40 protein-coding genes and 3 pseudogenes are annotated in these 45,516 nt (G+C 70.0%); 19 read left to right on the forward strand and 24 right to left on the reverse strand.

Features of this window, described 5'->3' with window-relative positions:
• Window positions 1–237: 237 nt before the first annotated feature.
• The 3 genes from QMK34_RS31790 to QMK34_RS31800 all read left to right on the forward strand — a co-directional run bounded on the left by QMK34_RS31790 (window position 238) and on the right by QMK34_RS31800 (window position 2,619).
• Window positions 238–705 (forward strand): hypothetical protein, encoded by a 468-nt coding sequence (locus tag QMK34_RS31790; RefSeq protein WP_326418329.1) that lies wholly within the window; start codon window positions 238–240, stop codon window positions 703–705.
• Window positions 705–1,382 (forward strand): hypothetical protein, encoded by a 678-nt coding sequence (locus tag QMK34_RS31795; protein ID WP_326418330.1) that lies wholly within the window; start codon window positions 705–707, stop codon window positions 1,380–1,382. Before QMK34_RS31790 ends, QMK34_RS31795 begins: the two co-directional genes overlap by 1 nt.
• Before the next feature lie 79 nt (window positions 1,383–1,461).
• Window positions 1,462–2,619, forward strand: coding sequence for a cystathionine gamma-synthase (locus tag QMK34_RS31800; protein ID WP_326418331.1), 1,158 nt, complete (start codon window positions 1,462–1,464; stop codon window positions 2,617–2,619).
• A gap of 97 nt (window positions 2,620–2,716) precedes the next feature.
• On the opposite strand, the gene QMK34_RS31805 is transcribed toward QMK34_RS31800, so the two are convergent.
• Entirely contained in the window at window positions 2,717–3,004 is a 288-nt protein-coding gene (locus QMK34_RS31805; protein ID WP_326418332.1) for a hypothetical protein, read from the reverse strand.
• A 92-nt stretch (window positions 3,005–3,096) separates the two neighbouring features.
• On the opposite strand from QMK34_RS31805, the gene ilvA reads away from it, so the two are divergent.
• A complete protein-coding gene (gene ilvA / locus QMK34_RS31810) occupies window positions 3,097–4,299 on the forward strand; it encodes a threonine ammonia-lyase (RefSeq protein WP_326418333.1) in 1,203 nt (400 codons plus the stop codon).
• A 24-nt stretch (window positions 4,300–4,323) separates the two neighbouring features.
• Here the strand turns inward: ilvA and QMK34_RS31815 are convergent, their stop codons facing one another.
• The 6 genes from QMK34_RS31815 to hppD form a co-directional block, all read right to left on the reverse strand.
• Window positions 4,324–5,148 carry a ferredoxin gene (locus tag QMK34_RS31815; protein WP_326418334.1) on the reverse strand — a complete coding sequence of 275 codons (825 nt, stop codon included), beginning with the start codon at window positions 5,146–5,148 and terminating at the stop codon, window positions 4,324–4,326.
• A complete protein-coding gene (locus tag QMK34_RS31820; RefSeq protein ID WP_326418335.1) occupies window positions 5,145–6,038 on the reverse strand; it encodes an immunity 49 family protein in 894 nt (297 codons plus the stop codon). The genes QMK34_RS31815 and QMK34_RS31820 overlap by 4 nt, the downstream gene beginning before the upstream one ends.
• Before the next feature lie 12 nt (window positions 6,039–6,050).
• Window positions 6,051–9,662: a hypothetical protein gene (locus QMK34_RS31825; RefSeq protein ID WP_326418336.1), complete on the reverse strand. Its 3,612-nt coding sequence runs from the start codon at window positions 9,660–9,662 to the stop codon at window positions 6,051–6,053.
• A complete protein-coding gene (locus QMK34_RS31830; protein ID WP_326418337.1) occupies window positions 9,662–9,967 on the reverse strand; it encodes a type VII secretion target in 306 nt (101 codons plus the stop codon). The genes QMK34_RS31825 and QMK34_RS31830 overlap by 1 nt, the downstream gene beginning before the upstream one ends.
• Before the next feature lie 27 nt (window positions 9,968–9,994).
• A complete protein-coding gene (locus tag QMK34_RS31835; protein ID WP_326418338.1) occupies window positions 9,995–10,555 on the reverse strand; it encodes a YbaB/EbfC family nucleoid-associated protein in 561 nt (186 codons plus the stop codon).
• Window positions 10,556–10,749: 194 nt separating this feature from the next.
• Window positions 10,750–11,949, reverse strand: a complete 1,200-nt coding sequence (hppD, locus tag QMK34_RS31840; protein ID WP_326418339.1) for a 4-hydroxyphenylpyruvate dioxygenase — start codon at window positions 11,947–11,949, stop codon at window positions 10,750–10,752.
• 120 nt (window positions 11,950–12,069) lie between these two features.
• Here hppD and QMK34_RS31845 point away from each other — a divergent pair, with 120 nt between their 5' ends.
• Window positions 12,070–12,552: an Lrp/AsnC family transcriptional regulator gene (locus QMK34_RS31845; RefSeq protein WP_326418340.1), complete on the forward strand. Its 483-nt coding sequence runs from the start codon at window positions 12,070–12,072 to the stop codon at window positions 12,550–12,552.
• A 5-nt stretch (window positions 12,553–12,557) separates the two neighbouring features.
• Here the strand turns inward: QMK34_RS31845 and QMK34_RS31850 are convergent, their stop codons facing one another.
• The 3 genes from QMK34_RS31850 to QMK34_RS31860 form a co-directional block, all read right to left on the reverse strand.
• On the reverse strand, window positions 12,558–13,358 hold the full coding sequence (locus QMK34_RS31850; RefSeq protein ID WP_326418341.1) for an MBL fold metallo-hydrolase: 801 nt from the start codon (window positions 13,356–13,358) through the stop codon (window positions 12,558–12,560).
• A 95-nt stretch (window positions 13,359–13,453) separates the two neighbouring features.
• Complete coding sequence (gene greA / locus QMK34_RS31855; RefSeq protein ID WP_326418342.1) at window positions 13,454–13,951, reverse strand: transcription elongation factor GreA; 498 nt, start codon at window positions 13,949–13,951, stop codon at window positions 13,454–13,456.
• A gap of 198 nt (window positions 13,952–14,149) precedes the next feature.
• On the reverse strand, window positions 14,150–14,605 hold the full coding sequence (locus QMK34_RS31860; RefSeq protein WP_326418343.1) for a DUF4307 domain-containing protein: 456 nt from the start codon (window positions 14,603–14,605) through the stop codon (window positions 14,150–14,152).
• Window positions 14,606–14,765: 160 nt separating this feature from the next.
• Between QMK34_RS31860 and mca the strand changes: the two genes are divergently transcribed.
• Window positions 14,766–15,680 carry a mycothiol conjugate amidase Mca gene (gene mca / locus QMK34_RS31865; RefSeq protein ID WP_326418344.1) on the forward strand — a complete coding sequence of 305 codons (915 nt, stop codon included), beginning with the start codon at window positions 14,766–14,768 and terminating at the stop codon, window positions 15,678–15,680.
• On the forward strand, window positions 15,677–16,003 hold the full coding sequence (locus QMK34_RS31870) for a hypothetical protein (RefSeq protein ID WP_326418345.1): 327 nt from the start codon (window positions 15,677–15,679) through the stop codon (window positions 16,001–16,003). The genes mca and QMK34_RS31870 overlap by 4 nt, the downstream gene beginning before the upstream one ends.
• A gap of 83 nt (window positions 16,004–16,086) precedes the next feature.
• Here the strand turns inward: QMK34_RS31870 and QMK34_RS31875 are convergent, their stop codons facing one another.
• Together QMK34_RS31875 and QMK34_RS31880 are read right to left on the reverse strand one after the other, a co-directional pair.
• Window positions 16,087–18,603 carry a polynucleotide kinase-phosphatase gene (locus QMK34_RS31875; RefSeq protein ID WP_326418346.1) on the reverse strand — a complete coding sequence of 839 codons (2,517 nt, stop codon included), beginning with the start codon at window positions 18,601–18,603 and terminating at the stop codon, window positions 16,087–16,089.
• Window positions 18,600–19,988 carry a 3' terminal RNA ribose 2'-O-methyltransferase Hen1 gene (locus QMK34_RS31880; protein WP_326418347.1) on the reverse strand — a complete coding sequence of 463 codons (1,389 nt, stop codon included), beginning with the start codon at window positions 19,986–19,988 and terminating at the stop codon, window positions 18,600–18,602. The genes QMK34_RS31875 and QMK34_RS31880 overlap by 4 nt, the downstream gene beginning before the upstream one ends.
• 65 nt (window positions 19,989–20,053) lie before the next feature.
• Here QMK34_RS31880 and QMK34_RS31885 point away from each other — a divergent pair, with 65 nt between their 5' ends.
• The 5 genes from QMK34_RS31885 to QMK34_RS31905 all read left to right on the forward strand — a co-directional run bounded on the left by QMK34_RS31885 (window position 20,054) and on the right by QMK34_RS31905 (window position 25,982).
• Window positions 20,054–22,084, forward strand: a complete 2,031-nt coding sequence (locus QMK34_RS31885) for a thioredoxin domain-containing protein (protein ID WP_326418348.1) — start codon at window positions 20,054–20,056, stop codon at window positions 22,082–22,084.
• Between the two features lie 372 nt (window positions 22,085–22,456).
• Window positions 22,457–23,017: a hypothetical protein gene (locus tag QMK34_RS31890; RefSeq protein ID WP_326418349.1), complete on the forward strand. Its 561-nt coding sequence runs from the start codon at window positions 22,457–22,459 to the stop codon at window positions 23,015–23,017.
• 90 nt (window positions 23,018–23,107) lie between these two features.
• Window positions 23,108–23,743: a maleylpyruvate isomerase N-terminal domain-containing protein gene (locus QMK34_RS31895; protein ID WP_326418350.1), complete on the forward strand. Its 636-nt coding sequence runs from the start codon at window positions 23,108–23,110 to the stop codon at window positions 23,741–23,743.
• 65 nt (window positions 23,744–23,808) lie between these two features.
• Entirely contained in the window at window positions 23,809–24,006 is a 198-nt protein-coding gene (locus QMK34_RS31900; protein ID WP_326418351.1) for a hypothetical protein, read from the forward strand.
• 80 nt (window positions 24,007–24,086) lie between these two features.
• Window positions 24,087–25,982, forward strand: a complete 1,896-nt coding sequence (locus tag QMK34_RS31905) for an acyl-CoA dehydrogenase family protein (protein WP_326418352.1) — start codon at window positions 24,087–24,089, stop codon at window positions 25,980–25,982.
• Between the two features lie 72 nt (window positions 25,983–26,054).
• On the opposite strand, the gene QMK34_RS31910 is transcribed toward QMK34_RS31905, so the two are convergent.
• From QMK34_RS31910 to trhA, 3 genes and pseudogenes are all read right to left on the reverse strand, one after another.
• Window positions 26,055–26,516, reverse strand: coding sequence for a pyridoxamine 5'-phosphate oxidase family protein (locus QMK34_RS31910; RefSeq protein ID WP_326418353.1), 462 nt, complete (start codon window positions 26,514–26,516; stop codon window positions 26,055–26,057).
• Window positions 26,517–26,633: 117 nt separating this feature from the next.
• Window positions 26,634–27,041 (reverse strand): annotated as a pseudogene (locus QMK34_RS31915) (XRE family transcriptional regulator); the annotation flags it as partial.
• 120 nt (window positions 27,042–27,161) lie between these two features.
• Window positions 27,162–27,803: a PAQR family membrane homeostasis protein TrhA gene (gene trhA, locus QMK34_RS31920; RefSeq protein ID WP_442785256.1), complete on the reverse strand. Its 642-nt coding sequence runs from the start codon at window positions 27,801–27,803 to the stop codon at window positions 27,162–27,164.
• A 131-nt stretch (window positions 27,804–27,934) separates the two neighbouring features.
• On the opposite strand from trhA, the gene QMK34_RS31925 reads away from it, so the two are divergent.
• Window positions 27,935–28,711, forward strand: a complete 777-nt coding sequence (locus QMK34_RS31925) for an isoprenyl transferase (protein WP_326418354.1) — start codon at window positions 27,935–27,937, stop codon at window positions 28,709–28,711.
• A 368-nt stretch (window positions 28,712–29,079) separates the two neighbouring features.
• Entirely contained in the window at window positions 29,080–30,474 is a 1,395-nt protein-coding gene (locus QMK34_RS31930) for a PhoH family protein (RefSeq protein WP_326418355.1), read from the forward strand.
• Window positions 30,475–30,550: 76 nt separating this feature from the next.
• On the opposite strand, the gene QMK34_RS31935 is transcribed toward QMK34_RS31930, so the two are convergent.
• Window positions 30,551–31,990, reverse strand: a complete 1,440-nt coding sequence (locus QMK34_RS31935) for a GuaB1 family IMP dehydrogenase-related protein (RefSeq protein WP_326418356.1) — start codon at window positions 31,988–31,990, stop codon at window positions 30,551–30,553.
• Between the two features lie 35 nt (window positions 31,991–32,025).
• Here QMK34_RS31935 and QMK34_RS31940 point away from each other — a divergent pair, with 35 nt between their 5' ends.
• Window positions 32,026–32,493, forward strand: coding sequence for a DUF309 domain-containing protein (locus QMK34_RS31940; RefSeq protein ID WP_326418357.1), 468 nt, complete (start codon window positions 32,026–32,028; stop codon window positions 32,491–32,493).
• A gap of 23 nt (window positions 32,494–32,516) precedes the next feature.
• Here the strand turns inward: QMK34_RS31940 and QMK34_RS31945 are convergent, their stop codons facing one another.
• Window positions 32,517–33,134, reverse strand: a complete 618-nt coding sequence (locus QMK34_RS31945) for an MBL fold metallo-hydrolase (RefSeq protein WP_326418358.1) — start codon at window positions 33,132–33,134, stop codon at window positions 32,517–32,519.
• Window positions 33,135–33,238: 104 nt separating this feature from the next.
• On the opposite strand from QMK34_RS31945, the gene QMK34_RS31950 reads away from it, so the two are divergent.
• Window positions 33,239–34,468, forward strand: coding sequence for an NADH:flavin oxidoreductase/NADH oxidase family protein (locus QMK34_RS31950; RefSeq protein WP_326418359.1), 1,230 nt, complete (start codon window positions 33,239–33,241; stop codon window positions 34,466–34,468).
• Here QMK34_RS31950 and QMK34_RS31955 read toward each other — a convergent pair.
• From QMK34_RS31955 to QMK34_RS31975, 5 genes and pseudogenes are all read right to left on the reverse strand, one after another.
• Complete coding sequence (locus QMK34_RS31955; protein WP_326418360.1) at window positions 34,449–35,099, reverse strand: Pr6Pr family membrane protein; 651 nt, start codon at window positions 35,097–35,099, stop codon at window positions 34,449–34,451. The two genes, QMK34_RS31950 and QMK34_RS31955, sit on opposite strands and share 20 nt — an antisense overlap.
• A 162-nt stretch (window positions 35,100–35,261) precedes the next feature.
• A complete protein-coding gene (locus QMK34_RS31960; protein WP_326418361.1) occupies window positions 35,262–36,560 on the reverse strand; it encodes a S53 family peptidase in 1,299 nt (432 codons plus the stop codon).
• Window positions 36,561–36,740: 180 nt separating this feature from the next.
• A pseudogene (locus QMK34_RS31965) lies at window positions 36,741–38,270 on the reverse strand (ATP-dependent DNA ligase).
• Between the two features lie 44 nt (window positions 38,271–38,314).
• Window positions 38,315–39,709 (reverse strand): MocR-like pyridoxine biosynthesis transcription factor PdxR, encoded by a 1,395-nt coding sequence (gene pdxR, locus QMK34_RS31970; protein WP_326418362.1) that lies wholly within the window; start codon window positions 39,707–39,709, stop codon window positions 38,315–38,317.
• A 45-nt stretch (window positions 39,710–39,754) separates the two neighbouring features.
• Entirely contained in the window at window positions 39,755–40,609 is an 855-nt protein-coding gene (locus QMK34_RS31975; protein WP_326418363.1) for a helix-turn-helix transcriptional regulator, read from the reverse strand.
• A gap of 129 nt (window positions 40,610–40,738) precedes the next feature.
• Here QMK34_RS31975 and QMK34_RS31980 point away from each other — a divergent pair, with 129 nt between their 5' ends.
• The gene (locus QMK34_RS31980) at window positions 40,739–41,764 is read left to right on the forward strand and encodes an aldo/keto reductase (RefSeq protein WP_326418364.1); all 1,026 of its coding nucleotides are present in this window, start codon (window positions 40,739–40,741) and stop codon (window positions 41,762–41,764) included.
• A 66-nt stretch (window positions 41,765–41,830) separates the two neighbouring features.
• Window positions 41,831–42,853 (forward strand): DMT family transporter, encoded by a 1,023-nt coding sequence (locus QMK34_RS31985; protein ID WP_326418365.1) that lies wholly within the window; start codon window positions 41,831–41,833, stop codon window positions 42,851–42,853.
• On the opposite strand, the gene QMK34_RS31990 is transcribed toward QMK34_RS31985, so the two are convergent.
• Entirely contained in the window at window positions 42,759–44,156 is a 1,398-nt protein-coding gene (locus QMK34_RS31990; protein WP_326418366.1) for a class II fumarate hydratase, read from the reverse strand. The two genes, QMK34_RS31985 and QMK34_RS31990, sit on opposite strands and share 95 nt — an antisense overlap.
• A 113-nt stretch (window positions 44,157–44,269) precedes the next feature.
• Here QMK34_RS31990 and QMK34_RS31995 point away from each other — a divergent pair, with 113 nt between their 5' ends.
• Entirely contained in the window at window positions 44,270–45,265 is a 996-nt protein-coding gene (locus tag QMK34_RS31995) for an NAD(P)/FAD-dependent oxidoreductase (RefSeq protein ID WP_326418367.1), read from the forward strand.
• Window positions 45,266–45,361: 96 nt separating this feature from the next.
• On the opposite strand, the pseudogene QMK34_RS32000 reads toward QMK34_RS31995, so the two are convergent.
• Window positions 45,362–45,516 (reverse strand): annotated as a pseudogene (locus QMK34_RS32000) (serine protease); the annotation flags it as partial.

Below are 45,516 nucleotides of genomic sequence, written 5' to 3' on the forward strand. Positions count from 1 at the left end.
CTCGCAAACCTCATATTTCCAGACAGGAGGTCATCCCCATATTGCGCCCTGTGCCCGTCGCACCCAGCCGCAGACGATCACGCGCTGCTACATCGACGTCACGCTAGATGATCTTGCCTTTGCCGTGACCCCCAGGCGGGCGGCTACCCTCCGCGTAGTCGGTGAACAGCTCTGAGGGGATGACCATGGCGATACCCGTACCCGCCACCGTTCTGTCCGTCGCGGGGGCCTGATCCGATGACCTATCAGCCCCACCCCGCCACCCGGCGTCAGCCCGAACCGAGCGGCGCCACCGCGAACTGCGCCGGGGTGCTCGCCCTGCTCGGCGGAATCTGGAACCTGCTCGGTTTCGCCGTCCAGCTGTTCGCGATGGTCTTCGGCCACTGGACGTTCGGCCAGTTGATCAGCGTCGTGATCAACCTGGTGGTCACCGGCCTGCTGCTCTCGGGCGGCATCCAGCTGTTCCGCCGGAAGCCGAACGGCCGCTCGCAGACCATCCTCGGCTGCGCGCTGGTGATCCTGGACGCGGTCGCGGGGGTGGTCCTCCTGTCGGTCGGTGTCTCCTGGCCGGGTGGCTACGCCGCTTCGGTGCTCGGTTCGACTTTCGCCCTGCTGTTCACCGCGCCCGCGATCGCGACCCTGGTGCTGGCGGCCGTGCCGTCGACGGCGCGCTGGGTCGGCAGCCCACTGGAAGGTCGAGTGTGATGTACCAGCAGCCACCGCAGTACCCAGGCATGCCAGCCGGGCCGCCGAAGCCCAGCGGTGCCACCGCGATCATCGCGAGCGTGCTGAGTCTCCTCGCAGCGGTCTGGTTCCTCTCGGGACTGGTCGAAGCCGGAATCGATCTGGTGAAGGCCTCCGGTCCGGCCCCTGCGGTCGGCTTCGTGCTGAATCTCGCTGAGTCGGGTCTCCTCCTGACCGGCGCCATCCTGCTGCTGAAGCGCAAGCCGCTCGGCCGGACCCTGGTGGCCACGGGCAGCGGGCTCACGGTCGCGGTGCTCGTGCTCAACGTGTTGTTCGGCAGCGGGGTGCTCTTCCGCTTTCTCGGCGGCTTGCTCGGCTACTTCGGTGGATACACCTGGTTCGGGCCCGTCGCCGCGTACGGCTTGTCCGGGCCGCCCACCATTGCCGTGCTGCTGCTCGCCGTCGGGATGCTGGTGCTGGCCCTGGTGAAACCGACCGTGCGGTGGATCGCCGCGAACAGGCCGGTCCGGATGCCACCGGGCGGCGGCTACCTCCCACCGCAGCAGTACCCACCTCAGCAGTACCCACCGCAGCAGCAGTACCCACCGCAGCAATATCCCGGCCCGCAGCACCCGCAGCCGCAGCACCCGCCTCAGCCTCCTCCGCGGTATCCCGGACCGCGTCCGCCCGGTTACTGACCCGGCGGTCACTTCCTCCAGGATGGTGAGTTCGATCCCACCTGACGGGAAACTTGGGACGTGGTCGTACCCTTGAGTGATGGTCGACGATTACGCAGAGCTGGGCTTCGAGACGCGCGCGATTCACGCCGGGCAGGCCCCTGATCCCCGCACCGGCGCTGTGATCGTGCCGATCTATCAGACTTCGACCTACGCGCAGGACGGCGTCGGCGGCACCCGCGAAGGCGACTACGAGTATTCGCGGACCGCCAACCCCACCCGCACCGCGCTGGAGCAGGCGCTCGCCGCGCTGGAAGGCGCCCGGCACACGCTGGCGTTCGCCTCCGGCATGGCCGCCAGCGACGCGGTGCTGCGGACCGTGCTGCGTCCCGGCGACCACCTGGTCCTTGGCAACGACGCGTACGGCGGCACGTTCCGGCTGATCGACAAGGTGCTGAGCCTGTGGGGCGTCGAGCACACCGTCGCGGACCTGTCCAAGATCGACGAGGTCCGGGCCGCGATCCGGCCGGAGACCAAGCTCATCTGGTGCGAGTCGCCGACCAACCCGATGCTCGGCATCGCGGACATCGCCGCGCTCGCCGGTGTCGCGCACGACGCGGACGCCCGTCTGGTGGTCGACAACACGTTCGCCACGCCGTACCTGCAGACGCCGCTCGCGCTCGGCGCGGACATCGTCCTGCACTCGACCACGAAGTACCTCGGCGGTCACTCCGACGTCGTCGGCGGCGCGGTGCTGACCAACGAGGACGAGCTGCGCGAGCAGCTGTTCTACATGCGCAACGCCGCGGGCGCGGTACCCGGCCCGTTCGACGCCTGGCTCACCCTGCGCGGCATCAAGACGCTCGCGCTGCGGATGGAGCGGCACTGCGACAACGCCGAGCGGATCGTGCAGACCCTCACCGCGCACCCCAAGGTGTCGAAGGTCTACTACCCGGGCCTGCCCACCCACGCGGGCCACGAGGTCGCCGCGAAGCAGATGCGCCGGTTCGGCGGCATGGTGTCGTTCAGCCACGTCGACGGCGAGCAGGCCGCGCTCGAGGTCGCGTCGAAGACCAAGCTGTTCATCCTGGCCGAGTCGCTCGGCGGCATCGAGTCGCTGATCGAGCACCCCGGCCGCATGACGCACGCGAGCACCGCCGGTTCGACCCTGCAGGTGCCCGCCGACCTGCTGCGCCTGTCCGTGGGCATCGAGGACAGCCGCGACCTCGTCGCCGACCTCGTCGCCGCCCTAGGCTGACCCGCCCGGCTCAACTGCCCCTGAAGGCCACCATCACGGCGTTTTACGCCGTGATGGTGGCCTTCAGGGACTTGTGATGACTGTGTGCGTGGGGGAGTTACTGGCGGAAGCTGCCGGGGACGACGGCGGGGCCGCGGGCCTCCGCGGGCTGCTGCGGCGTGGTCGCGGGCAGCTCCGAGCCGTCCACGCAGCCGCCGACGAGCTCGACGTGGTTGTCGTGGCGGATGTACTGGGCGGGATCGCCGCAGCTCGCCCTGTCGACGGTGTAGACCGCGGCGCCCGTGAGCGCGGCGGCGGAAACGACGGCCAGCACCAGCGGAACGAAGCCTGTCGACCGGGTGGCGCGAGCCCGCCGGGAGGTGCCCGTTTGGTCCGGCCGTGCCATATGTCTCCCCGATCAGTGTCGTTGCCGGGTCCAGGGTACCCGCCTCACGGTCCCGTTACCTGGGCCGTCCGTCGGGTGGCATCATCCGGGGCATGGAACTGGTCGGCGTCGAGAAGATCCGGGAGGCCCGGCGGCTTCTCGAAGGGGTCACCCGGATCACCCCCATGGAGCACGCGAGGGACCTGCGGGACGTGCACGGTGGCCCGGTCTACCTGAAGTGCGAGAACCTGCAGCGGACCGGCTCGTTCAAGATCCGCGGCGCGTACACCCGCATCCACGGTCTGAGCGCGGAGGAACGCGCGCGCGGGGTCGTCGCGGCGAGTGCCGGGAACCACGCACAGGGTGTCGCGCTGGCGTCGTCGCTGCTCGGGATCAGATCCACGGTGTTCATGCCGACCCGCGCACCGTTGCCGAAACTGGCCGCGACCAGGGGATACGGTGCTGACGTGCACCTCCACGGCGCCGTGCTCGAAGAGACGCTGGCCGAGGCGATCGCGTTCAGCGAGCGGACCGGGGCGGTGTTCATCCACCCGTTCGACCACGTGGACATCATCGCCGGGCAGGGCACGGTCGGCCTGGAGATCCTGGAGCAGGTGCCCGAGGTCGCCACGATCCTCGTCGCGACCGGCGGCGGTGGCCTGGTCGGCGGCGTCGCCTCGGCGGTGAAGGGCCTGAAGCCCGACGTCCGCGTCGTGGGCGTCCAGGCCGAACACGCCGCAGCCTTCCCTCCCTCGCTGGCCGCCGGGGAGCCGGTGCGGCTGGCCGAGCTGCAGACCATGGCCGACGGCATCGCCGTCGGCAAGCCGGGCCCGGTCAGCTACGCGCACGTGTCCTCGCTGGTGGACGAAGTCGTCACGGTGACCGAGGAGGCCCTCTCGCGCGCGGTGCTGCTGTGCCTGGAGCGGCGCAAGCTGGTCGTCGAGCCCGCGGGCGCGGCGCCCGTCGCGGCGCTGCTCCAGCATCCCGGCGCGTTCGAGACGCCGGTCGTGGCGATCCTGTCGGGCGGCAACGTCGACCCGGTCCTGCTGCTGCAGATCATCCAGCACGGCATGACCGCGGGCGGCCGCTACCTCAAACTCCGCCTGCGCGTGCCGGACCGGCCCGGTTCGCTGGTTTCCGTGCTCTCCTACGTCAGCGGGCTGGGCGCGAACGTCCTCGACGTCGAGCACTCCCGCATCTCCGGCAACCTCGCCCTCGGCGAGGTGGACGTCGCTTTGGCACTGGAAACCCGCGGCCCCACCCACTGCGAGCAGGTCACGACCGCACTCCAGCAGGCGGGCTACACGGTCGTCTGAAGCGCGATGATCGCAGTACGAGAGTCAGCGAGCGTCGCCCGTGATGGCCGCCAGCGCGAGGTCCCTGGCGGGCTCGCCGACCTCCGGCAGGGTGAACCGTGCGGCGCGGATGTGCGTCAGCAGCTCGGGGTCCGGGGCGAGTTCGTGCTCGCGCAGGTAGTACGCGACGGCGCCCGGCCAGGTCCAGCTGCCGTCGGTGCGGAAGTTCAGCGGCACCGCGGCGGGCCGATCCGGGTCGAACGCGTCCGTGTCGTAGCTGCGGGCGGCGAGCACGACCGGCGCGGCGTCCAGGTACGCCAGCACGCGCTCGCGCTCGGCCGGGGTGAGCGGCTCGCGGTTCACCACCGGGCGGCCGGACGCGTCGAGCCCGTCGTAGATCCGTGGTGTGCGCATTCCAGGCGACGGCGACAGCGACAGCTGGGCGCGGGCGCGCAGCCAGTCCGGGATGTGCTGCTCGGCGCGGGGGAAGAAGCGCAGCTCGTCGGCGAAACCGATGGGTGGCGGCACACGGCGCCAAGGCGGCTCGAGGTCGGGCAGGAAGTCCGCGCTGAGCACGTTCGCCGGGCCGAAGACCAGGATCGCGCCCAGCCAGGTGCCGCGGCCGGGCTGGTACATCGCCGAGCGCAGGGTGCCCAGCAGCGCCACGACGGCCGCGGGCGGCTGCGCCGTTCGGGGTAACCCGTCCGAGCCGGTGATGAGCAGATCGGCCTCGATGTGCCTGCCCGCCGCGCGGTACTCGACGCGCAGCTGACGCCAGCCCGGCGGGGTGGCCGCGGCGAGCGCCTGGCCGATCCGCCAGACGAACTGGTGCTGCTGAGCGGCGTTCATCGGCGCCGGTGGCTGGCTCATGTCGAGTGCTCGCCGACCCAGGTGCCCTCGAGCAGGTGTTTCGGCAGGTACTCCGACTCGACCTCGATGGCCACCCCGGCGTCCCGTGCCAGGCAGGCCACCGCCAACGGGCCCAGCGCGACGAACCCGTTCGGGTCGTTGACCCGCTCCTGCTCCTTCGTCCAGAACCGCTTGTGCAGCTCCAGCGCTTCGGCGAGCGTCTCGTTGAACTTCGCGTCTTCCCGCTGGGTGAGGTGGTAGAACAGCTCGATCGGCGGGTAGTAGATCTCGAGGACCATCTCTTCGGACAGGTGCGCCAGCCCGGCCGGATCGGTGCCCCGCATGCTCTCCAGCACGCCCTCGACGAGATTTTCCCCTTGCCGCCAATAGGTCTGTAGCGTGCTCGCCCACGTGTAGACGAACTCGTCGTACTGGACGCGGGAGCCGCGCAGGAGATCCACCGGGACGGCCGAGAGCAGGTCGAGCCGCGGCCGCTCACGGCAGATCGTCGCCAGCCAGAGCGCGTTGAGCCAGGTCACCCCGTTGCTGTCCATCGTCGGGCCGGTCGCCTCGCGCCGGACCGTGTCCTCCCCGATCCGGAACTCGACCTCGCCCTCGTCCGTGCTCGCCGCCACGAAGATCGCCGCGGACGACTGCATCGCCCGCAAAAGCGTGTTCCAGGTATCGATCCAGGCGGCTCCCGGGTCGCCGACGCACCGGTAGCCGAACTCGTCCAAGGAACGCTTCAGCACCGAGTTCAGTGATTTGGGGCTTTTGGGGATCAGTTCGACGAAGCGCCTGATCGCGGCGGAGAGGAGTTCGACGTTCTCTTCCGCGGCGGCCTCGTCGACCTCATGCCGGGTAATGGTGGGCACGCTGCTGGTCACTTCCCGCGAGTCGTTTTCGGGCATCAGAGTCGGGCATCAGATCGACAGGTCGAAATGCTTGAGGTTGTAGCCACCGTACACCGGCCGCTTCGTCGGCTTGCCGTCGTTGGCGGCGTCCGGGATGGTGTTGCCCGCGTCGTCGAGGAGGTTCTCGTCGCGCACCCTGGCCTTCGCCACCGAGTAGTCGAGGGTGCCGAGATCCTGGGCGATTTCGAGGTCTTCGGCGAGCTTCTTTTCGGCCGGGGTCCCGTTTCGGCGCATGTTGTCGATGATGCTCTCGACGTACTTGGGATGGCCCTGCTCGTAGTTCTGCCCGTCGAGCCCCTTGCGCGTGCCGAGCCCGGCGTTCGGGCCCTTCGCCTCGACGACGACGTGCCGGGTCTCCCCGGTGTGGCGGTCGGTGACCTCGTAGATCTGGTCGAACCGGCCGGAACCGGGTTTGTCACCGGGGTGCGACGGCCCGTGGGTGTCGGGGTCGGGCAACGGTTTGACCTCGAAGTCCTTGGCGGGGTACTTGTCGTGCACGGCGTCGGTGGCGGCGTGCTCGCCGAGGTCCTCGCCGCGATCGGTCCGCTCCCGGTGCGCGTCCTTGCGCTCGTGCTCGACCTCCTCGGAGACGCTGCCCTTTTCCTTCGCCTCCTGGTAATCCGCCTCCGCTGTCCTGGCCCGGTCGTTGGCCGCCTTGCGTTCGTCGATCAGCTGCTGCGCGTCGTCCTTTTGCCGCTGAGTCGCGCGGTGTTCGACTTCCGGGTCGTCGGTGCGGTAGTCGGCGGGTTTGAAATCGTCCGACTTCGGGTCGAACTGATCGCCGGGTGGTTTGTTCGCGTCTTCCTTGATCTTGGGCAGCCGCTCGTCGTGGTGATCCGTTTGATCGGCGTTCTTGCGCGAGTATTCGCCGTTCTTGTCCGGACCGTCGTAGTACTTCTCCCGGTAGTCGGGATCGTTGATCTTTTCCTTCATGGAGGCGGGCGGGGTCCGGTCCGGATGCTCGATGTCGACCGGGTCGTCGTCGATGTACCGCTTGCCGCGGTCCTTCGCATCGTCCCCGTCGAGATCGTGCTTGTGGTCCTCGTGGGTGTCCGGGGTGAAGCCGTCTTCGCTCGCCCGGTGCGTGGAGCCGTCGGGGCGGTGCACGTCCCACTCGCCGTTCGGCGGGATCTTCGGCCGCATCTTCCCGTCCGGGCCGATCTCGTAGTCGGACGAGAAAACCCGGCCGTGCGAGTCGGTCCACGCCGGTTTGCTGGGGGCCAGCACCTCGGTGTCGAGGTCTCGCGACAGCCGGTGCGCGAAGTCGTTGGACCCCGCGTCGCAGCCGATCAGCCTGATCGGGCCGCCGTGGTAGTCGGGGTTGCGGCGCAGGATGTCCGCGAACTCCTCCGGGGTGTACAGCTTGTCGCCGATCCTCGCGTGCCCGTCCGGGGTGACGTGGACGTCGACGGTGTGGCGGCCGTCCGGGTCCGGCTGGACGCGGTGCGGCAGATCGCCCATGTCGGGATCGTCGCGGTGGTACGAGCTGCCCGCCGGGGTGTTCTCCGAGAGGTGCTGATTGACCTCGTCGGGCGTCAGCCGGTCCGGCTGGCCGTGGTGGTCGCCGGGGGTGTCGGACTCGGGCGAACCCTTGCTGTGCGGGCTTTCGTCCGGCGCGGTGTGTGCCGGTGCGCTGCCGCGGGCGACCGGCTGCGGGCCGTACTCGCCGGGACCCTGAGGCTGACGCGGACGCCCTTCGGGGCCGCTGCCCGCGCCCCCGCTGCTGTGCCCACGGCCGGGGCCGGACGGCGCGTCGGGGGTGCGCGGGGGGTGCGCGCCGGGGCTGCCGGGAGTCCCGGTCCAGCCGCCACCGCCGCCGGGGCGGGCGCCGGGCACGCCGCCGGTGGTGCCTGGGGTACCGCCGCCGCCTCCGGCGGGCGGCATCGCACCGGCTCCTGGCTGGCCTTGCGCCGGGGTGGCGGGGCCGCCGTCGGCACCGCCGCGTTGGGAAGGCACCTGGGTCGAGCCGGGCTCGCCGGTCTTCGGCGGCGCCGGAGCAGCGGAGCCGCTGCTCGAGGTGGCGTTGTCCCCGGATCCGGCGTGGCTGGGAGCGTCGCCGTCGGCCGCGCGTGATCCGTCGCCGCCCCGGGTGGCCGGTGAACCGCCGCCGTCGGGAGTCCTGCTGGGAGAGCCGCTGCCGGGACCGGGATCAGGAGCGCGACTCGGAGAGCTGTCCCCGGCGTGACTCGGTGAACCGGTGTCGGCGGCGTGGCTCGGCGTTCCGCCGTCTGCGCTGCCGGGCGAGCTGTCGCCGCGGTGGCTGGGGGAGCCGTTGCCACCGGGTGAGCTGTCGCCTTGATGGCTGGGGGAGCCGTTGCCGCCAGGGGAACTGTCCCCGCGGTGGCTGGGTGAGGCGCTGCCGCCGGGTGAGCTGTCGCCTTGATGGCTGGGTGAGCCGTTGCCGCCAGGGGAACTGTCCCCGCGGTGGCTGGGGGAGCCGCTGCTGCCGGGTGAGCTGTCCCCTTGATGGCTGGGTGAGCCGCTGCTGTCCGGCGAGCTGTCGCCGCGATGCCCCGGTGAGGCGCTGTCGCCTGGCGAGCTGTCCCCATGGCTGCCGGGGGAGCCACTTTCGTTGGTGTTACTGGAAGAGCTGTCACCGTCCCTTGTGGACGATGGGGTGCCGTCCTCGCCATGCGTCGTGCCGGGTGAGGCGTCGCCATGCGTCGTGCCGGGTGAGGCGTCGCCGTCCGGCCCGTGCGTGCCGCCTTCGCCGTCGTGACCGCCGCCGTGGGTTCCGCCCCCGCCACTGCTGCCGCCGCCGTGCTGGAAGAAGCCACCAGCCTTGATGTTCTTGGTGCTGATCGCGTCCAGCCCGGTGACCTTGCCCGCGAGCTTGCCGAGGATCTTGATGATCTTGGCGAAGACGTCGGCCAGCTTGCCGAGCAGCGGCGACACCCGGCGGATCGTCTCCACCAGCGCCTTGAGCTTCTCGGTGATCCGCTCCGCCCATTTGGCGATCGCGGTGACGGCCTGCGCCACGATCACCGGCGTGCCGAAGCCGAGCGAGAAGACCGCCTCCAGCACCCACGAGATCAGCTTGCCGACCAGGTCCGCGATCAGCTGGCGGACGAACTCGCGGACGAACGAGACGACCTCGCCCATGATCATCACGACGGTGCCGATGCCGCCCGCGACGGTGGCCGCCCCGCTGAGCGCCTCGGCCGTCTGCTTGGCCGACTCGCGGTAGGCGTCCGCGCCCGCGCCGGTCCAGGACGCTGTCCCGTTCTTCACCGCGTTGGAGTAGTTGACCTGGGTGTCCTCCAGGGACTTGGCGACGTTGCCCCAGGTCTGGGAGTACGACTGGATCACCGGCGGGTCGCCCGCCAGCGAGTCCAGCATGTCCTTGAGCGGCTGCACGTGTTCCATCAGGAACGACGCCGCCGAGGACAGCAGGTAACCGAACGGGTCCATCGCGGCGCTGGCGAGCTCGCCCGCCACCCCGAGCACGCCGAGGCCACCCGAGATCCAGTCGCCGTCCTTGATGCCGTTGAAGGCGTCGATCGCCGACTCGGCGACGCCGATTCCCCCGGCATAGCCGTAATCGCCGTTGCCAGCGGTGAGCGGCCCCGGCCCGTCGCCGTCCTTCGGCGCCTGCGCGACCAGGGGGTTACCTTCGGGCATCAGCCATCCGCTTTCATCTGTGCGGCGAAGTCGTTGTCGACGCCTTGGTAGGCCTGCGCCGCCGTTCTGACTTTCCCGGCCGCCGACTCCATGGCGCTTACTGCTTCCTTCAGCGCGTTGAGGCCGTACTCCTCGACCGGGTCGAGCAGCGCCCGGAACGGCTGGCAGAGGATGCCGTACGCGTCGGTGGGCATGCTGACCTGGTTCGCCGCGTCCACGGCCTGGCGCAGCGCGTCGGTGACGCCGTCGAGCTGCCCGGCGTGCGCGGTGAGGTCGGCGCCGACCTCGAAACCTGCCGCTGTCATGGTGTCTCGCCCTTCGAGGCCGGAAAATCAGGAAAGGATGGGTCCGCCGAAGTCTTCGTCGTCCTGGTCGCCCGCGGGCCGCCTGCGCGGTGGTGGTGGCGGAGGTGGCGGCGCGACCGGCGGTTTCGGCTGCTGGGGCGGTGGCGGCGGCGCGTCGTCGTTCTCGGGCCCGAACCGGTGCTGGCGCGGTGGGTCCGGGAGGGTGGGCGGTTCCTCCGGCGGCGCGGGCGGGAACTGGGACTTCGCGTCGTCGAACATCCTGTTCGCCGTAACGTCCTGGGTGCCGATGGTCTGCGCCATCGCCTGCTGCAGCAGCTCCGGGATCTTGGACTGCGCGCGCTGCACGAGCAGCATGACCTGCGCGGACACCTCGGACATCCGCTTACCGCCCGCACCCTCGGCGATGACGAGGCCGGTCAGCAGCCCGCGCGAGCTGATGGTGACCTCGACGCTGCTGTCCTTGGACCGTTCGGTGATGGTCTGGCTCTCCACGAGACCGGCCATCGCCTGGTACTTCGCGGCGCTCTCCTGGACCTGCTTGTTCCAGTTGTCGATCATCTGATCGCTGGCGTCGACACTCTCCGGCATCGGGGCCCTTCCGCGTGCTGCTGGCTGACGTCTCAACAGTGACGGATCACCCCCGCCGCTGGTTCCGGCTATGTACGAATTGCGCCGAATGGCCCAGCATTCCACAGCCGGCGAAAAGCCCCTGAAGGCCACCTTCACGGCGTATTACGCGGTGAAGGTGGCCTTCAGGGGCCGGTGGACCAGAGCGGGAGCGGTCAGAGGTTGCCGCGGCGCTCCTGCTCGCGCTCGATCGCCTGGAAGAGGGCCTTGAAGTTGCCCTTGCCGAAGCCGAGCGAGCCGTGGCGCTCGATGAGCTCGTAGAACACCGTCGGGCGGTCGCCGATCGGCTTGGTGAAGATCTGCAGCAGGTAGCCGTCCTCGTCGCGGTCGACCAGGATCCGGTGCTCCTTGAGCACCTCGATCGGCACCCGGACCTCGCCGATGCGCGCCCGCAGCGCGGGGTCGTCGTAGTACGAGTCGGGCGTGTCGAGGAACTCGACGCCGGTCGCGCGCATGGCGGTGACCGTGCCGATGATGTCGTTGGTGGCCAGCGCGATGTGCTGGCAGCCCGCGCCGTCGTAGAACTCGAGGTACTCGTCGATCTGCGACTTCTTCTTCGCCACCGCCGGCTCGTTCAGCGGGAACTTGACCCGGTGGTTGCCGTTCGAGACGACCTTGCTCATCAGCGCCGAGTAGTCGGTCGCGATGTCGTCGCCGATGAACTCCGCCATGTTCACGAAGCCCATGACGCGCTTGTACCAGTCGACCCAGTAGTCCATCTTGCCGAGCTCGACGTTGCCGACGCAGTGGTCGACGGCCTGGAACAGCCGCTTCGGCGCGCCCTCGGGCCGCTTGACGGTGCTCTCCCGCGGCTCGTAGCCGGGCAGGTAGACGCCGGTGTACTTGGACCGGTCGACGAGCGAGTGGCGGGTCTCGCCGTAGGTCGCGATCGCGGCCATGCGGACGGTGCCGTGCTCGTCGGTGACGTCGTGCGGCTCTTCGAGCACGGTCGCGCCCTGCGCCCGCGCGTGCTCGATGCACTTGTCGACATCGGAAGTCTCCAGCGCGAGGTCGATGACCCCGTCGCCGTGCCTGCGGTGGTGGTCGAGCAGTTCGGAGTTCGGCTTGACGCCGCCGGTGATCACGAACCGGGCCGAACCGGACTTCAGCACGAACGACTTGCGCTCGAAGTTGCCGGTTTCGGGGCCCGAGTACGCGACCAGCCGCATGCCGAACGCGACCTGGTAGAACCACGCGGTCTGGGTGGCGTTTCCGGAGATGAACACCACCGCGTCCATCGACTTCACCGGGAACGGGTCGGTCGAGGCGTCGTGGTCGACGAGCCCGACGAGCTGACGGAGCTGGTCGTAGCTGACGTCGTCCATTGCGCCCTGGGGGTCCACTGTCTGGGTCATAGCCCGAAGGATCCATTGATGGGGCAAGATGGGCAATGGTTGAAGATTTTGCTAGACAACCTGCCTGATCCGTTCGGCGAAAGGGCCGTTCTGGTGGGCAATGTGTGCAGGAGGTGGCTGATGCCGGAGAACCTGGACCCGCTCGACGCGCGGCTGTTGCTGTTGCTCACCGACTCGCCCCGCCTCGGAGTCCTCGAATGCGCGAGACGCCTCGGCGTCGCGCGCGGCACCGTCCAGGCCCGGCTGGACAGGTTGACGGAGAAGGGAATCCTCGGGGGGTTCCCGCCCGAGCTGGACCTCGCCGCGATGGGCTACGGGCTCACGGCGTTCGCGGTGCTGGAGATCGCGCAGGGCCGCCGCTCAGGGGTCGCGGAGGCGCTCGCCGCCATCGACGAGGTCTGCGAGGTGCACGCCACCACCGGCCAGGGCGACCTGTTCGTCCGCATGGTCGCCAGGGACAACGACGACCTGCAGCGCGTGATCGACGAGGTCGTCAGCGTCCCCGACGTCCAGCGCACCTCGACGTCCATCGCGCTGTCCACCCCCGTCCCCCCACGCGTGCGCCCCCTCCTCGAACGTACGGCCGGTGCGTCCGCTCCCTGACCAGGTCAGAGAACCTGGGAGAGGTAGCGCTTCGCGGAGCGCTGGACGATGTCGTGGCCGTCTTCGCGGATGATCGCGTCCCACCAGGCGCCGTAGATGGCTTCGAACTCGTACGGCTCGAGCAGCTCCGCCGCGCGGCGGACGATCTCCGGGCGTTCGGGGATCAGGTTCGGGTAGCTGTACATGAAACCGACGAACCGGCGGTCGGGGATGACCTGCAGGATGTCGCCCGAGAGCACCGCGCCGCGCCCGTTCTCGCCACCCGCCCAGTGCAGGACCGTCCCGCCCGCGAAATGCACGCCCAGGTTGATCAGCCGCATCCCCGGTGCGACGTCGAGGGTCGTGCCGCTCCAGAGCTTGATCGACGGGTCCGGCCTGCCGATCCACCGCTGGTCGTTCTCGTGCAGGTAGATGGGCGCGTCGAAGGCGTGCGCCCAGTCGACCATCGTCGTGTAGTAGTGCGGATGGCTGATCGCGATGCCGTCGATCCCGCCGAGCTCACGCACCCGCGCGATGACCTCGTCGTCGAGATACGCGACGCAGTCCCAGAGGAAATTGCCCTCTTCGCCCTTGATCAGCAGGGCCCGTTCGCCGATCGCGAACCGCGGCTCGGTGCCGATCCCCGTGACGCCGGGGCCGAGATCTTCGATGCGCGAGGTCAGGTCACTCGCTCGCAGGGTTTCGAGATCGGTCCACCGCTGCCCCTCGGCGGGCACGTACTGGCGCTCGTCCTCGCAGACCGGGCAGTCCGGCCGGGGCGCGCTGTACTGCGTCCCGCAGGTCAGGCAGAGGGGTTCGGTGCTCATTTCTTGGCCTCCCAGATGATCCGGCTGGGGTCCAAGCTAGCCCGTCACATGCGGGCCCGGCCATGGATTACGACCGGCCCCGCAGGTGCCAATGCCTATCCGCTGTACGGAATCGCCTTGACGAGCGTGACCTTCTGCGTGGTGCCGTTGGGGAGGTCGTACGAACGGGTGTCACCCTCCTTGGCGCCCAGCAGCGCCTTGCCCAGCGGCGAGTTCGGGGAGTAGACGTCCAGTGCGCCCTCGGCGCCCTCTTCGCGGGTCGCGAGCAGGAACTCCTCGTCCTGTTCGTCGCCCTCGTAGCGCACTGTCAGGATCTTGCCCGGCTCGGCGAGTCCGTCATTGGCAGGAGCTTCGCCGACCTTCGCCGCGCGCAGCAGTTCCTGCAGATGCCGGATGCGGGACTCCGCTTGGCCCTGCTCTTCACGGGCCGCGTGGTAACCGCCGTTCTCTTTGAGGTCGCCCTCTTCACGGCTGTCGTTGATCCTCGCTGCGATGACCGGACGCATCTGAATGAGCTCGTCGAGCTCGTGCTTGAGCCTGTCGTAGGCATCCTGGGTCAGCCAGGTCACCTGTGTGTTGCTCACGGTCACCATCTCCTCGTCGGGCCTGCCAGGCTTGGGTATACAAGCCGGCCACCACGCGGGCATGAGGTGCCGGCGTGGCTGGGATAAAGGAAAAACACGGCCCGTCTTGGGCCGTGCCGGTAGATCAGAATAGCACGGCAGCGTAGACCGACGCCGGTCATTTCGCCGTTGCGCGGGCGTTGAGCGCGCGTTTCACCCCGTTGGCCGCTATGAGCTTGACAGGTACCGTGGTACGTCGTATGAGCAACCGTACACATCCGCGGTGACCGGCCTGCCCACGCTCTTGATGACCGTGGTCAGCGTCCCATTTTTTTCGCCCGCGCGCACCAGGACCTCCCGGCGGCCGCTTTCGGCACCCGTTTTGTCCCGTGCCCTGACGATGCAGACACCGGCGTTGTCCGGCTCGTCCCTGGTCACCTGGATGGTGATTTGGATCGCGTTGCCCGGAAGCTCCTTGAACGCGACGCGCTCCGCGCTGATCGGCCCGTCACCCAGATTCTGGTAGGCGACCACCGCGATGGTGGCGCCGACCAGCAGGGCGATGACCACGAACAGCCAGCGTCGCCAGCGTTTCGAGCGCTGCCGACCGGCCGAGCCGTAACGCCCCGAAGGCAGCGCCGGGTGTGCGGCGCTCTCGGCGGGCGCGGCTTGTCCGGCGCTCAAACCTGGGCCTCCCGGTCGGTCTTGTCGTACCCGCAGGGACAATGGTGTCACTGAGGGAAGAATCTGCCTCTCCCCGAGTATCCGCGCGGCTGATCGGCGGGGTCGAGGCGGGTCCTTGAACAGGTCATGGAATATAGGATGAGAAGGGGTCGTTCGGAGCATGGTGCGAGCTGACGATCTGACAGGACCCGAGTTGACGCCGCGACTGCGCCTGATGGCGGTGCACGCGCATCCCGACGACGAGTCGAGCAAGGGCGCGGCCACGATGGCCAAGTACTCCGCCGATGGGCACGAGGTCATGGTCGTGACCTGCACCGGCGGCGAAGCGGGCAGCGTGCTGAACCCCGCGATGGACCGGCCGGAAGTGCTGGCCAACATGTCGGAGATCCGCAAGGAGGAGATGGCCAACGCGGCCAAGATCCTGGGCGTGAGTCACCGCTGGCTGGGCTTCGTCGACTCCGGGCTGCCCGAGGGCGACCCCCCGCCCCCGCTGCCGGAGGGTTCGTTCGCGGTCGTGCCGATCGAGGAGTCCACGGAGGCGCTGGTCGGCGTCATCCGGGAGTTCCGGCCGCACGTGATCATCACCTACGACGAGAACGGCGGCTACCCGCACCCGGACCACATCCGCACCCACCTGGTGTCGATGGCGGCGTTCGACGCGGCGGCCGAGCCGGACCAGTTCCCCGAGGCCGGCGAGCCCTGGCAGCCGCTGAAGCTCTATTACGTCCACGGCTTTTCCCGCGCCCGCATGCTGAAGTTCGACGAGGCCCTCAAGGCGGCCGGCCTCGAGTCGCCGTACGACGAGTGGCTGAAGAACTGGGACCCTGAGCGCGCCGACGTGATGGAGCGGGTCACCACCCGCGTCCCGTGCGGCGACTACTTCGAGCAGCGTGACGAGGCCCTCAAGGCCCACGCCACCCAGATCGACCCCACCAGCCGCTGGTTCGTCGTGCCGCTCGAGATGCAGCGCGAAATCTGGCCGACGGAGGACTATGAACTCGTCCGCTCACTGGTGGACAGCACGCTGCCGGAGGACGACCTGTTCGCCGGGATAAAGGAGAAGGTGGGCACATGAGTCTCGCGTTGCCGCTCTTCGCGGTCACCCCGGTGACGGCGGCGGCACAGGTACTCGCACAGCAGCCGGGTGACGGTGACAACGGCGGCCAGGGCGAGGACTTCGGCAAGTCCTCCCCGGTGGGCCTGTTCGTCCTCATCCTGTTCCTGATCGCCGTGGCGTTCCTGATCAGGTCCATGACCAAACACCTCAAGCGCGTCCCAGCGAGCTTCGACGAGCCGGACGCTCCCGCAGCTCCCGCCGCCGCTGAGGCCCCGGGCGAGGCTCTGGCCGAGCCGAAGGCCGCGGAGTCCCGCCAGGAGAAGACCGACCACGGTTCTTGACCCTCGTCCCGTCTTGAGTGTCATGAAAGGGTCTTTCAGGGCAATTTTTGCCCTGAAAGACCCTTTCATGACACTTGCCGGGCTCAGAGCCGCGGGTCCACCGGGTCCGACTCCATCGCCAGCACCGCGAACACGCACTCGTGCACCCGCCACAGCGGCTCTCCGCGCGCGGCCCGATCCAGTGCTTCGAGGCCGAGCGCGTACTCCCGCAGCGCGAGTGAACGCTTCCGCTGCAGCCCTCGCTTGCGCAGCCGTTCCAGGTTCGCCGCCGTCGTGTAGTCGGGCCCGTAGATGATCCGCAGGTACTCGCGCCCGCGCACCTTCACCCCCGGCTGCACCAGCCCGCGCTCGCCGCGCGTCAGGTTCGCGGCGGGTTTGACGACCATGCCCTCGCCGCCCGCGCCGGTCAGTTCCTCCCACCAGCGCACGCCCGCGGCCACCGACTCCGGGTCCGTCGTGTCGACCGGCAGCGTCCGGGTGAGGGTGAAAAGCGAGTCCGCGGAAGCCAGCCGGGCGGCCAGTGCCAGATGCCAGGCGTGCGGGCGCTCGTGGTGTGCCGCGCCTTCCGACGCCAGCACCTGGAACGGCGCGAGCCGGACGCCGTCGAGGCCGTCCGTCGGCCAGCAGTACCGCCGGTACGCCGTGCGGTAGGCGTCCACAGTGGACTCCCGCTGCCGGGTCCGCGCGAGCAGCTCGCCGACGTCCACGCCGCGTGCGGAGGTCGCGGTCAGCTCGGCGACCGCCACCGGCAGGACCGCCTGCGCGGCCGCGCCGACGGACGCGTACTGGTCCATGATCAGCGAGCCCGCCTTGGCGCTCCACGGCAGCAGTTCGGCGTCGAGCAGCAGCCAGTCCGTGTCGAGCTCATCCCAGAGCTCCGCCTTGGTCGCGGCCTGGCGGACGCGTTCGAGCAGCTCGGCGTTCTGCGGCGGCGAGAAGAACGGTCGCCCGGTGCGCGTGTAGAGCGCGCCGCCGCCCTCGATGCCGAACCGTTTCGGCGCGACGTCGTCATCCCGGCAGACCAGCACGACGGCCCGCGAGCCCATGTGCTTTTCCTCGCACACCAGAGATCGCACGCCCGCTGCCCGGAACTCCGCGAACGCCTCGTCGGGGTGCTCCAGGTAGTCGTCGCGCGACGACGTCGAGCACGGCGCCATCGTCGGCGGCAGGTACATCAGCCAGCGCGGGTCGAGCGCGAACCGGCTCATCACCTCCAGCGCGGCGGCGGACTGCTCGGCCGAAACGGTGACGCGCCGGTAGTGCTGGGTCTCCAGTATCCGCTTGCCGGTGACGTCGGCGAGCTCCAGCACGGCGTGCTGCCGCGTCGAGCTCTCCTCGGGTGTGCCCAGCGGCTTGACCGGCTCGTACCAGACCTGCTTGGCCTTGACCGAGACGATCTCGCGCTCCGGGTAGCGCATCGCGGTCAGCGAGCCGCCGAACACGCAACCCGTGTCGAGGCACAGCGTGTTGTTGACCCACTCCGGTTCCAGCGTCGGCGTGTGTCCATAGAGGACTGTCGCGGTGCCCCGGTAGTCGCGCGCCCACGGCAGCCGGACCGGCAGGCCGTACTCGTCCGTCTCGCCCGTCGTGTCGCCGTAGAGCGCGACGCTGCGTACGCGGCCCGAAGCGCGCCCGTGGTACCGCAGCGGCAGCCCGGCGTGGGCGACGACGAGCTTGCCGCCGTCGAGGACGTAGTGCGCGATGAGGCCGTCACAGAACGCCTGCGCCTTCGCGCGGAACTCGTCGTCCTGCACGCTCAGCTGCTCCAGCGACTCGGCGAGCCCGTGGGACACCGTGACCTTCTTGCCCTTCATCGCGCGGACCAGCTTCTGCTCGTGGTTCCCGCAGACGACCATCGCGTTGCCGCTCGCGGCCATGTCCATGACGAGCCGCAGCACGCCGGGGGTGTCCGGCCCACGGTCGACCAGATCGCCGACGAACAGCGCGGTGCGGCCCTCGGGGTGGCTCAACCCGCTTTCGCCCGGCTCGTAGCCCAGCTTGGCGAGCAGCTCTTCGAGCTCTTCGCGGCAGCCGTGGACGTCGCCGATCACGTCGAACGGCCCGGTCACCTCGCGGCGGTCGTTCAGCAGCCGCTCGACGACGATCTCCGCCTCGGCGACCTCTTCCTCGGTGCGCAGCACGTGGACGCGGCGGAAGCCCTCCTTTTCGAGGAACCGCAATGACTTGCGCAAGTCGTTGCGCTGCCGCCGGATGACGTGCTCGCCGAAGTCGCGGTCCTCGCGGGCCTCGGTGCGCGCCACACAGACCTGTTCGGGCAGGTCGAGCACGATCGCCGTCGGCATGACGTCGTGCTCCTTCGCCAGCCTGAGCAGGCTCGCGCGCGAAGAGCGTTGCACGTTCGTCGCGTCGATGACCGTGACGCGGCCCGCCGCCAGGCGCTTCGCCGCGACGAAATGCAGCGCCTCGAAGGCGTCGCCGGTAGCCGACTGGTCGTTGTCGTCGTCGGACACCATCCCGCGGAAAGTGTCGCTGGACAGCACCTGCGTAGCCGCGAAATGCTCGCGGGCGAACGTCGACTTGCCGGAGCCGGAGGCGCCGACGAGCACGACGAGGGACATGTCCGGGATCGTGACCTTCATGCCGCGACCTCCTCTCGGCTGGTGAAGACCGCCATCTGGGTCGGCGGTCCTGATTGGTCGTCTTCCTGTCCCACCGGCAGGTACCGGACGTCGTAGCCGCGTCGCGACGCGACGCCGTCCGCCCACTCGCGGAACTGCTCGCGCGTCCACTCGAACCGGTGGTCCGCGTGCCGGAAACAGCCCTCCTCCAGGAACTCGAACAGCGGGTTGTACTCGGCGTTCGGGGTCGTGACGATCACCGTGCGCGGCCGCGCGACGGTGAAGACGGCGTGCTCCAGCGCGGGCAACCGTTCCTCGTCGACGTGCTCGATGACCTCCATCAGCACGGCGGCGTCGTAGCCCGCCAGCGACGGGTCGGCGTAGGTCAGCGCGGACTGGCGCAGCGTGAGCCGTCCGCGCTGGTGCTCGGGCAGCCTGCCCAGCTTGAGCCGTTTTTCGGCCAGGTCGAGCGCGCCGGCCGAGACGTCGAGACCGACGATCTCGGTGAAGGACCGCTCCTGCTGGAGCACGCGCAGCAGCGCGCCGCTCCCGCAGCCGAGGTCCAGTACGCGGTGCGCCCCTGCCGCGCGCAACGCCGCGAGCACACTGCCCTGACGCTGGACGGCGAGCGGCTGACGGCGTTCCTTCTCCTCGGGCGCTTCGTCGAGCGGCTCCTCGGGAAGATCGTCCAACTCGGACAGTCGTTCCATCGCGAAGTTGACGTACTCGCGGCGGCGTTCCAGATAGCGATTGGTGATGAGTTCGCGTTCCGGGTGTGTCGAGAGCCAGCCTTCACCGGCGCGAAGCAGCTTCTCGGCCTCGTCCTGCCCGACCCAGTAGTGCTTGTCGCCGTCAAGGGCGGGCAGCAGCACGTAGAGGTGGTTGAGCGCCTCGGACAGCTTGAGCGTGCCGGTGAGCCGTAAGTCGACATAGCGAGAAACCGCGTCCGGCAGCACCTCGGCGTCGAGGGCGATCGGCGTGGCCTCGACCTGCCAGCCCAGCGGCGCGAACAGCTTCTCGACGAGCTCGGGCCCGCCCCGGGAGACGAGCGAGGGCACGTGGATCTCGAGCGGGATCTCCTGCGTGACCAGCTCGGGACGCTTGTCGCAGCGGCCTGCCATGGCGGTGTTGAACACCGTGCGAAGGGCGACCGCGAGGTGCGACCCGGCGGCGTAGGGCCGGTCGTTCACGTACTGGGTGAGCGAGGTCCCGCCGCCCCGTACCAGCGCGATCGGGTCCATCTCCAGCAGCAGCGCAGCCGTGCAGAGCTCTTCCGAAGCCCGCGGGTAGAACACGTGCGTCGTCCCGGCCGCGAGCTCGAACGTCTGGGCCTTCTCCGGGTGTTTGTGCAGGAGAAAGCCCAGGTCCGTGGCGGGAACATGGGTGGTGGTGATCGTGAGTAGCACTCCCGCAGTGTGCCCTAGTGCGGCGGCGGGCACGCGCTGTTTTCGGTGCGTGCGACGCTAGGCACATGGCGAACCGACTCGCGTCCGCGACCAGTCCGTACCTGCTGCAGCACGCCGAGAACCCCGTCGACTGGTGGCAGTGGGGCGAAGAAGCGCTGGCCGAGGCGCGCCGCCGCAACGTGCCGATCCTGCTTTCCATCGGCTACGCGGCGTGTCACTGGTGTCACGTGATGGCCCACGAGTCCTTCGAGGACGAGGCCACGGCGACGCTGATGAACGCCAACTACGTCAACATCAAGGTCGACCGCGAGGAGCGGCCGGACATCGACGCGGTGTACATGGCCGCCACGCAGGCGATGACCGGCCAGGGCGGCTGGCCGATGACCTGTTTCCTGACCCCGGACGGTGAGCCGTTCCACTGCGGCACCTACTACCCGCCGACGCCGCGGCCGGGGATGCCGTCGTTCCCGCAGCTGCTCGTCGCGGCCGCCGAGGCGTGGACCGAGCGGCCCGACGAGCTGCGCGCGGGTGCCCAGCAGCTCATCACGCACCTGACCGAGCAGAGCGGCCCGCTGGCCGAGTCCGTTGTGGACGTCGCGGTGCTGGCCGAGGCCGTGGAGAAGCTGCGGGACGACGCCGACCCCGTGCACGGCGGTTTCGGCGGCGCGCCCAAGTTCCCGCCGTCGATGGCGCTGGAGTTCCTGCTGCGTCATCACGAGCGGACCGGGTCGGCGGAGGCGCTCGGCGTGGTCACCGACGCCGCCGAGGCGATGGCGCGCGGCGGGATCTACGACCAGCTCGCGGGCGGCTTCGCGCGGTACACGGTGGACGCGGGCTGGGTGGTCCCGCACTTCGAGAAGATGTTGTACGACAACGGTTTGCTGCTCCGTTTCTACGCGCACCTCGCCCGGCGCACCGGGTCTGCCACGGCGCTCCGGGTCACCGAGGGCACCGTTTCGTTCCTGGCCGAGGGCCTGCTGACCGAGCAGGGCGGCTTCGCGTCTTCGCTGGACGCGGACACCGACGGCGTCGAGGGCCTGACGTACGCCTGGACGCCCGCGCAGCTGCGTGAGGTGCTCGGTGACGAAGACGGCGAGTGGGCTGCTTTGTTGTTCAAGGTCACCAAGCAGGGGACCTTCGAAGAGGGCGCCTCCACGCTCCAGCTGCCGACGGATCCGACCGACGCCGAGCGGTTCGAGCGCGTTTCGTCCGCGCTGCTGGCGGCGCGGGCCGAGCGGCCGCAGCCCGGCCGGGACGACAAGGTCGTCGCGTCGTGGAACGGCCTGGCGATCACCGCGCTCGCCGAGGCGGGTGTCGCGTTCGGACGTCCACAGTGGATCGAACTGGGCCGTGGCGCCGCGGAGTTGTTGCTGGACCTGCACTTGGTGGACGGTCGCCTGCGCCGCAGCTCGCGCAACGGCGTCGTCGGCGAGGCGGCAGGCGTGCTGGAGGACTACGCGTGCTTCGCGGAGGGCCTGCTCGCGCTGCACCAGGCGACTGGCGAGCCGCGATGGCTGACGGAGGCGACAGCGTTGCTCGACGTCGCGCTGAAGCGGTTCGCGGTCGAGGGCGCGCCGGGGGCGTACCACGACACCGCGGACGACGCGGAGACGCTGGTCCAGCGCCCCGCCGACCCGACCGACAACGCGAGCCCTTCGGGTGCTTCGGCACTCGCCGAGGCCTTGCTGACGGCGTCCGCGCTGGCCGGGGCCGCACACGCGTCTCGTTACCGGGAAGCCGCTGAGCAGGCATTGAGCCGCGTCGGCCTGCTCGCTGGCCGCGCACCCCGCTTCGCCGGGCACTGGCTCGCGGTCGCCGAGGCCCTGCAGGCGGGCCCGGTGCAGGTCGCCGTCGTCGGCGAGCCCGCCGACGAACTCCGCACCGCGGCCGCCCGCGGGATCCACGGCGGCGGCATCGTCCTCGCGGGCGCCCCCAACGCCCCCGGCGTCCCCCTCCTCGCCGACCGCCCCCTGGTCGACGGCGCCCCGGCCGCCTACGTCTGCCGGGGCTATGTCTGCGACCGCCCCGTCACGACTTCGGCTGCTCTGTTTTTTGGCCGGCGCGCTCACGAACTCGCGCCGCCAGATCGCCCCTGACTATGTACGTAAGTGCGGGTTTGTCTTTAAGGGGGGCGACCTGCCGTCGCGAGTTGGGAGGCCCTGGCGGGCCTGAAAGAGGGCGCGCGGCGGTGAAGTCTCCCCTCGCAGAGCTCGCGGAGACGCTGTGCCTGGGGCAAACAGCGGTGGCTGGTTCTGGCTGGCCCGGTTGTCGTGGGCGGGTCTTGTAGAGGTCTGAATGCCTCTGAAGGCCACCTTGAGGGACTCTAGGTCCCTCAAGGTGGCCTTCAGAGGCTTTTGACGGTGGTTGCGGTTCCGCTGGGGGTGAACACGGGGTTAGGGAGGGTGTATTCGGCGTAGCGTTCGTAGTGTTGTAATCATGTAATCGTTGAGGTCAGGATGGTGGGTCGGATGGTTCGAGGTGGTTGGAAAGGCCGGGGCGGCTGGCAGCAGTCCGAGATTCCCCCGGCGGACGACGCGGCGGCCTGGTTCGCCGGGCGGCTCCCGGACGGCTGGTTCACCGGTGCGCCCGAGGTCACCGTCGACCGGGACGAGATCGTCCTCGTCGGGGAGCTCCCCGCGCTGACCGGCGAATTCGCCGACGACGCCGCGCGCGCCGCGGCCGAGGACGGGCGGATCAGCCGGTTCCGTGAGGACACCCGCGACGAGCGCATCGAGATCGCGCGCCAGGCCGAGCACCGCTACCAGCGCAAGGTCGCCTGGGGCGCCCGGCTCGGCGGTACCGAGGAGCTGTTCACCACGCTGTCCGCCCCGGTGATGACCCGGTTGCGGCAGCCGGAGCGGCTGGTGCTCGACACCCTGGTCAACGCCGGGGTGGCGCGCTCCCGCTCGGAGGCGCTGGCCTGGGCGGTGCGGCTGGTCGGGGAGCACGCCGACACCTGGCTCGCCGAGCTGCGTGAGGCCATGGGCAAGGTCGACGACCTCCGCACGAAGGGCCCGGAGCTGAGCTGAGTCCGAAGGGGGCAGAGCTGCCGCGGTGGCTTGATCTGTGCTGGCGACCTCGGTGATATCGATGGCAATATCGATGGCAAAGTCGAGGGCATGGACGAGGTTTACCGCGGCAGGCTGGCCGCCCTGGAGCGGACGTGGCAGGTCTGGGCCGAGACCGGCCGGAGCTTGACCGAAGACCAGTGGACGGCCGAATCCCGGTGCGTCGGCTGGGATGTGGCCGCACTGTACACGCACCATTCCCTGTTCCCGCTGACCCTGAGCGCTCCGCCGGGGTCGTCGGCCGAGCCGGACGGCGAGCCCGTTACAGCGGTGGAAGCCCTCCGGAGCTTCAATGCGCCGGAGGGTTTGGCGCACACGATGGCCGACGCCGTCGAGACCCGCGCGGTCGACGAAGCCGCTCAGCACACCAGGCAGGAACTGGCCGACGTCTACGGCGTTCACGGGCCCCGCGCGGTGGAGCGGCTGCGGGGGATCGACGCGGCCCGGCGCATGCGGTGGGGCTCCACCGGGCTGGTCGTCACCGTCGCGGAGGGGAGCCGGATGGTCCTGATGGAAGCGACCGTGCACCTCCTCGACGTCCAGCGTGCGCTGCGCCTGCCGCCGGACGTGCCGCCGGCGGCGCTCAGGGACACCGCGCTGCTGCTGGCCGAGCTCGCTCCGCCCGTCGACCTGATCGAGGCCGCGACCGGCCGCTCCCAGCGTTCCCCGCTGCCCGTGCTGCGGTAAAGGCCCTGGACCCGGTGGCCGGAAAACCCGTAGAGTGCTTATGTACCAACGACACGGTCCGTGCCGTGGCTCCGCCTTCGCGGCAACTCTGCACCCAGTGCGGGCAGAGGGCCTTCGACGTCAGCGGCTTGCCGAACTCGCACGTCCGCGGCCTGACCGTCACTAACTGCGGGTTCGCGGGCGTCTCGGACCCGGCCAGTAGCCTCAGGTACGTCGACGAGGTCAAGTTCACCAACGTCACCATCAACGGTAAACCTGCCTGATTCAGCCTGCGGTCCAGTGTGGAGTGCGGCAGTCTGGTTACCAGTGAGTAGTCAGCCTGCCTCACCCATTCGGAGGAGCCGTGGAAACCCCGCCTGTGCCCGCGAAGGTCGACCAGGACGCGGTGACCGCCGTCCTGGACGGACGCTGGAGCGAACTCCGCCGCGGGGTTCGCGCGCAGATGTCGGGCGAGCAGTTCCGCGACCCGGTCGACCTCGACATCGAGCCGCACCGCGCCCAGGTCCTCGAGCAGCTGCGCGAGCTCGCCCGCACGGACCGGCCCGGTCTCGGCTTCGACAAGGCGTACGGCGGCGGGAGCGACGTCGGCGGTTCGGTCATCGCGTTCGAGATGCTGGGCTTCGGCGATCTGTCACTGATGGTCAAGGCCGGCGTGCAGTGGGGCCTGTTCGGGGGAGCGGTGCAGCTACTGGGCACCGAGCGTCACCACGAGCGGTACCTGCGCCGGATCAAGGACGTCGACCTGCTCGGCTGTTTCGCGATGACCGAACACGGCCACGGCTCGGACGTCCAGCACCTGCGCACGACCGCGACCTACGCGCCCGGCAGGGGAGAGTTCGTCCTGCACAGCCCGGACGAGGGCGCGACCAAGGAGTACATCGGCAACGCCGCGCGCGACGGGCACCTGGCCGTGGTCTTCGCGCAGCTCGTCACGCAGGGCGAGTCGCGGGGCGTGCACGCGTTCCTGGTGCCGATCCGCGGTGAGGACGGCGAGCCCGCGCCCGGCGTGCGGATCGAGGACTGCGGGCGCAAGGCCGGGCTCAACGGCGTCGACAACGGCAGGCTGACGTTCACCCAGATGCGGGTACCCCGCGACGCGCTGCTCAACCGATTCGGTGACGTCGCCGAGGACGGTACGTATGCGAGCCCGATCGAGAGTGACGGCCGCCGGTTCTTCACGATGCTCGGCACGCTGATCCGAGGCCGGGTCAGCGTCGGCGGCAGCGCGGGCAGCGCGACGAAACGCGCACTCGCCCTCGCCGTCCGTTACGCCGAGTTGCGGCGGCAGTTCAGCAAACCGGACGGCGAGGAGGTCGTGATCCTCGACTACCTCGGCCACCAGCGGAAACTGCTGCCCGCGCTGGCGAAGACGTACGCGCTGCACTTCGCGCAGGAGGGACTGGTCGCCAAGCTGCACGACATCGCCCCCGACGCGCCCGAGGAGGAGCAGCGCGAGCTCGAGTCGTACGCGGCCGGGCTCAAGGCGGCGAACACCTGGCACGCGACCCACACGATCCAGGCCGCGCGCGAGGCCTGCGGCGGTTCGGGGTACCTGTCGGAGAACCTGCTGGCCGGGCTGAAAGCCGACACGGACGTCTTCACGACGTTCGAGGGTGACAACACCGTCCTCATGCAACTGGTCGCGAAAGGACTTCTGACCAGCTACAAGGAACACTTCGAGGACCTGAGCCCGCTCGCCACCGCGAGGTTCGTCGCCGAGCAGCTGGTCGGCGCGGTGATCGAGCGGACGGCCGCGCGCAAGGTCGTCGAGCGCCTCACCGAGGCCGACGACGGCGACGTCCTGTTCGACCGCGAGTGGCACCTGAAGCTGTTCGAAGACCGTGAGGAGCACGTCCTCGAAGGCGTCGCCAACCGGCTGCGCAAGGCGGGCAAGGACCCGTTCGGCGTCTTCAACGCGGCGCAGGACCACGTGCTGCGCGCGGGCCACGCCCACGTCGACCGCCTGGTGCTGGAGGCGTTCGTCGCCGCGATCGGCCGCTGCGAGGACGCCGAGGCGAAGGTACTGCTCGAGCGGGTGTGCGATCTCTACGCGCTGTCGAACATCGAGGCGGACCGCGCGTGGTTCCTGGAGCACGGCCGCCTCACCGCGGGCCGCTCCAAGGCGGTGATCGCGGCGGTGAACGCCCTCTGTGCCGACCTGCGCCCCCACGCGCGGACCCTGGTGGACGCGTTCGCGGTCCCCGAGCAGTTCCTGGCCGCGCCGATGCTGCGGCCCTGAGCCCGACTTGCCCCTGAAGGCCACCATGACGGCGTTTAACGCCGTCATGGTGGCCTTCAGGGACCTTCGGGTTCAGCCGGGGATGTCGAGGGCGGTGCCGTAGAGGCGGCTGACGTGGAGCCGGATGACGAGTCGACGCTCAGCGACCATGATCTCGAGGAACTCGGCCGGATCCGCCATCGGCGGCTGCATCGCGAGGATCTCCTGCCCTGCGGCGTCGCCTGGCACGGTAGTGACGTCGGACAGCTCGGCCTCGCCCTCGGCGACGACGAACGACAGGAAGTCCGGGCTGGAGACGTAGAGCGAGGTCTTGGGATTGGTGCGCAGTTGCTTGACCTTGATCCGGTCCGCGGTGGTCCCGATCCGGATGACCCGCTCCGCCGGGTCCCACTGGTAGGCAACGGTCGACAGGTGCGGGTGCCCGCTGCGCTTGTTCGTGGCGAGTGCGCCCATGACGCTTCCGGCGAGCAGCTTCTCGAGCTCGGCGTCCTGGAGCGTGCGGGGCGGCGGTCCGGAGTTCTTCGTGGTGGTCACGCTGTCCACCTTGGACGCCGGGTGTGTCCGGCGGAAGAGGGCACTTTCTTGTGCCAGGGGTAACAACCTTGTGTCTGTCCAGGTCAGGCGGATCATCCCGCGCAGCACGGCTGGGAACTACGTGAAGTGGACCGTTTTGGAGGTGGCGGGCTTGGCGAGGTTCCACACGGCTTCGAAGCTCTCGGAGTAGGTCTCGAGCAGGTCCCCGGCTGACAACCTGCGCAGGTGCAGCGACGGCGCGTGAGCCCCCCTGGAACCGCGTCTCGACGTTCCCCACGCCGATCAGCGGCCGGTAGGACACCAGGGCGTAGCGGATCCGCGCGGGTAACGTCCCGTCGCCGAGTTGCTCTTCCTTGCCACGCAAGGCCACGCTGATCCTCGTGCCCGTGGAGGCCTTGGCGGTCAAGTCTTTGATGAAGCGCGGGCGCTCGACCAGGAACAGTGCCTGGTGCTCAGGGGTGACGGAATCCGGCCACAGTAGGTCTCGGACTCGCGCGCCATGGCGGGGAGCTTGTGCCGGTGCTGTCCCGCTGTGCGGTGATCATGTCCCACGGCTTGCCGGAGATCGTTCCTGCAGTACATGTGCGGTGACTGTGTGTCTCACATAGACCGGGCGATCGTGGACCGGGAGCGCCGGTGCCGCCGTCAGGAGTAGACGGCCAGCCAGATCGCGATGTAGTGCGAGATCGCCGCCAGCACCGTGCAGGCGTGGAAGAACTCGTGGTAGCCGAAGGTGTTCGGCCAGTGGTTGGGCCATTTGGTCGCGTAGAAGATCGCGCCCGCGGTGTAGAACAGGCCGCCGACCGCGAGGAGGACCACCGCGGCGATACCCGCGTGGGAGGCGAGTTCGGGGAAGACGAAGACCGCGACCCAGCCCAGTGCGATGTAGATCGGGACGCCGACCCAGCGCGGCGCGTCCGGCCAGAGCATCTTGAGGGTGACGCCGCCGATCGCGCCGCCCCAGACCACGGCCAGGATGATGTAGCCCAGCGGCTGGGGCATCGCCAGCAGGGCGAACGGGGTGTACGTGCCCGCGATGAACAGGAAGATCATCGAGTGGTCGGCGCGTTTCATCCACTGGTACGCGCGGGGGCTCCAGAGCTTGCGGTGGTAGAGCGCGCTGACGCCGAACAGGCCGAGGATCGTCAGGCCGTAGATCGAGGTCGCCAGCGCGGCCCTGGCCGAAACCGTCGATGCCGCCAGGCTGATCAGGCTGGCGGCCCCCGCGAGGGCGCCGAAGAAAGTCCAGAAGTGGAGGTGGCCCCGCATCCGCGGGCGGGTGTCCACCACGGGCGTCGAGCCGGACGGCTGGGGTTCGGTCGCTACGCTCACTCTTCCAGGTTACGGCAGCGTAGGTTTTTGGCCAGTGTTCGTGGCGCGTCGCACCCCTTCCCGCCGGGTGCGTACCCTCCGTTGACGTGAGTGTCCGGTCCTTTCTGTCCGACGTCCTGTACAGCGCCTACGGGCGGCGGCTGATCCAGCAGGCCGCCGGCAAGCATCCACGTCATATCGCGATCATGCTCGACGGCAATCGGCGGTGGGCCCGTGAAGCCGGGTTCAGCGACGTCGCCGACGGGCACCGCGCGGGCGCGAAGAAGATCGCCGACTTCCTGAGCTGGTGCCGCGAGGCCGAGGTCGAGGTGGTCACCATGTGGCTGCTGTCGACCGACAACCTCGGCCGGGCGCCCGAGGAGCTCAGCCCGCTGCTCAAGATCATCACCGATGTCACCGACGAGCTGGCCGGGCCGGAGACGCCCTGGCGGCTGCGGATCGTCGGCGCGCTCGACCTGCTGCCCGCCGAAGTCTCGGCCAGCCTGACCGCCGCGGCCGCCCGCACCGAGGACCGGACGGGCATGGAGGTCAACATCGCCGTCGGTTACGGCGGACGGCAGGAGATCGCCGACGCCGTGCGCAAGCTGCTGCTGCAGCACGCCGACGAGGGCACGACGATCTACGAGCTGGCGAAGATCCTCGACGTCGACCACATCTCCGAGCACATGTACACCTCCGGCCAGCCGGACCCTGATCTGATCATCCGGACCTCCGGTGAGCAGCGGCTTTCCGGATTCCTGTTGTGGCAGTCGGCGCATTCGGAGTTCTGGTTCACCGAGGCCTTCTGGCCCGCGTTCCGCCGGGTCGACTTCCTGCGGGCCATGCGTGACTATGCCTGGCGGCACCGGCGCTTCGGCGGCTGACACCATCGGGTGGGAACCTCCTATACCTGCTCACGCAGTGTCACGGTTGCTCAGGGTGTGTTTCAGGAGATCGACAGTGAGATGACGGTTTGGCGAATCACCTGTGTGGCTGCCTGCACGAACCGCCGGACGCAGGTAACTTCCGAAGTGAGGGTCAGCGTCCCATGCGGACCCTCACGGGAGGCCCTGGTCGTGGCTGTTGCGGAACGAACGGTTGAACCGTTCATGAAGCGCACGAGGGGGCCGGCACCCGGCCCTCGTGGCCGCGTGAGCTGACGCACCAGCGTCAGCCAGAGCGGACCAGCCAGGGAGGATGCCCGGCCCAGCGAGTGCGGGCGTGGTGCCACGCCCACGAGGGAGATGCCGTCGTGACTGCGCAGCGTTCACCCCGTAAGGCCTCCTCTGGCCGCTCTTCGACCGGTGCCACTGGCACTGAGAAAGCCTCGATCTCGCCCGATCCACAGCGCGCCACCTACGTTCTCGACACTTCGGTTCTGCTGTCCGACCCCTGGTCGGTGACCCGATTCGCCGAGCACGCCGTCGTGCTTCCGCTGGTCGTCATCAGTGAACTGGAGGCGAAACGTCACCATCCCGAACTGGGCTGGTTCGCTCGCGAAGCTCTTCGCATGCTCGACGACCTGCGCCGGCAATACGGCAGGCTCGACGCGCCGATCCCGATCGGCGAGCACGGCGGGACGCTCCAGGTAGAGCTGAACCACTCGGACCCCACGGTCCTGCCGGTGGGCTTCCGCACCGACTCCAACGACCACCGCATCCTGGCCTGCGCGCTGAACCTGGCGGCGGAACTGCCTTCGGTCACGCTGGTCACCAAGGACATCCCGCTGCGGGTCAAGGCGGGTGCCGTGGGGTTGGACGCGGACGAGTACCGCGCGCAGGACGTCACGCCGTCCGGTTTCACCGGGATGGCGGACGTGGACGTCCAGCAGGACATGGTCGACGCGCTGTTCTCGGGCAGCACGGTCGACCCGGCGGAGTTCGGGCTGCCGGAGATCGGTGAGCTGCCCTGTCACACGGGGCTGCGGCTGCTGGCGGGGAGTTCGAGCGGGCTGGGACGGGTGACCGCGGACAAGCGGATCCGGCTGGTGCGGGGCGATCGTGAGGCGTTCGGGCTGCGCGGCCGCTCGGCCGAGCAGCGCGTGGCGCTGGACCTGCTGCTGGACCCGGACGTCGGCATCGTCTCGCTGGGCGGACGAGCCGGGACGGGGAAGTCGGCGCTGGCGCTGTGCGCGGGCCTCGAGTCGGTGATGGAGCGCCGCGCGCACCGCAAGGTCGTGGTGTTCCGGCCGGTGTACGCGGTCGGCGGGCAGGACCTCGGCTACCTTCCCGGCTCCGAGAGCGAGAAGATGTCGCCCTGGGCGCAGGCGGTGTTCGACACCCTGGGCTCGCTGGTCAGCCAGGCCGTGCTGGACGAGGTGTTCGACCGCGGGATGCTCGAGGTGCTGCCGTTGACGCACATCCGCGGCCGCTCGCTGCACGACACGTTCGTCATCGTGGACGAGGCACAGTCACTGGAGCGCAACGTGCTCCTGACCGTGCTCTCACGTCTCGGCACGGCTTCGCGGGTGGTCCTCACCCACGACGTCGCACAGCGCGACAACCTGCGGGTCGGGCGGCATGACGGCGTCTCGGCGGTGATCGAGAAGCTGAAGGGTCACCCGCTGTTCGCGCACGTCACGCTGACGCGGTCCGAGCGCTCTCCGATCGCCGCGCTGGTTACGGAGATGCTGGAGGACCACGGGTAGGCCCTCGGAAGTGTCATGAAAGGGTCTTTCAGGGCAATTTTTGCCCTGAAAGACCCTTTCATGACACGTGGGAGAGCTACCAGCCCGCGGGCAGGGGCCTTCCCTCCGCGAATCCCGCCGCGGACTGCACGCCGAGGACCGCGCGCTCGTGGAACTCCTCGAGCGTGCGGGCCCCGGCGTAGGTGCAGGCCGAGCGGACGCCGGAACCGATCGAGTCGAGCAGGTCCTCGACGCCGGGGCGCGCCGGGTCGAGGGCCATGCGCGAGGCCGAGATGCCCTCCTCGAACAGGCCCTTGCGGGCGCGGTCGAAGGCGTTGTCCGTGCGCGTCCGTGCGCCGACGGCGCGCTTCGACGCCATGCCAAACGACTCTTTGTACGGGCGGCCCTGCTCGTCGTAACGCAGGTCGCCGGGGGATTCGTGGGTGCCGGCGAACCAGGAGCCGACCATCGCGGCCGACGCGCCCGCGGCCATCGCCAGCGCGATGTCGCGGGGGTGGCGGACGCCGCCGTCGGCCCAGACGTGCTTGCCGAGTTCACGGGCCGCGGTGGCGCATTCGGCGACCGCGGAGAACTGGGGGCGGCCGACGCCGGTCATCATCCGCGTCGTACACATCGCGCCGGGCCCGACGCCGATCTTGACCACGTCGGCGCCCGCCTGGATGAGGTCGCGCGTGCCCTCGGCGGTCACGACGTTGCCCGCGACCACCGGGACCTGCGGCGAGACGGATCGCACGGCCTTCAGCGCGGCGATCATTTTCTCCTGGTGCCCGTGCGCGGTGTCGACCACGAGGACGTCGACACCGGCGGCCAGCACGGCCTCGGCCTTCGCCGCGACGTCGCCGTTCACGCCCACCGCGGCGGCGACCCGGAGCTGCCCGGCGGCGTCGACGGCCGGGGTGTAGATGTCCGCGCGCAACGCGCCGACCGCGGTCATCACGCCCGCGAGGCGGCCGTCGGCGTCGAGGCCCAGCGCGAGCCGGGCGCCGTGGGCGTGCAGCTGCTCGAAGACCTCACGCGGCGCGGTGTCCAGCGGGACCGCGACCAGCGCGGGCTCGGCGACGTCCGCGAGGCGGGCGAAGCGGTCTACGCCGTTGCAGGCAGCTTCGTCGACGATGCCGACGGGCCTGCCTTCGCCGTCGACGACCACGACGGCACCGTGGGCGCGTTTGCCGACCAGGTTCAGCGCGTCGGCGACGGCGTCACCACCGGTCAGCACGAGCGGCGTGTCCCACACGGTGTGGCGGCTCTTCACCCAGCTGATGATGTCGGCGACGGCGGCGGTGTCGACGTCCTGCGGGAGCACCACCAGCCCGCCGCGGCGGGCCACCGTCTCGGCCATGCGGCGGCCGGCGACGGCCGTCATATTGGCCACCACGATGGGGATCGTCGCGCCGGTACCGTCCACAGTGGACAGGTCGACGTCGAAGCGGGACTCCACGTCCGAGCGGTTCGGCAGCAGGAACACGTCGTCGTAGGTCAGGTCATGAGCGGGTCGATGCCCATCCAGAAAGCGCACGAGTCCCCAGGGTAGCCGCATGGGAGACTGAGGGCATGACCGACCGGGATCGTGACGACGACGGCCGCGCCCGCAACGCCCGCCCCCGCGACGGACTCGGCAGGCCGCTGCCCTACGGCGCCGAAGGGGTCGAGCGGGCACCGGAGGGCGTCGTGCGCACACCGGCGGACTCCCTCGCCGAGGCGCAACGCCTGCTCGACGAGGGCAAACCGTTCCATGCGCACGAAGTCCTCGAGGATGCCTGGAAGTCGGCGGACGGGCCCGAGCGGGAGCTCTGGCGCGGACTGGCGCAGCTCGCGGTCGGTCTCACGCACGCCTTCCGGGGGAACGGGACGGGCGCGGCCGCGCTGCTGGAGCGGGGCGCGGAGAACGTCGAGCCGTTCCGGGAGTCGCCGCCGTACGGCATCGACGTCGCCGGGCTGCAGGCCTGGGCGCGGTCCCTGGCGGACGAGGCGAAAGTGCGGGCCCGGGTGGAGCCGGTGGTGCCGCGGCTGGCCGGGTGAGACCTCGCTTACGGAGCTGGTGACTAGTCCCAATCCTTCGAGGCCGTCTTCTCGGCGCCGATGGTGGTGCTCTCGCCGTGCCCGGTGCGCACACTCGTGGCCTCGGGGAGGGCGAAAAGCTTCTCCCTGATGGACTTCACGATCGTCGGATAGTCCGAATAGGACCGTCCGGTGGCGCCGGGGCCGCCGTGGAACAGGGTGTCCCCGGTGAACACCACGCCGAGGCTCTCGGCGTAGAGGCAGACCGCGCCGGGCGCGTGGCCGGGGGTGTGGATGACCCGCAGTTCGGTGCCCGCGACGGTCACCTTCTGCCCGTCGGTGAGTTCGCCGTCGGGTGCGCGGTCCGGATGGGTCAGGTCCCAGACGACGCGGTCCTCGGGGTGCAGCAGGATCGGCGCGCCCGTGCGTTTCGCCAGTTCCGGCGCGGCGTTGACGTGGTCGTTGTGTCCGTGGGTGCTGACGATGGCCCTGACCTGGCGGTCACCGACGATGTCCGCGATCGCCGCCGCGTCGTGGGCGGCGTCGATCACCAGCACCTCGTTCTCGTCACCCACGATCCAGACGTTGTTGTCGACTTCCCAGCTGCCACCGTCGAGCTCGAACACGCCCGAGGTGACCAGGTTCTGCACAATCGCCGTCATGCCCCGACCTTAACGACCAGCTTCCGGACCTGCTGACATACCGCCGGTATCTACTTTCAGGTAGTATTACCGCCGGTAAGGTGACCTGCGGCGACGGGAACGCGATGACGCTCACGCAAGACCTCCTGGCCGAGCCCTTCAAGCTGCGGTGCGGGGCGGTGCTGCCGCACCGGCTCGCCAAATCGGCGCTGAGCGAGCAGCTGGGCGACCGACGCAACAACCCGAGTCCCGAGCTCATTGAGCTGTACCGGACGTGGGCGCGCGGCGGCGCGGGCGCGCTGTTCACCGGCAATGTCATGGTCGATCCGGCGGCGCTGGGCGAACCGCGCAACGTCGCGCTGCCCGCCGAGCCGGACCCCGGCGCGTACCGGCAGTGGGCGGCCGCGACCGGCGGCACCGACGCCCAGCTGTGGGTCCAGCTCAACCACCCCGGCAGGCAGAGCCCGCGCTTCCTGTCCCGGCAGCCTGTCGCGCCCTCGGCTGTCCCGTTCGGCGACCGCGGCATCCGCTCGGTGTTCGCGACGCCCCGCGCGCTCACCGGTGTCGAAATCGAGGCGATCATCGAGCGGTTCGCGCTGGCCGCGCGCACGTTCGTCGACGCGGGCTTCACCGGCGTCCAGCTGCACGGCGCCCACGGTTACCTGATCTCGCAGTTCCTTTCGCCGCTGACCAACCTGCGCACCGACGAGTGGGGTGGCGACGCCGAAGGCCGCCGCCGGTTCCTGCTCACCCTGGTCCGGCGGGTCCGTGCGGAGGTCGGCGACGCGGTCCCGCTGTCGGTCAAGCTCAACAGCGCCGACTTCCAGCGCGGCGGCTTCGACGAGGGCGAGTCGCTTCGCGTCGTCCGTGAGCTGGGGGAATCCGGTCTCGACCTGCTGGAGATCTCCGGCGGCACCTATGAGAAGGCCGCGATGATGGGTTCCGGTCGCGCCAGCACGGTCAGCCGCGAGGCCTATTTCCTGGATTACGCCGCCAAAGCCCGTCAGGTCAGTGACGTCGCGCTGATGGTCACCGGCGGGTTCACCACGGCCGCCGGGATGGCAGCGGCACTGGACTCCGGCGCGCTGGACGTCGTCGGGCTCGGGCGGCCCGTGATCGTCGACCCCGGGTTGCCGGGGCGCCTGCTGGCCGGTGAGGACGTGCGCGCCGAGCGGCTGTGCCCGCGGACCGGCATCCGGCTGGCCGACAGCCTGCTCGAGATCCAATGGCACACCCAGCAGATGCACCGGGTCGCGGCGGGCAGGCCGGTGGACCGCCGACGCGGCGCGCTGCGCACGCTCGCGTTCGGCGCGGCGGCCGATCCGGTCAACGCGTTCAGGCGGGTTCGGGCCTGACGGTTCGGTTGGCGAGGACGCGGTCGAGCAGCAGGGCGCCGGAGGCCAGGGCGGTGAACAGGACGGCGACGAGCAGGCAGTTCAGCACGACCCGGCCGTAGCCGAGGGCCTGCGCGTCGAGGAACGGGTACGGGTAGTAGTCGTCGATCGCGCCCCGGACCAGCGTGAACGCGAGCCAGATCAGCGGGAACGCCGTCGAGAGCCCGACTACGCGCCAGGTGAGCGCGCCGCGCGGGCCGAACAACAGCCAGCCCAGCACGCAGAGGATCGGCGACACCTTGTGCAGCATCGTGTCGGCGAACGCGGCCGCGCCGCTGAGGTGGTAGAGCCCGGCCAGCGCGACCTGGTAGACGATGCCGGTCACCGCGATGCCGACGAGCGCGTCGAGCCGCAGCACCCGGAACAGCGTCGACGGCCGGGTCAGGCCGAGCGCCAGCAACAGGCAGGTCCCACCGACCAGCAGATTCGAGTCGATGGTGAAGAAACAGAGCAGGTTCGCCAGCCGCCCGGCCACGGCGTCGAACAGGCCCTCGGTGGTGTCCGCCGTCGACACGACCTGGACGACCAGGCCGGTCAGCACCACCAGCGCGGTCACCGCGAACCAGCCGCGCGCGATCTTCGGATTGACCATTTCGGTAACCGTACGGACGGAGCAGCCAGCTCGCCTGCCGATGCCGCCCACCCCACCGCCCGAGCCCCAAACGGGAGCAAGGGACCTTTGCTAGCGTTCCAACGTGCACGAGGTAATCGTGTGCGAGGAGACGATAGCAAAGGTCCCTTGCTCCTATTTTGGCTAGCGGACGGCCTTGACCAGGGCCGGGACGAAGACCGAGGCGTCGAGCGTGCCCCAGCCGGTGGCCACGTCGAAGCCCTTCGCGGCAGTGAAGCCGACGACGCCGTCTTGGCTGTTGTCGCCGGTCACGACGTCGATGATGCCCGCCTTGGCGCCCTGCGGGCCGAGCTTCGTGTACAGGGCCGGGTTGATCTGGCCGAGCTTGCCGTGGTTGGCCTGCACGGCGAGGGCGAGCACGCCCGCGAACAGCGGCGCGGACTGCGAAGTGCCCTGGACGCCTTCCATGCTGATGTCCGGGAACGAGCGCATCGTGCTGCCGGTGATCTTCTTGACGCCGTTCTGCCATGACGGGCGGGCGTACGTCTTGGAGAAGCCCGCGCCCTCGGAGAAGCCGTTTTCGGCGACGTTCACCACGTCGTCGGGCTTGGTGCGGGCGCCGGTGGCGTCCAGGTGCAGCTGGGTGCCGCCCAGGGTGGTGACCCGCGGGTCACTCGCCGGCCAGCTGGCGACCCGGTACGGGTAGTTGCCGGGGCCGTAGAGGTAGCCGCCGGTCGGGCCGTCGTCGCCGGAGGAGGCGACCATGGTGATCCCGGCCTTGCTCGCGCGGTCCAGCGCCGGGTCGAGGGTCTTGATCGAGTCGAACGACGGGAAGTTCTCCTCCGTCGTGCCGAAGCTCATCGAAATGACGTCGACGAGCTTGTGCTCGGTCATGTAGTCGACCGCGTGCATCATCTCGGGCAGCCCGGTGAAGCCCTGCGTCTCGGCCACCGGGGTCGCCGCGACGACGATCTTCGCGTTCGGCGCCATCGCGTGCATCATCGTCACGTCGAGGTCGGTCTCGCCGCCCCAGCCCTGGCAGGTCGCGGTGTCGACGCCGGGGTCGGTGCAGGCCGGGACCGGGCCCGAGGGCTGGATGACCTCGAGGTTCGCCGGCGGCAGGCCGTGGTTGCGCGAGTAGGTGTCGAGCACCTGCTTGACCTTGTCGTCGCCGAACGAGACCAGGGTCGCGACCGTGCTGCCCGCGCCGGTGATCCCGGAGTTCCAGAGCTTCGTCGCGTTGTAGGCGGTGCTTTCCTTCGGCAACGTGGCCATCGCCGCTTCCAGCTTCGCCACCCGCTGCTCGACCGTCTTCGCGCCGGCGAACGACTGCGCGGCCGCCGAGAAGTGGTGCTTCGACGGCGGGTGCGGGGCGGTCGGCGCCGGTGCGGCACCCGCGGGGGCGGCGAACGCCGTCACCAGCAGGGTGGCGCTCGCGAGCAGCGTCGTGGCCACCGCCGGCCGTCGAACAGCCAGAGGCACGCGGAAAGTCATACTTGTCTCCCAGTTTTTTCGGCGAAATGGAGAAAGCTCCAGCGTCACTCTCATCCATCGCCGAGTCCGGGAACATCGACTTTCGTCTGGCCTTTGACCGCGGGTGAGCCAAAAACGGCGGCAATGTCCCAATTGACGTTTTTGCGGGCCAGGTCTTTCTCCTTCTCCTCAGGGGATTTCGGGCCGCCTGCCGTGGAGCAGACCTCGCACGGTTTCGATCGTGTCCGCTTCGGCCGCTTCTTTGTCCGGGCGATATCGGACAACCCTCGCGAAGCGCAGCGCGAGCCCGCCGGGGTAGCGCGTGCTCACCTGGGCGCCGTCCAGCTCGATTTCGACGACCAGCTCCGGGCGCACCCGGACCGCCCAGTCCGTCCGGCTCGTCTCGATCTCCTGGAAGCGGGCGGTCTGCCAGGCCAGCAGCTCGTCGGTGAGGCCCTTGAACGTCTTGCCCACCATGATCGGCGGCCCGCCGTCGGGATCGCGGGCGCCCAGATGCAGGTTCGACAGCGTGCCGGTGCGCCGCCCGTGCCCCCATTCGGCGGCGAGCACCACCAGGTCGATCGTGTGCACCGGCTTGACCTTCAGCCACGCGCGCCCGCGCCGCCCCGCCGCGTACGGCGCGTCGAGCGCTTTGACCATGACGCCCTCGTGCCCGGCGGCCATCGCGGCCGCCAGCACCGACTCCGCGCTCGGCGGGTTCACCTCGCCGGGGATGACGTGCTCGCCCGCGACCTTGTGCAGGGCCTCGTTGCGCTCGGACAACGGCGCGTCCAGCAGGTCGACGCCGTCGAGGTGCAGGCAGTCGAAGAAGTACGGCCGCAGCAGCAGCGCGCGGACCTGCTCCTCCCGGGTGCTGCCGAACCGGCTCATCGTCTCCTGGAACGGCCGGGGCCGCCCCTCATCGGTCAGCGCCAGGGTTTCCCCGTCGAGCACCACCGACTCGCACGGCAGCGCCCGCACGAGCTCCACCAGCTCCGCGACGCTTCCGGTGATCTCGCGCAGCGTGCGGGTGTACACGTGCACGACGTCGCCCTCGCGGTGGACCTGGATCCGGGCCCCGTCCATCTTTTACTCGACCAGCGCGTTCGCGTGCTCGCCGACGGCTTCGGCCAGCGACTCCGCCGGTGAGGCGAGCATCGGCCGCAGCGGACGGCCGAGCTGCAGCCGGAACGCGGCCAGCCGCTCGCTCCCACCGGCCATCGCCGCGAGCGCGGTGACCGGCAGCTGCCCGGACAGCATGAACGCGCGCCGCACTTCCTCGGCCGGGACCGCCGCGGCCGCGGCCACCGCGTCGAGCATCACGCCCTCCAACGCACCCTGCCGAAGCTCGCCGGTCAGCAACCGGAACAGAAAGCGCTGCTCCTCCTCCGTCGCCTTCGCGAACAGCTCGCGCAGCGCCTCGCTTCGTCGTTTGGCCGACCCGGCCCCGGCCGCCGCGCCGACCTCGCCCAGCGCCGCGTCCACCTCGGCCACCGTGACCGCCGCGCCCGCGGCGGGAGGTGCGTCGAGGTCGGCCAGGGTCCGCCAGCCCGTGCCGATGCGGCCCTGCGTCGGCTGGCCGGTCAGGAACGCGACCACGGCGGGCAGCTCCGTCTCGTCCGCGGCGCGCAGCAGCTCGGCCAGGGTGGCGATCTTCGCCTTCCTGGACCGGGTGGCGGCCAGCTCGGTGGACGCTGTCACGACTGCTGCGAGCAACATGAGGACATCATGCGGGCAGGGTCCGACAGTTTCGCGTCGGGCAGTCAGCCGACGGCCGCCATCTGGGCCACGGCCGCCCGCAGCCGCTCCGGCGGCAGCGCCGCGTAGCCGAGCACCAGCCCGGGAAACGGTGCCCTGCCAGGGCTGTGCGTGTACAGCGACAGGGCAGGGGCGTTGATGCCGCGCGTGGCGAGTTCAGCTTGCAGCGCAAGGTCGTCGGTACCCGCCGGGAGCCGGATGACCACGTGCAGCCCGGCCGCGATGCCGATCGGCCGCCAGCGCGGCAGCTGCGTCGCGAGCGCTTCGAGCAGGGCGTCGCGCCGCTGGCGGTAGAGGCGGCGGGTGCGGCGCAGGTGCCGGTCGTAACCACCCGAACGAATGAGCCGCGCGAGCGCGGACTGCGGCAGCGGCGCGCACCCGAGGTCGTGCAGGTGCTTGTTCTCGACGATCCTCGCGCGCAGCTTGGCGGGCGGGATCAGCCAGCCGATGCGCAATGCGGGCGCGAGAACTTTGCTGACGCTGCCGATGTAGGCGACCCGATCCGGCGCGAGCGCGCGCAGGGCGCCGAGCGCGGGCCGGTCGTAGCGGTGTTCGGCGTCGTAGTCGTCCTCGATGACCAGCCCGCCGGTCTGTCTTGCCCAGGCCAGCAGCTCGCGGCGTCGGTCCGGATGCAGCGCGACGCCCAGCGGGAACTGGTGCGCCGAACTGACCACGACCGCCTGACAGTCCGAAGTGGACAGAGCGGAGACGACGATGCCGTGTTCGTCCACCGGCACGCCGACCGGCTGCAGTCCCTGGCGGAGGAGCAGGTCGGCCTGGCCGCGGTGGCTGGGGTTCTCCACGGCGATCCGGAGCAGCCCCCGCGTGCAGAGATCCTTGGCCAGCAGGGAAAGCGCTTCGGCGGCACCGCTGGTGATCACCAGCTCACCCGCTGTGGTGGGCAGTGCCCGGACGCGGCCGAGGTAGGCGGCGAGTTCGGCGCGCAGCACCGGCTGGCCCGCCGGGTCCGGGTAGCCGAGGGCCGAATCGGGGGTGTCGGCCAGTGCTTCCCGTTCCGCGGCAAGCCATTCGGCGCGGGGGAAGGCGGCCAGCGCGGGAAGTCCGGGGCGTAGGTTGTATGACCAGTGCTCGTCCGCGGGCGGCGGGGCGGCGGCCGGGGTGTCACCTTGGTCCAGCCTCGCCACCCGCGTGCCGGAGCCGCGTTTGCTCAGCAGGTAACCCTCGGCGACGAGCTGTTCGTACATCGCGGTGACCGTGCCGCGGGCCAGCCCTAGCTGGCCGGCGAGGTCGCGTGACGACGGCAGCCGCGTGTCCGCGGTGAGGTGCCTCGAACGGATGGCCTCGCGCAGCGCCGCTTCGGCCGCCTTGCCCGGCCGTCCGCCGCCGGCGGACATCGCGGGCAGGAGCAGTTCGTGCAAAGTGGCCCAGTCACCATCCATGCCGGGCCACGTTACACCTGGTCCACTCTTGTCACACCGGCTTTCTCAGGAAAGTTCCGAGCGGACCTCCGGCTCGGCGATCCAGCTGGCCAGCAGGCGTAAAGCGCGTTCGCTGGCCGAGCCCGGCTGCGCGGTGTAGATGACCAGCCCCTGGTCGGGGTCGTCGGGCAGGCGCAGGGTCTCGTAGTGCAGCACGAGCTCACCCACGATCGGGTTCATCATGATCTTGACCGCGTGTGCCTTCTCGCGCACCGAATGGCCCGCCCACAGCTTCCGGAACTCAGCGCTGCCCAGCGAAAGCTCGCCGACCAGCTGGGCGAGGCGCGGGTCGTCGGCGTACCGCCCGCTCTCCGAGCGCAGGTTCGCGACGACCTCCTTGGCCACGCTTTCCCACTCCGGGTGCAGGTCACGGGCTCGCGGGTCGAGGAAGAACAGCTTCGCGATGTTGCGCTCGGCGGGCTCCGCGGTGCCGAAGTCGAAGCTGAGCGTGCCGCCGAGTTTGTTCCAGGCGAGCACGTCGAGGTAGCGGCCGAACACGAACGCGGGCGCCTGGATGGCGTCGAGCATGAGCTGCAGCTCCGGCCTGGTCCGCTGCGGCTTCGGGCGCGGCGCGCGGTTGCGTTTCGGCGCGGCGAGATTGCGGAGGTACGCCTCCTCGTCGGTGTGCAGCCGCAGCGCGCGGCCGAGCGCGCCGAGCACCGAATCGGAGATGGTGCCGGCGCGGCCCTGTTCGAGGCGGGTGTAGTAATCGACGCTGATCCCGGCCAGCTGCGCCAACTCCTCGCGGCGCAGGCCCGCCACGCGCCGCTGGGTGGCGCCGGTGGGCAGGCCGAAGTCCTCGGGATCGAGTGCGGCGCGGCGCGCCTTCAGGAACGTTCCCAGCTCCGCGGTGTCGCTCATGCCTTCGAGTATCCCGTGTTCGGCCGCCGCCCTGCCTGGTACTGGCGGACCCAGGTTGCGGGTGGCCTGGTCCGATCGTGCGGACGCCAGCACTGTGGGTCTCACGGACGAGCGAGCTGGGAGAACACAATGCAGCGACGAATTCTGGGTGGAACGGGCATTTCCGTCAGTGAGCTGGCCTTCGGCGGGATGATGCTCGGCTCCTGGGGGAACCCGGACCACGAGGACGGCATCCGCATGGTGCACGCCGCGCTCGACCGCGGCATCAACTTCGTGGACACCGCGGACATGTACTCGGCCGGCGAGAACGAGCGGATCATCGGCAAGGCGCTCAAGGGCCGCCGCGACGACGTAGTGCTGGCCACCAAGGGACATTTCCCGATGGGCCCGGACGCCAACCAGGGCGGCAACTCCCGCCGCTGGCTGACCCGCGCGCTCGACGACAGCCTGCGCCGCCTCGACACGGACTACGTCGACCTCTATCAGATCCACCGGCCCGACGCGACGACGGACATCGACGAGACGCTGTCGGTGCTGTCCGATTTCGTGCGGGCGGGCAAGGTGCGCGTGGCAGGCTCGTCGATGCTCCCGGCGGAGCAGATCGTGGAGGCGCAGTGGGTCGCGGAAAAGCGCGGCCACGTGCGGTTCCGCACCGAGCAGCCGCCGTACTCGATCTTCAACCGCGCGATCGAGTCCGCCGTGCTGCCGACGACGCTGAAGTACGGGATGGGCGTGCTCACCTGGAGCCCGCTGGCCAGCGGCTGGCTGTCCGGCCGGTACGACAAGGCGTCCGATGTGGACCTTTCGGTCGGGCGGCGGCTCCTGCAGGCGCACAAGTTCGACCCCGCGCTGCCGGCGAACGCGGCCAAGCTGGTGGCGGTGGCCGAGCTGAAGAAGCTGGCCGCGGAGCTCGGCAGGCCGCTGACCCACGTGGCGCTGGCGTTCGTGCGGGCGCATCCGGGCGTCACCTCGGCGATCATCGGGCCGCGGACCCCGGAACAGCTCGCCGACCTGCTGGCGGGCACCGATCTCGTGCTCGACGCCGGTGCGCTCGACCGGATCGACGCGATCGTCCCGCCGGGCACCGACCTCAACAGGTTCGACGCCGACTGGGCCCCGCCGGCGCTGACCGACCCGGCCTTGCGACGCCGGTAAGTGGTCCAGTTCCAGAGTGCTTCGGTGGTCCTTCCGAGTGGTCCACCATGAAGGCAGGCTGGGGCCATGAACAAGGGAGTGCTGGCCGGGATTTCGACCTCGGTGATCGTGGGCGGTTCGGTGCCGGTGACGGGAATGCTGAACGACTATCCGCTGCTCACCGGTCAGGCGCTGCGCTACGCGCTCGGCGGATTGCTGCTGCTGGCCTGGGCACGGCTGGGGCGGCGCCCGTTGCCCCGGCCGCGACTGCGTGACGTCCCGACGTTGTTCGCGCTCGCCGCGACCGGGATGGTCGGCTTCCAGGCGTGCCTGCTGCTCGCGCAGCGCTACGCCGAGCCGGGCCTGGTCGCGGCGATGCTCGGGGGAAGCCCGCTCGTGCTGGCGCTCGGCGCACCCCTGATGGCCGGGCGGCGGCCGTCGGCGGCACCCGTGGTGGGGGCCGTCTTCGCCGCGGCGGGGATCGCCCTGCTGTCCGGCGGGGGAGCGGCTCACGGGCCAGGGCTCCTGCTCGCCGCGGGGGCGACGTTGTGCGAAGCGTGCTTCACGCTGCTGGCCGTCGGGCTGGTGTCGCGGCTCGGGCCGCTGGCGACGTCGACCTGGAGCTGCTGGGCGGCCGCGATCGGGGCCGCGCTGATCGGGACCGTGGCCGATCCCGCCGGGGCCTGGCAGATGCCTGACGCGCGGCAACTCGGCGCTCTGCTGGTGCTCGCGGTCGTGGTGACGGCCGTGGCGTTCTGCTTCTGGTACTCGGCGGTGTCGGCGCTGGGGGCCGATCGTGCCGGGGTGCTCATCGGCCTGATGCCGGTGGCCGGGCTGGCCGTGTCACTCCTGCTGGGGGTGCAGGAGTTCCGGCCGGTGCAGCTCGCCGGGGTGGGGCTGGTGTCGCTGGGGGTGGCGGCCGGGCTCCGGCTCCGGGGTCTCGAGTGTCATGAAAGGGTCTTTCCGGACAAAAATTGCCTGGAAAGACCCTTTCATGACACTTCGGAGCGGGGAGCTACTTGCCGCCGCGCGCCATCCGCAGGACGTCCAGTGCCTCGTCGAGCTGGGCCTCGGTCAGCTTCCCGCCCGACACCAGGCCGCGCTCGATGACGACCTCGCGGATCGTCTTCAGCTCCTTCAGAGCCTGCTTCGCCACGGCCGCGGCCTCTTCGTAGCCGATGTAGGAGTTCAGCGGCGTGACGATCGACGGCGAACCCTCGGCGTACTGCCGCGCACGCTCGACGTTCGCGGTCACGCCGTCGAAGACCTTGTCCGCCAGCAAGCGCGAAACGGCCGCGAGCAGACGGGCGGATTCCAGGACGTTGCGGGCGATCACCGGGAGGTTGACGTTGAGCTGGAAGTTGCCCGCCGCGCCCGCGAAGGCCACCGCCGCGTCGTTGCCGATCACCTGCGCGACGACCTGCAGGGTCGCCTCCGGGATCACCGGGTTCACCTTGCCGGGCATGATCGACGAGCCGGGCTGCAGGTCCGGCAGGGCCAGCTCGCCGAGGCCGGTGCGCGGGCCGGAACCCAGCCAGCGCAGGTCGTTCGCGATCTTGTTCAGCGACACCGCGAGCGTGCGCAGGTGGCCGGACGTCTCGACGACGCTGTCCTGCGTCGCCTGTGCCTCGAAGTGGTCACGCGCCTCGATGAGCGGCAGGCCGGTGACCGACGCGAGTTCCGCCGCGACAGCGCCGCCGAAGCCGTCGGGCGCGTTGAGGCCGGAGCCGACCGCGGTGCCCCCGATCGGCAGCTCACCCAGCCGGGGCAGGCCGGACTTCAGCCGTTCGATGGCGAACCGGATCTGCGACGCCCACGCGCCCGCCTCCTGGCCCAGCGTGATCGGGACGGCGTCCATCAGGTGCGTGCGGCCGGACTTGACCACGTCTGCCCAGTCCGCCGCGCGCGCCTCGATCGCGGTCGCGAGGTGCTCCAGTGCCGGGATGACGTCGACCAGGACGGCCTCGGTCGCGGCGACGTGGATCGTCGTCGGGAACGTGTCGTTCGACGACTGCGACGCGTTGACGTGGTCGTTCGGGTGGACGTCGCGGCCCAGCGCGCGGGTGGCGAGCGTCGCGATGACCTCGTTGGCGTTCATGTTCGACGACGTGCCGGAGCCGGTCTGGAACACGTCGATCGGGAAGTGCGCGTCGTGCACCCCTTCGGCGACCTCGTCGGCGGCCTTCGCGACGGCCTCGGCGATGTCGGCGTCGAGCACGCCGAGCTTCGCGTTCACCCGCGCGGCGGCGGCCTTGAGCAGGCCGAGCGCGCGGATCTGGGCACGCTCCAAGCCGCGGCCGGAGATCGGGAAGTTCTCCACGGCCCGCTGCGTCTGCGCGCGGTAAAGAGCGTCGACCGGGACGCGAACCTCACCCATGGTGTCGTGTTCGATCCGGTATTCCTGTTCAGCCATGACCCCAGTTTCGCGCAGTACCGGCGCGGCCGCTCCGTGTCCTTGGGCACCAAAGTGGCTAGGATCGGCTGTGTTCTCGATCACTGCCATCCACCACTGGCTGGAGCGAGCCCATGACTGGGTCTTCTGGGGATTCCTCTTTCGACATCGTGATCATCGGCGCGGGTCCCACGGGCCTGTTCGCCGCCTACTACGCGGGGTTCCGTGGCCTGTCGATGGCCATCGTGGACTCGCTGCCCGAAGCGGGCGGGCAGGTCACGGCGATGTACCCGGAGAAGATGATCTACGACGTCGGCGGGTTCGCCGCGGTGAAGGGGCGAGATCTCGTCCAGGGCCTCGTCGACCAGGTCGCGCCGTGGAAGCCCACGTACTTGCTGGGCCGCAAGGCCGAGAAGCTGGAGACAGCGCAGGACGGCGGCGTCACGCTCACCCTCGACGGCGGTGAGCTCGTGCACGCCAAGTCGGTGCTGATCACCGCGGGCATCGGCGAGTTCACCCCACGCCCCTTGCCCGCCGGGACGGAGTGGCTCGGCCGGGGGATGGTCCATTTCGTGCCTTCGCTGGCCGCGCACGCGGGGCACCACGTGATCGTCGTCGGTGGCGGCGACTCGGCGTTCGACTGGGTGCTCGCACTGCATCCGACGGCCGCGAGTGTCACTCTCGTGCACCGCCGCGCGAAGTTCCGCGCCGCGGAGTCGATCGTGCGGCAGGCCACCGCGCTCGGCGTCCGCATCGTCACCGACGCCGAGGTCACGCAGTTCGTCGCCGGGCCGGATGGGGCGCTCGTCGGCGTCGAAATCGACGTCAAGGGTGGCGAAACGCTGTCACTGCCCGCGAATTCCGTGGTCGCCGCGCTCGGTTTCACCGCGGATCTCGGCCCGATCGAGAGCTGGGGCCTGGAGATCGATCACCGCGCCATCTCCGTCGACTCGACGATGGCGACGGCGCGCGACCGCGTCTACGCCGCGGGCGACGTCGCCGCGTACCCGGGCAAGGTGAAGCTGATCGCGACCGGCTTCGGCGAGGCCGCGACGGCCGTCAACAACATCGCCGTCGCCCTGAACCCGGACGCGCACCTGTTCCCCGGCCACTCCAGCAACGCCGAGTAAATGCCCCTGAAGGCCACCATCACGGCGTTTTACGCTGTGAGGCCCGTCGCCGACGAGGCGACGGGCTTTTGAAGACACAGTGGCCTTCAGGGACCGTCAAGCAGCGGGGCCGGGGGCGGTTTTTTCGGCGATCCAAGGCGCGTAGGCGACGGCGGAGGTGTAGATCGACGGGGCCGTCGCGCAGGTCAGGTCGCCGTTGCCGGGACGGCTGGTGAGGCCGAGCAGGACCCAGCGGTCGCCGATCTTCGCCA

This window comes from Amycolatopsis sp. H20-H5 (genome assembly GCF_035828755.1).
In the GTDB taxonomy this organism is placed as follows: domain Bacteria; phylum Actinomycetota; class Actinomycetes; order Mycobacteriales; family Pseudonocardiaceae; genus Amycolatopsis.

Excerpts from the sequence above, each read along its gene's own strand:
- QMK34_RS31790 (WP_326418329.1), top strand. The coding sequence starts at position 238 with ATGACCTATCAGCCCCACCCCGCCACCCGGCGTCAGCCCGAACCGAGC.
- QMK34_RS31795 (WP_326418330.1), top strand. The coding sequence starts at position 705 with ATGTACCAGCAGCCACCGCAGTACCCAGGCATGCCAGCCGGGCCGCCG.
- QMK34_RS31800 (WP_326418331.1), top strand. The coding sequence starts at position 1,462 with ATGGTCGACGATTACGCAGAGCTGGGCTTCGAGACGCGCGCGATTCAC.
- QMK34_RS31805 (WP_326418332.1), bottom strand. The coding sequence starts at position 3,004 with ATGGCACGGCCGGACCAAACGGGCACCTCCCGGCGGGCTCGCGCCACC.
- ilvA (WP_326418333.1), top strand. The coding sequence starts at position 3,097 with ATGGAACTGGTCGGCGTCGAGAAGATCCGGGAGGCCCGGCGGCTTCTC.
- QMK34_RS31815 (WP_326418334.1), bottom strand. The coding sequence starts at position 5,148 with ATGAGCCAGCCACCGGCGCCGATGAACGCCGCTCAGCAGCACCAGTTC.
- QMK34_RS31820 (WP_326418335.1), bottom strand. The coding sequence starts at position 6,038 with ATGCCCGAAAACGACTCGCGGGAAGTGACCAGCAGCGTGCCCACCATT.
- QMK34_RS31825 (WP_326418336.1), bottom strand. The coding sequence starts at position 9,662 with ATGCCCGAAGGTAACCCCCTGGTCGCGCAGGCGCCGAAGGACGGCGAC.
- QMK34_RS31830 (WP_326418337.1), bottom strand. The coding sequence starts at position 9,967 with ATGACAGCGGCAGGTTTCGAGGTCGGCGCCGACCTCACCGCGCACGCC.
- QMK34_RS31835 (WP_326418338.1), bottom strand. The coding sequence starts at position 10,555 with ATGCCGGAGAGTGTCGACGCCAGCGATCAGATGATCGACAACTGGAAC.
- hppD (WP_326418339.1), bottom strand. The coding sequence starts at position 11,949 with ATGACCCAGACAGTGGACCCCCAGGGCGCAATGGACGACGTCAGCTAC.
- QMK34_RS31845 (WP_326418340.1), top strand. The coding sequence starts at position 12,070 with ATGCCGGAGAACCTGGACCCGCTCGACGCGCGGCTGTTGCTGTTGCTC.
- QMK34_RS31850 (WP_326418341.1), bottom strand. The coding sequence starts at position 13,358 with ATGAGCACCGAACCCCTCTGCCTGACCTGCGGGACGCAGTACAGCGCG.
- greA (WP_326418342.1), bottom strand. The coding sequence starts at position 13,951 with ATGGTGACCGTGAGCAACACACAGGTGACCTGGCTGACCCAGGATGCC.
- mca (WP_326418344.1), top strand. The coding sequence starts at position 14,766 with ATGGTGCGAGCTGACGATCTGACAGGACCCGAGTTGACGCCGCGACTG.
- QMK34_RS31870 (WP_326418345.1), top strand. The coding sequence starts at position 15,677 with ATGAGTCTCGCGTTGCCGCTCTTCGCGGTCACCCCGGTGACGGCGGCG.
- QMK34_RS31875 (WP_326418346.1), bottom strand. The coding sequence starts at position 18,603 with ATGAAGGTCACGATCCCGGACATGTCCCTCGTCGTGCTCGTCGGCGCC.
- QMK34_RS31885 (WP_326418348.1), top strand. The coding sequence starts at position 20,054 with ATGGCGAACCGACTCGCGTCCGCGACCAGTCCGTACCTGCTGCAGCAC.
- QMK34_RS31890 (WP_326418349.1), top strand. The coding sequence starts at position 22,457 with ATGGTTCGAGGTGGTTGGAAAGGCCGGGGCGGCTGGCAGCAGTCCGAG.
- QMK34_RS31895 (WP_326418350.1), top strand. The coding sequence starts at position 23,108 with ATGGACGAGGTTTACCGCGGCAGGCTGGCCGCCCTGGAGCGGACGTGG.
- QMK34_RS31940 (WP_326418357.1), top strand. The coding sequence starts at position 32,026 with ATGACCGACCGGGATCGTGACGACGACGGCCGCGCCCGCAACGCCCGC.
- QMK34_RS31945 (WP_326418358.1), bottom strand. The coding sequence starts at position 33,134 with ATGACGGCGATTGTGCAGAACCTGGTCACCTCGGGCGTGTTCGAGCTC.
- QMK34_RS31950 (WP_326418359.1), top strand. The coding sequence starts at position 33,239 with ATGACGCTCACGCAAGACCTCCTGGCCGAGCCCTTCAAGCTGCGGTGC.
- QMK34_RS31955 (WP_326418360.1), bottom strand. The coding sequence starts at position 35,099 with ATGGTCAATCCGAAGATCGCGCGCGGCTGGTTCGCGGTGACCGCGCTG.
- pdxR (WP_326418362.1), bottom strand. The coding sequence starts at position 39,709 with ATGGATGGTGACTGGGCCACTTTGCACGAACTGCTCCTGCCCGCGATG.
- QMK34_RS31975 (WP_326418363.1), bottom strand. The coding sequence starts at position 40,609 with ATGAGCGACACCGCGGAGCTGGGAACGTTCCTGAAGGCGCGCCGCGCC.
- QMK34_RS31980 (WP_326418364.1), top strand. The coding sequence starts at position 40,739 with ATGCAGCGACGAATTCTGGGTGGAACGGGCATTTCCGTCAGTGAGCTG.
- QMK34_RS31985 (WP_326418365.1), top strand. The coding sequence starts at position 41,831 with ATGAACAAGGGAGTGCTGGCCGGGATTTCGACCTCGGTGATCGTGGGC.
- QMK34_RS31990 (WP_326418366.1), bottom strand. The coding sequence starts at position 44,156 with ATGGCTGAACAGGAATACCGGATCGAACACGACACCATGGGTGAGGTT.
- QMK34_RS31995 (WP_326418367.1), top strand. The coding sequence starts at position 44,270 with ATGACTGGGTCTTCTGGGGATTCCTCTTTCGACATCGTGATCATCGGC.